At 38.3% G+C, this 57,671-nt stretch carries 51 protein-coding genes, 2 pseudogenes and 1 other annotated feature (2 of these 54 only partly in view); of the genes and pseudogenes, 7 read left to right on the plus strand and 46 right to left on the minus strand.

The genetic code is table 11. The annotated features are described in order from the left end of the window. On the plus strand, positions 1–855 hold the 3' portion of the coding sequence (locus tag RDV78_02165) for a 4Fe-4S binding protein (protein ID MDS1029307.1). The gene continues 87 nt to the left of window position 1, outside the view; only the last 855 of its 942 coding nucleotides appear in the window; its start codon lies beyond the left edge, outside the window; it ends in the stop codon at positions 853–855. A gap of 45 nt (positions 856–900) precedes the next feature. Here RDV78_02165 and RDV78_02170 read toward each other — a convergent pair. From RDV78_02170 to cdaA, 13 genes and pseudogenes are all read right to left on the minus strand, one after another. Continuing rightward, positions 901–1,008 (minus strand): annotated as a pseudogene (locus RDV78_02170) (transposase). A 364-nt stretch (positions 1,009–1,372) separates the two neighbouring features. Continuing rightward, entirely contained in the window at positions 1,373–1,693 is a 321-nt protein-coding gene (locus tag RDV78_02175; GenBank protein MDS1029308.1) for a putative heavy metal-binding protein, read from the minus strand. A 78-nt stretch (positions 1,694–1,771) separates the two neighbouring features. Then, a pseudogene (locus tag RDV78_02180) lies at positions 1,772–2,023 on the minus strand (DUF3658 domain-containing protein). Between the two features lie 501 nt (positions 2,024–2,524). Then, on the minus strand, positions 2,525–3,019 hold the full coding sequence (locus RDV78_02185) for an HD domain-containing protein (protein MDS1029309.1): 495 nt from the start codon (positions 3,017–3,019) through the stop codon (positions 2,525–2,527). Between the two features lie 228 nt (positions 3,020–3,247). Further along, the gene (locus tag RDV78_02190; protein MDS1029310.1) at positions 3,248–3,613 is read right to left on the minus strand and encodes a hypothetical protein; all 366 of its coding nucleotides are present in this window, start codon (positions 3,611–3,613) and stop codon (positions 3,248–3,250) included. A 279-nt stretch (positions 3,614–3,892) separates the two neighbouring features. Beyond that, complete coding sequence (locus RDV78_02195; protein ID MDS1029311.1) at positions 3,893–4,228, minus strand: tyrosine-type recombinase/integrase; 336 nt, start codon at positions 4,226–4,228, stop codon at positions 3,893–3,895. A 573-nt stretch (positions 4,229–4,801) separates the two neighbouring features. Further along, positions 4,802–5,266, minus strand: coding sequence for a pyridoxamine 5'-phosphate oxidase family protein (locus RDV78_02200; GenBank protein MDS1029312.1), 465 nt, complete (start codon positions 5,264–5,266; stop codon positions 4,802–4,804). A 137-nt stretch (positions 5,267–5,403) separates the two neighbouring features. Then, complete coding sequence (locus tag RDV78_02205) at positions 5,404–5,910, minus strand: hypothetical protein (GenBank protein MDS1029313.1); 507 nt, start codon at positions 5,908–5,910, stop codon at positions 5,404–5,406. Between the two features lie 1,525 nt (positions 5,911–7,435). Continuing rightward, positions 7,436–9,259 (minus strand): glutamine--fructose-6-phosphate transaminase (isomerizing), encoded by a 1,824-nt coding sequence (gene glmS / locus RDV78_02210; GenBank protein ID MDS1029314.1) that lies wholly within the window; start codon positions 9,257–9,259, stop codon positions 7,436–7,438. A gap of 357 nt (positions 9,260–9,616) precedes the next feature. Next, complete coding sequence (glmM, locus tag RDV78_02215) at positions 9,617–10,948, minus strand: phosphoglucosamine mutase (protein MDS1029315.1); 1,332 nt, start codon at positions 10,946–10,948, stop codon at positions 9,617–9,619. A gap of 21 nt (positions 10,949–10,969) precedes the next feature. Further along, positions 10,970–12,613, minus strand: a complete 1,644-nt coding sequence (locus RDV78_02220) for a hypothetical protein (GenBank protein ID MDS1029316.1) — start codon at positions 12,611–12,613, stop codon at positions 10,970–10,972. A gap of 596 nt (positions 12,614–13,209) precedes the next feature. Then, positions 13,210–14,145: a CdaR family protein gene (locus RDV78_02225; protein MDS1029317.1), complete on the minus strand. Its 936-nt coding sequence runs from the start codon at positions 14,143–14,145 to the stop codon at positions 13,210–13,212. A gap of 2 nt (positions 14,146–14,147) precedes the next feature. Beyond that, positions 14,148–14,978, minus strand: coding sequence for a diadenylate cyclase CdaA (gene cdaA / locus RDV78_02230; protein MDS1029318.1), 831 nt, complete (start codon positions 14,976–14,978; stop codon positions 14,148–14,150). Positions 14,979–15,226: 248 nt separating this feature from the next. Between cdaA and RDV78_02235 the strand changes: the two genes are divergently transcribed. Beyond that, positions 15,227–15,982 carry a DUF881 domain-containing protein gene (locus tag RDV78_02235; protein MDS1029319.1) on the plus strand — a complete coding sequence of 252 codons (756 nt, stop codon included), beginning with the start codon at positions 15,227–15,229 and terminating at the stop codon, positions 15,980–15,982. Then, on the plus strand, positions 15,975–16,667 hold the full coding sequence (locus RDV78_02240; GenBank protein MDS1029320.1) for a DUF881 domain-containing protein: 693 nt from the start codon (positions 15,975–15,977) through the stop codon (positions 16,665–16,667). The genes RDV78_02235 and RDV78_02240 overlap by 8 nt, the downstream gene beginning before the upstream one ends. Before the next feature lie 74 nt (positions 16,668–16,741). On the opposite strand, the gene RDV78_02245 is transcribed toward RDV78_02240, so the two are convergent. The 15 genes from RDV78_02245 to RDV78_02315 all read right to left on the minus strand — a co-directional run bounded on the left by RDV78_02245 (position 16,742) and on the right by RDV78_02315 (position 34,381). Beyond that, positions 16,742–18,694, minus strand: coding sequence for a hypothetical protein (locus tag RDV78_02245; GenBank protein MDS1029321.1), 1,953 nt, complete (start codon positions 18,692–18,694; stop codon positions 16,742–16,744). A 230-nt stretch (positions 18,695–18,924) separates the two neighbouring features. Beyond that, positions 18,925–20,505, minus strand: coding sequence for a citramalate synthase (cimA, locus tag RDV78_02250; GenBank protein ID MDS1029322.1), 1,581 nt, complete (start codon positions 20,503–20,505; stop codon positions 18,925–18,927). A gap of 1 nt (position 20,506) precedes the next feature. Beyond that, on the minus strand, positions 20,507–21,583 hold the full coding sequence (gene leuB, locus RDV78_02255) for a 3-isopropylmalate dehydrogenase (GenBank protein MDS1029323.1): 1,077 nt from the start codon (positions 21,581–21,583) through the stop codon (positions 20,507–20,509). Next, positions 21,576–22,079, minus strand: a complete 504-nt coding sequence (leuD, locus tag RDV78_02260) for a 3-isopropylmalate dehydratase small subunit (GenBank protein MDS1029324.1) — start codon at positions 22,077–22,079, stop codon at positions 21,576–21,578. Before leuD ends, leuB begins: the two co-directional genes overlap by 8 nt. Beyond that, the gene (gene leuC, locus RDV78_02265; protein ID MDS1029325.1) at positions 22,080–23,342 is read right to left on the minus strand and encodes a 3-isopropylmalate dehydratase large subunit; all 1,263 of its coding nucleotides are present in this window, start codon (positions 23,340–23,342) and stop codon (positions 22,080–22,082) included. A 34-nt stretch (positions 23,343–23,376) separates the two neighbouring features. Continuing rightward, positions 23,377–24,900, minus strand: coding sequence for a 2-isopropylmalate synthase (locus RDV78_02270; GenBank protein MDS1029326.1), 1,524 nt, complete (start codon positions 24,898–24,900; stop codon positions 23,377–23,379). Then, positions 24,893–26,590: a biosynthetic-type acetolactate synthase large subunit gene (gene ilvB / locus RDV78_02275; GenBank protein ID MDS1029327.1), complete on the minus strand. Its 1,698-nt coding sequence runs from the start codon at positions 26,588–26,590 to the stop codon at positions 24,893–24,895. The genes RDV78_02270 and ilvB (RDV78_02275) overlap by 8 nt, the downstream gene beginning before the upstream one ends. 21 nt (positions 26,591–26,611) lie before the next feature. After that, a complete protein-coding gene (gene ilvN, locus RDV78_02280; protein MDS1029328.1) occupies positions 26,612–27,109 on the minus strand; it encodes an acetolactate synthase small subunit in 498 nt (165 codons plus the stop codon). Between the two features lie 4 nt (positions 27,110–27,113). Continuing rightward, a complete protein-coding gene (gene ilvB, locus RDV78_02285) occupies positions 27,114–28,832 on the minus strand; it encodes a biosynthetic-type acetolactate synthase large subunit (GenBank protein ID MDS1029329.1) in 1,719 nt (572 codons plus the stop codon). Beyond that, a complete protein-coding gene (gene ilvD, locus RDV78_02290; protein MDS1029330.1) occupies positions 28,825–30,486 on the minus strand; it encodes a dihydroxy-acid dehydratase in 1,662 nt (553 codons plus the stop codon). The genes ilvB (RDV78_02285) and ilvD overlap by 8 nt, the downstream gene beginning before the upstream one ends. 27 nt (positions 30,487–30,513) lie before the next feature. Further along, a complete protein-coding gene (gene ilvE, locus RDV78_02295) occupies positions 30,514–31,392 on the minus strand; it encodes a branched-chain-amino-acid transaminase (GenBank protein MDS1029331.1) in 879 nt (292 codons plus the stop codon). 47 nt (positions 31,393–31,439) lie between these two features. Next, positions 31,440–31,679, minus strand: a binding site (T-box leader). Between the two features lie 97 nt (positions 31,680–31,776). Continuing rightward, positions 31,777–31,962 (minus strand): sporulation peptidase YabG, encoded by a 186-nt coding sequence (locus RDV78_02300; protein ID MDS1029332.1) that lies wholly within the window; start codon positions 31,960–31,962, stop codon positions 31,777–31,779. Between the two features lie 87 nt (positions 31,963–32,049). Next, positions 32,050–32,664: a DUF3786 domain-containing protein gene (locus RDV78_02305; protein MDS1029333.1), complete on the minus strand. Its 615-nt coding sequence runs from the start codon at positions 32,662–32,664 to the stop codon at positions 32,050–32,052. A 15-nt stretch (positions 32,665–32,679) separates the two neighbouring features. Continuing rightward, a complete protein-coding gene (locus tag RDV78_02310) occupies positions 32,680–33,810 on the minus strand; it encodes an HD-GYP domain-containing protein (GenBank protein MDS1029334.1) in 1,131 nt (376 codons plus the stop codon). Positions 33,811–34,156: 346 nt separating this feature from the next. After that, positions 34,157–34,381, minus strand: a complete 225-nt coding sequence (locus RDV78_02315) for a NifU family protein (GenBank protein ID MDS1029335.1) — start codon at positions 34,379–34,381, stop codon at positions 34,157–34,159. A gap of 161 nt (positions 34,382–34,542) precedes the next feature. Here RDV78_02315 and RDV78_02320 point away from each other — a divergent pair, with 161 nt between their 5' ends. After that, positions 34,543–36,303, plus strand: coding sequence for an ABC transporter ATP-binding protein (locus RDV78_02320; GenBank protein ID MDS1029336.1), 1,761 nt, complete (start codon positions 34,543–34,545; stop codon positions 36,301–36,303). A gap of 1 nt (position 36,304) precedes the next feature. Next, positions 36,305–38,116 carry an ABC transporter ATP-binding protein gene (locus tag RDV78_02325; protein MDS1029337.1) on the plus strand — a complete coding sequence of 604 codons (1,812 nt, stop codon included), beginning with the start codon at positions 36,305–36,307 and terminating at the stop codon, positions 38,114–38,116. A 62-nt stretch (positions 38,117–38,178) separates the two neighbouring features. On the opposite strand, the gene groL is transcribed toward RDV78_02325, so the two are convergent. The 12 genes from groL to argC form a co-directional block, all read right to left on the minus strand. Then, positions 38,179–39,801, minus strand: coding sequence for a chaperonin GroEL (gene groL / locus RDV78_02330; GenBank protein MDS1029338.1), 1,623 nt, complete (start codon positions 39,799–39,801; stop codon positions 38,179–38,181). A 19-nt stretch (positions 39,802–39,820) separates the two neighbouring features. Then, entirely contained in the window at positions 39,821–40,102 is a 282-nt protein-coding gene (gene groES / locus RDV78_02335) for a co-chaperone GroES (GenBank protein MDS1029339.1), read from the minus strand. Positions 40,103–40,293: 191 nt separating this feature from the next. Then, complete coding sequence (locus tag RDV78_02340; protein ID MDS1029340.1) at positions 40,294–40,872, minus strand: indolepyruvate oxidoreductase subunit beta; 579 nt, start codon at positions 40,870–40,872, stop codon at positions 40,294–40,296. Then, complete coding sequence (gene iorA / locus RDV78_02345) at positions 40,869–42,611, minus strand: indolepyruvate ferredoxin oxidoreductase subunit alpha (GenBank protein MDS1029341.1); 1,743 nt, start codon at positions 42,609–42,611, stop codon at positions 40,869–40,871. Before iorA ends, RDV78_02340 begins: the two co-directional genes overlap by 4 nt. A gap of 15 nt (positions 42,612–42,626) precedes the next feature. After that, the gene (locus tag RDV78_02350; protein ID MDS1029342.1) at positions 42,627–43,925 is read right to left on the minus strand and encodes a phenylacetate--CoA ligase; all 1,299 of its coding nucleotides are present in this window, start codon (positions 43,923–43,925) and stop codon (positions 42,627–42,629) included. Positions 43,926–44,253: 328 nt separating this feature from the next. Further along, positions 44,254–45,651 carry an argininosuccinate lyase gene (gene argH / locus RDV78_02355; protein ID MDS1029343.1) on the minus strand — a complete coding sequence of 466 codons (1,398 nt, stop codon included), beginning with the start codon at positions 45,649–45,651 and terminating at the stop codon, positions 44,254–44,256. 372 nt (positions 45,652–46,023) lie between these two features. Continuing rightward, positions 46,024–47,229 (minus strand): argininosuccinate synthase, encoded by a 1,206-nt coding sequence (locus RDV78_02360; protein ID MDS1029344.1) that lies wholly within the window; start codon positions 47,227–47,229, stop codon positions 46,024–46,026. 100 nt (positions 47,230–47,329) lie between these two features. Next, on the minus strand, positions 47,330–48,280 hold the full coding sequence (argF, locus tag RDV78_02365; GenBank protein ID MDS1029345.1) for an ornithine carbamoyltransferase: 951 nt from the start codon (positions 48,278–48,280) through the stop codon (positions 47,330–47,332). Continuing rightward, positions 48,280–49,479, minus strand: coding sequence for an acetylornithine transaminase (locus tag RDV78_02370; protein MDS1029346.1), 1,200 nt, complete (start codon positions 49,477–49,479; stop codon positions 48,280–48,282). The genes argF and RDV78_02370 overlap by 1 nt, the downstream gene beginning before the upstream one ends. Positions 49,480–49,492: 13 nt before the next feature. After that, positions 49,493–50,386, minus strand: coding sequence for an acetylglutamate kinase (argB, locus tag RDV78_02375; protein MDS1029347.1), 894 nt, complete (start codon positions 50,384–50,386; stop codon positions 49,493–49,495). Between the two features lie 9 nt (positions 50,387–50,395). Beyond that, positions 50,396–51,619 carry a bifunctional glutamate N-acetyltransferase/amino-acid acetyltransferase ArgJ gene (gene argJ / locus RDV78_02380; protein MDS1029348.1) on the minus strand — a complete coding sequence of 408 codons (1,224 nt, stop codon included), beginning with the start codon at positions 51,617–51,619 and terminating at the stop codon, positions 50,396–50,398. Between the two features lie 24 nt (positions 51,620–51,643). Next, complete coding sequence (gene argC / locus RDV78_02385; protein MDS1029349.1) at positions 51,644–52,684, minus strand: N-acetyl-gamma-glutamyl-phosphate reductase; 1,041 nt, start codon at positions 52,682–52,684, stop codon at positions 51,644–51,646. A gap of 413 nt (positions 52,685–53,097) precedes the next feature. Here argC and RDV78_02390 point away from each other — a divergent pair, with 413 nt between their 5' ends. Continuing rightward, on the plus strand, positions 53,098–53,238 hold the full coding sequence (locus RDV78_02390) for a hypothetical protein (protein MDS1029350.1): 141 nt from the start codon (positions 53,098–53,100) through the stop codon (positions 53,236–53,238). A gap of 105 nt (positions 53,239–53,343) precedes the next feature. Here the strand turns inward: RDV78_02390 and RDV78_02395 are convergent, their stop codons facing one another. Next, positions 53,344–53,589, minus strand: coding sequence for a hypothetical protein (locus RDV78_02395; protein MDS1029351.1), 246 nt, complete (start codon positions 53,587–53,589; stop codon positions 53,344–53,346). A gap of 2 nt (positions 53,590–53,591) precedes the next feature. Further along, positions 53,592–53,750, minus strand: coding sequence for a hypothetical protein (locus RDV78_02400; GenBank protein ID MDS1029352.1), 159 nt, complete (start codon positions 53,748–53,750; stop codon positions 53,592–53,594). A gap of 177 nt (positions 53,751–53,927) precedes the next feature. Between RDV78_02400 and RDV78_02405 the strand changes: the two genes are divergently transcribed. Then, positions 53,928–54,131: a hypothetical protein gene (locus tag RDV78_02405; GenBank protein MDS1029353.1), complete on the plus strand. Its 204-nt coding sequence runs from the start codon at positions 53,928–53,930 to the stop codon at positions 54,129–54,131. A 104-nt stretch (positions 54,132–54,235) separates the two neighbouring features. On the opposite strand, the gene RDV78_02410 is transcribed toward RDV78_02405, so the two are convergent. From RDV78_02410 to RDV78_02425, 4 genes are all read right to left on the minus strand, one after another. Beyond that, positions 54,236–55,177, minus strand: coding sequence for a metal-dependent hydrolase (locus RDV78_02410; protein ID MDS1029354.1), 942 nt, complete (start codon positions 55,175–55,177; stop codon positions 54,236–54,238). A 77-nt stretch (positions 55,178–55,254) separates the two neighbouring features. Then, a complete protein-coding gene (locus RDV78_02415) occupies positions 55,255–55,545 on the minus strand; it encodes an EscU/YscU/HrcU family type III secretion system export apparatus switch protein (protein MDS1029355.1) in 291 nt (96 codons plus the stop codon). A 9-nt stretch (positions 55,546–55,554) separates the two neighbouring features. Continuing rightward, positions 55,555–56,679, minus strand: coding sequence for a flagellar hook-length control protein FliK (locus RDV78_02420; protein MDS1029356.1), 1,125 nt, complete (start codon positions 56,677–56,679; stop codon positions 55,555–55,557). Further along, positions 56,680–57,671, minus strand: the 3' portion of a protein-coding gene (locus RDV78_02425) for an ABC-F family ATP-binding cassette domain-containing protein (protein ID MDS1029357.1). Its footprint extends 907 nt past the window's final position; 992 of the gene's 1,899 nt are visible here — the last part of the coding sequence; its start codon lies beyond the right edge, outside the window; the stop codon is at positions 56,680–56,682. It lies immediately after the preceding gene.

The following is a 57,671-nucleotide window of genomic DNA, read 5'->3' on the forward strand; positions in this document are numbered from 1 at the left end:
ATTATTACTGAAAATGGTGTCCTTAATGCAAGACAACTTAAAAATGTTAGTGAAGCTGCAGAAAAGTTTGGAAATGGTAAAATTTCATTTACTGCAAGACTTACTTTGGAATTGCCTGGAATAAAGTATGAAGATATTGAAGAAGTAAGAAATTACATATCTCAAGAAGGGATGGTAACTGGGGGAACAGGTGCAAAAATCAGACCTATAGTTTCCTGCAAAGGTACAGTATGTACATATGGGCTTTTTGATACACAAGCTATGGCCAAAGAAATACATAAAAGATTTTTTGAAGGATATTATGATGTAAGTTTGCCACATAAATTTAAAATTGCAGTAGGTGGATGTCCTAATAATTGTGTTAAGCCTGATTTAAATGATTTTGGTATTGTAGGGCAAAAAATACCTAATTATAATTTGGAAAAATGCAAGAAATGTAAAAAATGTAACGTAGAGAGTTCATGCCCTATGAAAGCAGCAAAACTTATTGACGAAGTTTTAAATATTGATAAAAAACTTTGTAATAATTGTGGACTATGTATAGATAAATGCTATTTTAAGGCAATAGAGGATGGCACACAAGGTTATAAAATATATATTGGCGGAAGATGGGGAAAGTCAACCCGCCATGGTTCATTTTTTGATAAAATATTTACAAAAGATGAAACAATGAATATTCTTGAAAAAACAATTCTGTTTTTCAGGGATAAGGCCTTTAAAGGAGAACGTTTAGGTAATACAATTGACAGACTTGGATTTGAGTATGCTGAGACGAAAATTTTAAATGATAAAATTCTTAAAAGAAAGAACGAGATATTAAGTGCTCCTTTAAACATTCAAGGAGAAAAAGTATAATATCCAAAAAATATATATCTGTTTTCTTATGCATAATAATTAGCGACAGTATTTAATTGCCTGGCCTAAAGCGCTTTTGGGCAATACTCGTGGGGTTTGAGTTTTAAGCCATGCCAAAAAGGCATCCAGCACAGGGCGGCTGCGCACCAAGCGAGTTTTATAGCAGGATTAAAACTTTTGGGGGTGTTTACTAGCAAACCGCAGCCCTGGCCATTAGGCCCTAATTTGTCTATTTCTACAGGCAGCCACTGTGTCGGGACTACTTTGGTAGTATCTACGGATTTAAACTTCCGAAGCCAATACCGTAATTGAGGAAGTTTTATATCGTGCTCTGCACACCATATTTGGTGTTTTGGGAAGATTATCGCATTACCGAGGGAAATTAACTAGGTGGGTAGTATTTGACGCTTACACAATACAAATAAAATATAAAATGTTCAAATGTCCTGTGAATGCTTACAGAATTACCTGTTAGTATTCACAGGACATTTGAAATCTACATATAATACAAATTATTTCACTCAATTACCACTGCCGTACCTGAAGCCGTTACCATTAGCATATTACCACCTTGACCTAATACCTCATAGTCAATATCTACTCCAACGATTGCATTAGCACCAAGAGCACCTGCTCTCTTCTCCATCTCTTTTAATGCTGCTTCTCTTGCCTCAATCAATTCCCCCTCATATGACCCAGAACGGCCTCCAAAAAAGTTTGAGAGCCCAGCAGCGAAATCCTTAATAAAGTTTACTCCAGAAATTACTTCTCCAAATACTATTCCCTTGTACTCAGTAACCTTTCTACCTTCCACATTAGGTGTTGTTGTTACAATCATTCCAATCCCTCCAACCTGCTATATTCTAATATTATTTATATTTTAAACCAGTAACTAGTTATCCATATTTCTCTACATTTATATTTTCCTTATCTCCATATCTCTCATACTCCCCAAATTTCCCCTATATTCAATTCTGCCTGATTTAATAAGTTCTAATATCCTCCAAAATATAAAAAAATCCGAAATATAATTTTCATCTCTTCCCATAACCTGCCCCACAGTTCTTGCACATTTAGAAAAGTAGTGATTTGTATGCTCTAGAATTATCTCATCAAAATAAGGTTCAGGAACACTCACAACGCTTTTATCTTTGACAACACGCAAGTTAGAGTTTTCCTGTTAAAGTTTTCTCCATAAGTCCATGATATTACCGCATATTTACCCTGTAACAATATTTCACTTAATTCATTTTCATCATTTATTTGCCTATCTTTCCTTCTCATATGATACTTTTCCAAAATAATTAACTCCTAACATTTTCCTGATTTAGTTTTGTCTTGCAATTGTGAAACAACTTTTTATAAATTACACCATACTGTTAAATCATAAAAAATCTGCTCAAAATCACCCCAAAATGCAGCCTACTCCTATGGTTCGTTCTAAGAACATAAAAAACCGTGAAAGGCTATAGGATTGCTCCTTTAAACACTCCACGGGTATCACCAAACTTTATTATCATTGGACACCAGAACCTAAATTTTGTGAATAATTCAGAATAATAAGTTATAACAAATCCTTCTTTACATATGCAGGGAATTATGCACTCAAATCTTTGGTAGATTTTAAATACACAAGTTTGCATATCTGCCTTACACTATAGAATTTACTTCATTTACAGTACATGTTGTCAAGATAACATAGTCCTGTATTAGTCTTAAAATATTTTTGTTTAATGGTCTCTATCTGTTCTTTTTTCATAGCATCTTCAAAAATATTTACAAGAAAATCTGCTTCTACAAGTATTTGAAAATCTATATCGTCTATTTTATTATAAGTATGATGGTTGCCTATTAAATAACAAACCCTGTCTAAAAAGTCTTTGCTTAAACTAAATTCTTGCAAAATATCACATGCTATAGGTGGCCCTTCTATCTCCTGATACTTTCCGGCAGATGATGAGTATTTCCTTTCACTTTCCTTAATCCCGATATCATGTAAAATTGCAGCCGCTTCAAGGATTTTAAGTTTTTCTTCCGGGATATTCTCAAGTTCTCCTATGCTTTTTGCAAATCCATACACCTTTAGTGCATGATTAATTCGCTTAGCATCACCATCAAAGTATTCTATCATTTTTTTCATAGTAGCACTTACAATATTTATCATATCATCTCTCTCCCCACTAATTACTTAGTTTTGCATATTATTAACGGTCCTTAAAAGCTTTGCTTTCCAAAATATCAAAATCACTATAGCGATAATCACCTGTATGATAGTTCTAAGATTACATAATATTGCTTGGCAAGTCCAGTATTTCACCGAAAAAATTTGTACAGAAATGAACTAAAACCCCCGATAAAATACTTCTACTACTATTGTTATTATAAATCCAGTTCAATGGTCAAGTGCGAAACCTCTCCATCCGAATTCTTCACCGAGAGGTCCCTGTAGAATAAGCATATAAAGAAATATTGGTACAATCAGCCAAGGCTGCTGAATCATTATGGGAAGCAAAAGTGAATTGAATTTCGCTCCTGTAAAGGCATTCATAAATAAAAAAGACAGTGTCAGTATACCCGGCATTAATAGAAAGATATAAAGATACCAGACCTTATTAAACCTATACTGTAGCGCTCTTTTTAAAAGATTTTTCACTCCCTCTTTTCCATATTTTAAATAGGTAAGGAAGAGTGCAGTAATAGAAGGTGCAAAAGTACCCATCTTTACAAGCAAATCATTGGATACAGAAGTCATTAGCAATTCTTTTGACTCCAAAACAGCAGGGAAGAATATTAGCCATGAGATCCCAATAGTTAGCAAGCAATAAATAATTAGATAACATAATGCATAGCCGCGCCTGCAAAAACACCTAATAGCAGAAAGAAGAAAAATCCTTCAATTTGCATGTTTTCTCTACCGTAAAATCCTAGAAGAAAAGCATATAGCATCCTATAAGAATTTGTGAGACTCTTCGTCCCCATTGTTTATGTTCCTTTGGCAGTGTCTTGGTTAAAAAGATACCAACTGCCACAGAAAATCCTATATAACTGAAATTAAATAAATAAAAAATATACCCTTCTCAAATAGATAATCTTCTTCTTTCATTCCATTAATGTAATTATTAATTTCCTCTCTCAATTGCCCATTGATTGGAAACAACTTTGTCTTGTTCGTTTTTTCTTTCCTTATTGCAATATGAGTTTTATTTTTTACATCCGATACTTTTAGAGAAATAATATCCCCAATGCGCATTCCTGTGTTGAATGCCATAATACAAACCATATAATACTTATAATTCTTTCTCATCATTTCTCTTTTAAGTTCAATAATCTTACCCATATCTTTTATCGGCTGAACTAATTCTATAGTAAACACTTCTTCCAGAAAATTTTGCTAATCCCATTATATTACTCTTACCGTAATCTGGCAGCACAATATGTTACACTTATAAGATGTAAAAATTGATATTTCAAAAGAAGTCCTTATTTATCAAGGCTTGAAGCCATTTTATCACTGTATATAAATAAAAAACTCATGTCAAAACCCAACACCCCTCAACCCCTTGTCCCATCTATCCTTTACCCTATTTTCCTATTTTCTTCCATATAAAAAAGTCATGTCAAAGATCACCCATTTTCATTGTTGCTATCTCCTATTTTCTTCCTATTTTCAGCCTCATTTTAGATAAAAAAGTCGTGTCAAAAGTAAGGATTAAATAGGGATAAGTTGCAAGGGAAAAGGGGAAATTTTAATCAATATCTTTCATCAATACACCCTTCAAATCCAATAAAATCAATACTTTTACCCTTATTCCTTTCTCTTTGAGCCTAAAAAAGCCCTGCAGCAATTCAGGATTTCTCCTGCATTTACAGCATGGCTTTTAACATGACTTTTTTATTTTTAACACGAGTTTTTTATTCGTGACACGAGTTTTTTAGGGTTATACAGTTACTTCCTTGCCTTTCCTGTCAAGTGCTCAATATTGATTTTAATAACTTTTGTCCTGACACTGTCTTTCTGTATATATTCTATTCCTTTTTCCATGAACTCTCCAGAGTATTTTTGAATGAGTGCAACCAATGCAGCCTCTTTTTCCTTATCATATACTTCAACTGCACGTCCAAACACAATTACACTTTCATACCTATAGCTGAATTTGTCTGGAGTGGGCTCAGTATTGCCAACAACACAAAAAGAAACCCTATTATTATTTGCAATATTATCCAATTTGCTTCCTTCGACAGCACAATGATAATAAATATTTCCTTCATAGTATATATAGTTTAGTGGCACCCCATAGGCATATCCATTTTCACCTACTGTAGATAATATTCCGTATTGTCCTTTTTTTAACAGTTCAATAGCCTGTTCCTTATCAATACTTCTATCTTTTCTTCTCATTTCTTTAAACATATCCTGTCTCCCTTGTATAAAATCTCTTCCATGAATCACACCTCAAAAAATCAATCCGGTACCCGTAAAATGTTTCCATCCTCCATATCAAGTCCCACGTTTTCACTCTTTGATTTTACCGGTAGCGGCATGGAAGCCTAAGGTCGAATTAATAAATTAATCCCCTTGAAAATAGCCACCCATACGATAAATGGTAAGTTCATCGTTTGATGAACATGAACTTTGTAATCATAAATATCTAAAAGACTTTTAAACAGCGAAGAAGTTTTATGTGCTGTCAGCACGACTTCTTTTCCATTACTTATAGTTATCGTTTTAAATGCAAAAGTAGATTTTACATCATAGATATTCTGTTCATAAATCATTTGAAGCTCTTTAAAAAAAGACTTTTTTTCATGGAGTGATATATCTTTAATTCGTACGATCTCTTTCCCGTCTGGTTGAAACACAATAAAGGCGTTATGTATTAAATTTTCTTTTGTGGATATTGCTTTGTATTCTTCTTTTCCAGAAAAAAATGAATACTTTCCAATTGGAAAACTCCATTTAGGATAAAGCAATACTTCTTCATCTGTCTGTGTTTCTCGTATACGAGTTTTAGTCAAATCCATAAATGAATCTTTAAAAATAAACGAATAAGCCATATCTTTCCTCCTATCTCTTTTAATTCTGATTCTTTATCCATAGTTAGTTGAGTCTTCAAAGAGCATATGTGATACTTTTTTCAAGCATTTCCCTTCAACCTCAATTTAGATTAAAAAGTATCTTAAGAGTAGAGAAAAATAAAAGTAAAAAAGAAAATAACGCATTCATTTTCATTAACTCAACCGAACATTATGCTCGTTTAAGTCGGACAAACTGGAATTTTATAAAAGTTATTTTATCGCTTTTAAATGCTGAATGTATATTCCTATATGTCCTATAGCCTTACTAAATGAAGTAATCTTTGTATATTTATAGAAGCTATCATTAACGATTGCAATTAAAATAATAACCAAGACAAATTTAAAAAATTTTTTTACTAGAACCCTCCTATTTTAGAACTCACTCAGAAGTGTATAAATAAGTCCTTCAAGGTTAAATATTAACTGTTTAATCAAGCAAAACCGAAATTAGCCCTGCGTCTAAAAACTTCACTCACTGGCTTTTTCCTCCAGACAAAAGAAAAAACCACCTTTCTAGAATATACTATCGACTAGAATATACTATCGATTAGTATACCTGTATATTTAAAATAATCTCCACTCCAGCCCCCACACCCTCAAACCCTTATCCCTTCTCGCCTTGAACCTATTTCCCTATTTCTTTCCAGATAATAAAGTCCGCTCTAAAATTCCTTAATTTCATCCCATTTATTAACACTTTTACCTTAATTCTTGTAACAATTTTTAAAATAAAGTTGGTTCCAAATAGGGATATGTTGAAAGGAAAAAGGGATAAGGTTGCATTTTCTCATGTGCTTTTTCTAATGCTTTTTATCAATCCTGGTAGCAATATTTCTCTCAATACTATAATCAATACTTTCCTCAATCCCTTTAAAATCAATGCCTTTAGCCTTATTCCCTACCCCTTAACCCTAACAATCTTAACCCTTACACCTTAGCCCTTTCCCTTGTAAAAAAAGCAAACCCCGCAGCAAATCAGGAGTTATCCTGCATCTGCTGTGGGGATTCGGAACGAACTTTATTTTTACAGAGCGAAGTTTATTATCATGGAGTGGAGTTTATTTTGTATATACAAAAGTGGAAAGTTTAATCAATATCTTTTATCAATACTCCCTTCAAATCTAATAAAATCAATACTTTTAGCCTTATTACTTACTCCTTGAACCTAAAAAAGCCATGCAGCAATTCAGGATTTCCCCTGCATTTACAGCATGACTTTTAACATGACTTTATTATTTTTAACACAACTTTTTTATTCGTGACACGAGTTTTTTAGGGTTATACACTAATTCCTTTAAACCCTGCACCACTACTGGCTTTCCACCCCTTCATTATTCACCCTTTTTCCTCACTTCCTTAATCCTAAATCCTTATTCCTTGTAACTAAAAAAAGAGCAGTTTCATCGGTTTTTTACTCCGACTTTCCTGCTCCTTTGAAGAAGTTTATTTTTCGTTGAAGAAGTTTTTTTGACGAAGACAACAAAAAGTCAGCATTCATATCCCCTTACTCTACCGTTACAGATTTCGCCAAATTCCTCGGCTTATCAACATCATTCCCCCTAGCTATTGAAGCATAGTAAGCTAAAAGTTGTAAAGGAATGACCGTTAGTACTGGAGCTAAAACTGGCAATATCTGAGGTAAGTAGATAACTTCATCTACTACCTGTTCGATATCATGATGATTTTTAAAGGTAACAGCTGTAACGCAAGCTCCCCTCGCTTTGACTTCTTTTATGTTGCTTACCATTTTATCGTATAATTTTTCCTGAGTTAACAGGGAAATAACAGGGATGCCTTCTTCGATTAATGCCAGGGTGCCGTGTTTTAATTCCCCGGCGGCATAAGCTTCAGCGTGAATATAGGATATTTCTTTTAATTTCAAAGAGCCCTCCAAAGCAACTGCATAGTCTAAACCTCTGCCAATAAAGAACGCATCGTTCCGTTGAGCAATTTGTTTCGCCCAAGACTCTATTTTCTCGGCTTGCTGCAGCATTGTTTCAGCTAAATGGGGCAAATCCTTAATTGCCATTGCTAGTTCTGCTGACTCTTTAGTATCAATGCTCTCTTTATTTTGTGCCAAATAAAGAGCTAAAAGATAGATAGCTATCAGCTGTGTAATATATGCCTTAGTAGAAGCTACGGCAATTTCCGGCCCAGCCCAGGTATAGATTACTTCATCTGCTTCCCTGGAAACTGAACTTCCTACTACATTGGTGATAGCAAGGACTTTAGCTTTTCTAGCTTTGGCTTCCCGGAGGGCGGCTAGGGTGTCTGCTGTCTCGCCCGATTGGCTAATAACTAAAACCAATGTTTTTTCATTGATCAATGGGTCCCGATAACGAAATTCCGAAGCTACATCTACTTCTACGGGGATGCGCAGCATTTTTTCTATGACATATTTGCCTACTAAACCAGCGTGATAGGCAGTTCCGCAGGCTACAACGGCAATCTTTTCAAACTTTTTAATTTCAGCAGTTGATAGGCTTAGCCCTAAATCTACCTGGCCTTTTTCATCAATTCTTCCAGTAATTGTTTCTTTAATAGCTTGAGGCTGTTCATTTATTTCTTTTAACATAAAATGAGCATAACCGCCACGCTCAGCAGCTTGAATATCCCATTTGACATGAAATATCTCTTTATTAATTTGCTCATTTTGCGTATTACAGACTGCTACGCCTTTCGCTGTTAATACAGCCATTTCCCCATCTTCTAAAATGTATGTTTCTCTTGTGTAATTAAGTATAGCGGGAATATCTGAAGCTATAAAATATTCTTTTTCTCCCAAACCTACTACTAGTGGACTATCTTTTCGAGCTGCTACTAGTTTATTTGGTTCTTTGGCAGTCATGGCAACTAAAGCATAAGAACCTTCTAACAAGGGAATAATATTTTGTACAGCAGCCACTAAATCTCCTTGATAATAATGCTCAATTAAATGGGGCAATACTTCTGTATCCGTTTCAGAACTAAAAGTATGTCCTTGGTCTAAGAGCCATTCTTTTAACTTTTGATAGTTTTCAATAATCCCATTATGGACTACAACAAAGTCTTCACTACAACCTGTATGGGGATGGGCATTAAGATCTGATGGTCTCCCATGAGTTGCCCAACGAGTATGTCCAATGCCAATGGTTCCCGTAGGCATCTTATCTGCTAGAAAATCTTCTAATACTTTTAGTCTACCTACAGATTTAGCAAGTTCCAAAGCATCTTCCTTTAAGACTGCAATCCCGGCGGAATCATAGCCTCGGTACTCTAATTTGCTTAATCCTTCTAACAAGATAGGGGCAGCTTCTTTACTGCCTAAATAACCAACAATACCACACATTTTGCACTCACTCCTTACGTCAAATAAACGTAAGAAAGGAACAAATCTTGCCCGGCAGTTTTTAAGCTAAAGATTACTCTTTAGTTTTGTTCTACCTTTATCGGCCGCATCAGCCGGAAGGATACCCGCCGAAAAATTCGATAATCCTTCTCCTCGTCAACCACAAAAGCTGTGGTCCTGGCGCTTTTTACTTCTTTTTGTTCCCTCTCACGCCAATATAATAAACTTTATCTACCCTCCTCCAAAATTTTTTTACAATATAGGATATATAATAACACTTTATATAGACGAATTGAATAGTATTTTGTTCCTTTTAGCTGATGAATTATGGAGTTAAGAAGCTAATGGTTTAACCCACTAGCTTCGTATAATTTTAGCCAAGTCTTCGCTGATCTGTTCTATTTCCTGTAAAACCGGTCCTTCAACCATAATCCGAATCAGTGCTTCTGTTCCTGAAGGACGAACTAAAATACGTCCTTCTTGGCCTAAAGCTGCTTCTGCTCGCTTAATAGCTTCCAAAAATGCTGAATTTTCCATAGCAGCCTTCTTATCATTTACACGAACGTTTACTAATCTTTGGGGAAAATGTTCCATTTGGGCAGCTAGCTGGCTTAAAGTTTTACGGCTATTGACTACTGTCTGCAGCAGCTGCAGTGCCGTCATTAATCCATCTCCTGTTGTATTGTGGTCTAAAAAAATAATGTGGCCTGACTGCTCTCCCCCTAAATAAGCGCCGCTTTTGAGCATCTCTTCTAAGACATACCTATCTCCAACTTGGGTTTGCAAAACTTTAATTCCCGATTTTTTGAAGGCTTGATGAAGGCCTAAATTACTCATAACTGTTACAACTACAGTGTCGTTTTTTAATTTCCCTTTAGCCTTCAGATCTAAAGCGCAGGCTACCATAATTTGATCTCCGTCAACTAAATTACCTTTTTCGTCAACAGCTAAAACCCGATCTGCATCTCCATCATGAGCAATACCTAAGTCTGCTTGATAATGTAAAACTGCCTGTTTCAAACTTTCAGGATGAGTTGAACCACAATTTAAATTGATATTTGTACCGTCAGGGGTATTATGTAAACAAATAACTTTTGCGCCTAGGCTTCTTAACACCCGGGGAGTAACCTGGTAAGCGGCTCCATTGGCACAATCTACGACGATTTTTAACCCTTCCAGACAGCCTTCAAAGCTGCTGCCAGCATAATCTCCATATAAATCTACAGCGTCTTCAACTCTGTAGACTTTGCCGATTTTAACCCCTGTAGGCCTTGATAAATTATCCTCTTCAGCTAAAACAAGCTCCTCTATTTGCGCTTCTACTTCGTCTGGTAGTTTATAGCCTTGGCTGCTAAAAAATTTTATGCCATTATCCTCCACCGGATTATGGGAAGCAGAAATCACCGCTCCTGCTGTAGCACCAAGTTTTCTCGTTAAATAGGCGATGCCAGGGGTAGGCAAAATACCCAGCCGTTCAACATTAACTCCAACTGAGCAAATGCCGGAAATTAAAGCTGCTTCCAGCATATCTCCAGAAATACGCGTATCCTTGCCAATGGCAATTTTAGCATCCTTAGTATCCTGTACTAAAACAGATGCTGCTGCTCTTCCCAGCTTAAAAGCCAGCTCAGGGGTTAAGTTTTGATTAGCAACCCCCCGAACCCCGTCTGTTCCAAATAATACTCCCATCTATAGAAAGCTCCTTTCTAGTCATTTATCTGCGAAAAAATTCAATTGATGCTGTTTTTGAGGTAATCCATAATTCGTAATAATTGCTTCAGCCGCCCTTAAACCATCAACAGCTGCACTGACAATACCACCGGCATAACCTGCTCCTTCACCTACTGGATATATTCCTATGTGGTCATGAGCAGTACAATCTTTAGATCTAACAATACGCACAGGACTAGAGGTCCTAGTTTCCACACCTGTCAGTACCGCATCTTCCTGGGCAAAACCTTTTATTTTTTGATTAAAATCAACTAAAGCTTCCTGCAGCACCTCTCCAACTTCCTTAGGCAGGGATTCTCTTAAATTGGCTGGATTTAACCCGGGCCGATAAGTAGGCTTTACCTTCCCTTCTAGGCTGCTGCTAGGCCGATCCTGTAAAAAATCCTCTACAGTTTGACCAGGGGCATGATAATTGCTTCCACCCAACTGGAAAGCTTTCCGCTCCCACTGTCGCTGGAAAGCGATACCTCCTAAAGGCCCTGGGCTGGGAAAGTCATCGGGACTAATGGTTACGACTAAAGCACTATTTGCCAGTCCTGAATCCCTTGCATATTCACTCATTCCATTAGTCACTACTGTATTTTTCTCTGAAGAACAAGCCACTACATACCCTCCCGGACACATACAAAAACTATAAGCGCCTCTTTGATACTGCTTACTTTGGTAAGTTAACTTATAGTCTGCAGCGCCTAGGCTGGGATGTTCGGCAAAATCTCCATATTGGGCTTTGTTAATAAAGGATTGCTGATGTTCAATCCGTACTCCCATGGCAAAAGGCTTAGTCTCTAAGGTTACTTCTCTTTTAGCCAAAAGCTCGAACACATCTCTAGCACTATGGCCTGTAGCTAAAACTACCAGCTGAGCCGGCAGCTCATACTGCTGGTTAACTTCAATAGCTTCCAAACGGTTATGGTTTATGATTAAATCAGTTACTTTCGCTTGGAAAAAGATTTGTCCTCCTAAAGAAGTTATCTTAGCACCAAGATTAGCCACAATCTTTTCCAATTTATCCGTGCCTAAATGAGGCTTTTGTATATAGGTAATTTCCGGCGGAGCCCCTGCTTCTACTAAATACTCCAATACCTCTGCAACTTTCGGATCTTTGCTTCTCGTTGTAAGTTTCCCATCAGAATATGTTCCTGCACCGCCTTCGCCAAATTGCATATTGGAGTCTAAATCCAACTTTCCTGTAGTCCAAAATTCTGTAATGTCCTTGCGTCGCTCCGCCACTTTTTTTCCTCTTTCTAAAACTAAAGGCTTATAGCCTAGTAAAGCTAGCTTCAAAGCTGCAAATAAACCGGAAGGTCCTGCCCCGATTACAATAGGGGGAACGGCTAGCTGTTTATCTCCTCTGACTAATTTAGGCGGTAAAGCTTCTTCTACCTTACTTACACCTGGCAAATGCTTATGTAGTATTTTAGTTGCTACTTGGTCCGGTAGTTCTGCATCTATGGTATAAACAAATTTTAAATCCTGTTTTTTTCTGGCATCTAAAGATTTTTTTCTAATCTTTAAATCTCCAATCTGCTGTCCTTTTAAATTCAGCTTTTTAGCAGCAGCTTGCAACAAAGCTTCTTGTGGTACATCTAAACTAAGTTTTAAATTTTCTAATCTTATCTTCATATTATACCTGCCTCCACCAAATTGTGCACCAAGAACATATCGAGTAAGGTAAAGCCGAAGTAATTTGCTCTGGCTTTATCCTTCTCACAGAACCGTACGTACGGGCCTCGTATACGGCTCCTGATAAACCTCAGTCACTTCTCGTAGAAATGAGACAAAACGCCGACATTGTATGTTTCCAAATCAATTAACCCTATTTCCTTAAACCAACTGTTTGGTAAGGGCACTACCTCGTCTCTCCCTTACGTCCCCGCTTGTTTGAGCCTACCTATTCTCTAGGATAGTGCCGGGCTTCCCCGGTTAAGTTTGCTTACCTGAACTTGAACGCATCCGTCCTAACTAATCAGGTTATCCGGCTTTTGAGCTTTCCCACTTTTTGCAGGGTTACCCGCCTGACTAGCCAACCTCGGTTTGCTTGCGCTATGTTCCAAGTTCCCCCTTCGGCTTCCTTCAGACCCCACAGTTACCGGTGACGCCCTTGCTTGCGAGTTATCTTCCTGCCGGTTAGGCGATAGGGTTTCTTTCAGCCCATCGGCTCGGCAAATATGCCGGGCAAACTAAAAAGCAAGACGCTTTGCAATGCCTCTTGCTTTATTTTAGCTGTTTTTTTCAATTTTAATAATAACTTTTACTGTTTTTGGGTTTACAGTAAAACCTTTGGGAGTAACTATGTTGACCTCTTGAGTTATATCTGTTGTTGTAGAGTCTACATTAATTGGTTCTGTAGTTAAATAATCTGCTGTTTCATTTTCTGTATTCCTATTGGTTTCCGCCGATACTTCCACAACCTTCGGCTCAGTAACTATTTCTTTAATGCTATACCCTTCAGGTAAGTTCCCTTCGATAGTTGGCTGCACAATCAGCTTTTTAGGCAGTTGGACCGGTAAAACAGAAATATAAAGAGTAACACTCTCTGGTTTGATCCCCAGGGAATCTTGAATAAAGTTCCCCTTTTTGTCTTTAATTTGAATGGGAAGTAATTCCTCGATATTTTTTGAGCTGCTTCGCAAGTTAGTACTGACAAAAACCTGATCTATAGTATCTAAGATACTATTAGGGCCCTTAATCACTACCTTAGTTGGTTTGATCACCGGCTGTGACCGATAATATCCTGTTGCTACAGTTCCTCTTAATTCCGCTTTAACAGGGAGCTGGACTTGGGAAAACTGATCCATTTTCACACCTACCTGGAAAGGTGTCACTTCTTCTATTTTTAAACCTTTTGGAGCTACTATATTAACATTTTCCTGATTAGTACCCACCTTGGCGCCTTCTAAATCTACATAGGCTTTAAGATCTTTTCTGGAATTTAGGTCATTAAGTACATTTTTTCTACCGCTTAACCGCACCTTAACGCTTTCAGGTTTGTCAGACACTATGAGCTTTTGAGAGACATTTCTAACTTCTAGAGGAACTTGCATGACTCTCTCTTGAACTGGGTTTTGCTCCAAAGTCACGTAGAGCCAAAGTCCCACGGCCAGCAAAATTGAAATTATTCTAAATCCTAAATTTGAACTAAAAAACCTATGCATTTTTATTTACCCCTCCAATGCCAAAAACCCATGTAGTTATTTCCATGCCGGGGCATTAGCAAAGTTCCCAGCATTTCACGGAGGATTTTTTCATCTAGGTAGCGGGTAAGCTTTCCTTCCTCAGCTATGGAGATAGTGCCCGTTTCTTCTGAAACAATAATAGCTAAAGCATCTGAGACTTCAGTTATTCCCAAAGCAGCCCTGTGCCTTGTCCCCAGCTGCTTGCTTAAATAAGGACTATCTGTTAAAGGTAAAAAACAACCTGCAGAAATAATTCTATCTCCTCGAATTATCGCAGCTCCATCATGTAAAGGAGTTTTATCCACAAAAATATTGACTAGGAGTTCAGCCGAAACAACTGCATCTAATTTAATCCCTGTTTCGATGTAATCGTTTACTCCAGTCTCCCGTTCAACTACAATTAAAGCTCCCACTGTATTTTTAGATAAACTGAGAATTCCTCGTACCAGCTCATTAATCAGCCGGGACATATCTTCTTCCCCTAAAAAAGTAATGGGTTTAGCAAAAAATTTTCCCCGACCCAGCTGCTCTAAAGCTCTGCGCAGTTCAGGCTGAAAAACAATTGGCAGGGCAACAATAATGGCTATTTTAATTTGTTCTAGAATCCATTCAATGGTTTTAAGACCTAACAGCTTGCTTAAGGAAGATGCAATCACCAAAACAGCCAAACCTTTTAATAGTTGCACAGCTCTAGTTCCCCTAATGAGGAGAATTATGCGATAGATAACAAAAGCAACTATAGCCATATCGATTAAGGACAATATTATTTGAAATGGGTTATTTAAGGATAGGACGGACAAAAAATCAAACATGGTCTCACTCCGCATAATTTTAAAATAAAAGTTGGTAAACTTGGCCTTTGGTAAGTTAGTGTCTTAGAGAAATAGTTGCTAATTCTTTCTTGGCTTAGTATATTAATATTATGTTATCATGAATTTTTTTATTAAGATAGTTGTATTTTGTTTTAAAATTAAAAAATAAAATGAGAAAAAATTACCGTATGAATCAAGCCTAAATAGTTTTAAAATAAAGCTAAATTAAGTTAAAAGGAGCTCAATTTATGGTTAAAAAATGGCACCTATTTTTATCTTTGGTTTGTCTAATCTCAGGTATTTTAATTGTGACACTTTTTAGAGTCCATGATACCATTAGTGCTGAAGCAGAAAATACCAATAACAATAAAGATAGTTTAATTCCTGTTATTAATCAATTGGAAAAAGAAAATCACTCTTTGGAACAAAATATTGATGATATTCGTCAAAAAATAGATGCTGCCCAAAAAGCTCAAATCAACGGTACTAACCGCCTAGGCGGTCTAGAAAAGGAAATGCAGACTTTAAAAATGCAAGCCGGTTTACTTGAAGTTGAAGGTCCTGGTATTACCTTAGTTTTAGATGATAATACTAAAGGAGCCGAAGTTGCTAAAAACTCTGATCTTACCTATGACCCTGAAAAGTTCATTATTCATGATAAAAATCTGCTTTACATTGTTTACGATTTAAGGAAAGCAGGGGCTGAAGCCATTAGCATAAATGAGCAAAAAATTGTTACAACTAGTAACATCCGCTGCGTAGGAACAGTTATTCACATTAATTCTACCAGAATGGCTCCTCCTTATGAAATAAAAGCTATTGGAAACCCTGATAAGCTTGAACAGGGAGTGCTAAGCAGTCAGGAGTATATCTATTTAACCAATAAGGGCTTTCCTTTAAAACTTACGAAACTTACTAAAGTTATCATACCTGCTTATAAAGGTAGTTATTCCCCTTCTTATGCTAAGCCTGTAAAAGAGGAGGATAGTAATAACAATGTCTAAACCACAAAAATGGCAAATTTCAGTTACTATAGTACTATTTGCATTAGGTATTTTTTTATCTATCCAGTTTAAAACACAGCAAAATTTGTTGGATTCTTTGTCCACTCAAAAGAGAGAAGATTTAGTAGCTATGTGGAAAAACCTTTATGAAAAAAAAGATAAACTGGAAAAAGAAATTCAAGTTTTAAACAGAGAATATAGCCAGCTAACGCAAAAGGCTAGTGAAGGAGAATCTAACCTGAGCAATATTGTAAGCGACATGGATAAATTGCGTATGGTTAACGGTCTTTTACCAGCCAAGGGTTCTGGAATAACCATTACGGTTAATGGTTCAACTCCTCTTTTAGCTACGGATTTAATTGAACTATTAAATGAGCTTTGGACAACAGGAGCGGAGGCCGTCTCCATCAATGGCTATAGAATACTAAATACAACAGCTATTGAGCAAATCGAAGATGCTTACACATATTACACAGCCATTAATGGTGAAAGGCTGACTTACCCCATCGTAGTTACAGCCCTTGGTGATCCTAGTACTTTGGAAAAAGGTCTAACCTTTACCGGAGGTATTATTGATAATTTAAATTCATTTTCCATCTACCCAGTTATTAAACAACACCAGAAATTAGTTATCCCCGAGTGTAAAGCTCCTAAAACTTTCCAGTACGCAAAAATTAAAGAATAGTTATTTAAAATAGGCAATTTGTTATTTAGATTCAATAACAATTGCCTATTTATATTGTCCATAAAGAAGGTTTCTTAATGAGCCATGGTTCTTTCATGGTAGCTTTTTTTAAATAAGGACAGTATTAACTTTACGGGCCAGAAGGAAAGTTTTCGTTTTAATTCACGTCTTTCTTCATGAACTCTGGCCAAGTTCCTTTCTAATTCTTGATTGGCATACTGAAGACTTTCTATCTGATTATCTTTCTCTTGCACAAGCTTTTTCAAGCGGATTATTTCCGACTCTGCTTCTTCCAAAATTCGATTGAGCTGACTTTTTAATTGGATTAATTTATTATCTAGTTGTTCATTTTTAACTTTCAACTTATTTCTTTCTTGCCGGATAACAGCTAGCTGCTGGATTTGCTGTTCTATTTCCTGGGTCAAATTTTCTTCCCTAACTTGCATTTTTTCCAGTTCACTTTTTAAGTGGGTGTTTTCTAAATGCCAATGCTCATTTTTCATGGCCAAATCACTTATTTTTTGTTGATATAGAGCCTGTTCTTCACGATGGTGATTTTGGATATAAATTAGTTCATCTTCCAAAGAATCCCTTTCTTGTTGAATAGCCTGGATTTCCGCCAAAGCGCTGGCTGCTTCCCTTTGGGCAGTTTCTATTTCCTCTTGGCTTAACTTTAATTGTTCAGATAAAGCATAATAACTTTCTTTCATTGAGCTATTACAGATCCATTTGTTTGAACTAGCTTCTTGAAAGAACGGGTAGGCCTGAAGAGCCTCTTCAAGATTTTCAGTATCCAGATGCATGGTCTGCAAAATCATCTGCAGATTTTCCAGAGTTAAACCTTCGGGATATATTTCTAAAACCTCAACAAGAGCTTTTTCCAGGGAAAGGCTTTCTTCACTTGCTTCTTGGCACAATGCATTCAGCTTTTGGATGCGCAGTCCTTCGCTATATACTTCAGCTTCCCTTTCTCCAGTTATACTCAGGCTAAATTCGGAAATTGGCTCCCCTTCTTCCCAGGACAGTTCCACAATTTGACCAGGTTCAATGTTATTTTGCACAAACCATTCTTTAAAGCCAACTAAAGAATGCTTATCAGCCAAGTACCATATACCAACATTCTGCTCTTGTATTTTAAAATTCAAATAACTTATGGGCTCTAAATGGTTAAAGTGTTTTTCCAGCCGCCTAGTCAAACTTATTTTGCCATGTTTTATATCTAGGGATGATAAAACACACTGCCTCTTGTTAGGTTTTATATCCTTGATTATTAACATGAGCTCTGCTTCTTGCAGCACACTGTTTTCCGCTTTTCTAAACAGGTCCAAAGGATCTTCAGCATTTAATTCATTTAATAAATTCTTATATAGCTGCTGGCTATAAATAAACTTCTTATTAATCAGCATCAGCTCGTTATCTCTAGCTACTGCTTCTTGTAATAGCTCCGTTGAATATGTATTATCCCCTATTTCCTGACAAACTGTTTCTAAAGGGAGAGGTCTATTCTCTGCTTGAATTCGAGCTAAAATATTTTTCAGATCAGCTTTGCCGGGCTTATGAATTACATGCCATTGGCTTAAGCCCCATTTACCACTTTTAAAACGGATAAACCTACCATCCCAAACCAGTTCTCTTTCAGCTGCAAGGCCAGGACAGTTATTTTCTTCCATGACTTGTCTAAGCTCCCCAAAACTTAGGGGCCTAGCCACAGTGCTTAACCATTGATATACAAAATCATTGGCACTTACTCCCCGGCTTTCTACAACCCATTTATCTTCTTGCTGAATAAAGCAAGGGTTATGCTCCAAGGAACGATATAAATTTTTACAAAGTTTTTCTTCACCATAACTAGGCAGGCGACTATTCAACTTGGATTTAAGTTCTTCTATACTCATAGAACCAGCTGCTAACAATTGTTTAAGATAATCGGTAATTGTATCTAAATTTTCATTTATTACAATTTCCTGCACTTTATCCACTTTTGTTTTTTTATTTTTAGTTTTACTTTTTATTTTGGTTTTTCTCACAAAACCACCCCATTCTCCGCTATCTTCCATTTTTTAATGTATAACAATGTTCTAAAACAAGTATTGGCTATTATGTAAAAAAATCCCTTTGGGAAAAAAATCTCCTTTTGTCAACTTCCTTAAAAAGATAGTCGGAATAGAGGGAAAAAGCAAAACTATCTATTGTCAAAAAGGGTATACCTTAGTGGTATACCCTTGAAAGTTACTATCTTAAAAGTTATTTATATTGTTTATTCAGCTAAAGCTAACTTTTTTTGTCTTAAGAGAGCATAATCCATACTATCTACTAAAGCCTGCCAGCTGGCCTCAATAATATTATGAGAAACTCCAATTGTACTCCAGGAACCTGATGTATCCCGAGATTCAATGAGAACACGAACTTTGGATTTGGTAGCATCTTTTTCGTCTAAAACCCGAACTTTATAGTCACTTAAATGCATTTCTTTGATTACGGGGTAGATCTCTTCCAATGCTTTACGCAAAGCGTTGTCTAAAGCATTAACAGGGCCATTTCCTTCCGCTGCCGTGTGGACAACTAAGTCCCCTACTTTAATCTTAATCATCGCCTCTGTTAACATTTCCTGATTGCCCCGCTGCTCTACAATGACTTTAAATGATTCCAAAGTAAAACCGGGTAAATGTTGATTCATACCTTTCTTAATGAATAACTCCAGGGAGGCTTCAGCACCTTCAAAATGATATCCTTGGTATTCTAAACTTTTGATTTCTTTAATTAGGGCTCTAGTCTGGTCCTTATCCCCCTGCAAATCTAAGCCCAATTCCTCAGCTTTATATAGTAAATTGCTGGCTCCAGCCTGTTCGGAAACTAGTACTCGGCGCTCGTTGCCAACTAGCTCTGGCTCCATATGCTCATAAGTGGCAGGATTTTTAACTACTGCGCTAACATGAATGCCTCCTTTGTGGGCAAAAGCACTTTGCCCTACAAAAGGCTGGTTGCCATGTTGGGCTATATTAGCGATTTCACTAACATATCTCGATACTTCCGTTAAGTGTTTTAATTGTTCTGGATTAAGGCATTCATAGCCCATTTTAATTTGGAGGTTGGGAATCACGGAACAAAGGTTGGCATTGCCGCATCTTTCCCCTAGTCCATTGATAGTACCCTGAACTTGACCTGCTCCTCCTTGTACAGCAGCTAGTGTGTTAGCTACGGCTAGGTCTCCGTCATTATGACAATGGATACCTATTCCTATTTTAACTGTACTTGCAACTTTTTGGACAATATGGCTGATTTCTTGAGGAAGTGATCCTCCATTAGTATCGCATAAAGTAATCCAGGAAGCACCAGCTTTTTCTGCAGTTAAAATTGTTTCCAGTGCGTAGGAAGGATTGGCTTTATATCCATCAAAAAAATGTTCTGCATCATAAATTACTTCCAAACCGTTGTTTGTTAAATAATTTACACTATCATAAATCATAGCCAAGTTTTCTTCCAAGGGAACTTGTAAAGCATCCCTTACATGCAAGTCCCAACTTTTTCCAAACACAGCTACAGCCTTAACTTTAGCTGCTAAAATCGCCTGCAGATTAGCATCATCTTCCGGCTTAATACCTGGCCTCCTTGTACTGCCAAAAGCAGTTACTTTGGCCTGGTTTAGATTTAATTCATGGACTCTTTCAAAGTAATCTAAATCTTTAGGGTTAGAACCGGGCCAACCACCTTCAATATAGTTGACCCCCAGCCGGTCTAACTGAGCAGTAATTTTTAATTTATCCTGTACAGAAAAGCTGATGCCCTCACCCTGGGAACCATCTCGTAGTGTTGTATCATACAGGAATATCTGCCGCATTTTATTTTTCCCCCAAATGCTCACATACTAAATCGCCCATTTGCTCTGTAGTAACTAATTTCTTTCCTTCTTCCATAATATCGGGTGTCCGATATCCTAATTCCAATACTTTAGCAACAGCATCTTCAATTTCTTTGGCTGCATCTAACTTATTAAATGAATATCTTAGCATCATAGCGCCTGACAAAATGGTAGCAAGAGGATTAGCTTTATTTTGGCCTGCAATATCAGGAGCTGAACCGTGGGATGGTTCGTATAAAGCTACTTTACCGCCAATACTTGCTGAAGGCAGCATGCCGATGGAACCAGTTAACATAGATGCTTGGTCAGTTAGAATATCTCCAAAAGTATTTTCGGTAACAATTACATCAAATTGAGTTGGACGGCGCACTAACTGCATAGCTGCATTATCTACAAACATATGCTCTAGTTCAACATCTTTGTAATCTTCATGAACTTTGATGGTAGTTTCCCTCCACAGTCTGGAGCTTTCTAAAACGTTTGCTTTATCTACGGAAGTAACTTTATTTTTTCTAGTGCGGGCAACTTCAAAAGCAAGTCTAACAATGCGTTCGATTTCTTCTGTGGAATAAAGCAGTGTATCCCAAGCTCTTTCTCCAGTAGCTGTTTTTTCTCTTTTCTTTTCGCCAAAATATAGTCCACCAGTTAATTCTCTAATGACTAAAATATCCGTGCCTAAGACTACTTCTCTTTTTAAGGTAGAAGCATCTACTAAAGATGGGTAAAGGAAAGCAGGACGAATGTTCCCATACAGTCCTAATTCTTTTCTTAATGGAAGTAAAGCACCAGCTTCAGGACGCTTCGCTACAGGCAAATTGTCCCATTTGGGACCTCCTACGGCTCCTAACAGCACTGCGTCGCTATTGTGGCAAAGCTCTAATGTTTCTTGAGGCAGGGGATCCCCTACTGCATCATAGCCCGCTCCACCAATGTATCCTTCTGTATAAGCAAACTCTAAATCGTATTTTTTCCCCACCGCATCTAATACTTTGGTGGCTTGAGGTACAATTTCTACACCAATACCGTCTCCCGGTAAAACTGCAATTTTTTTAAGCATTTTTTGCTACCTTCTTTCCTACATATTTCATAAGTCCGCCTGCTGCAATTAGTTCCTGCATAAATGGAGGGAAAGGCATGGCGTCATAAGTTTCGTTTTTAGTTAAATTAGTAATTTTTCCTTTTTCAGCATCTACCAGAATTTCGTCTCCTTCGGAAATACCTTCCGCTGCCTCAGGAGATTCAAAAATAGGCAGTCCAATATTAATGGCATTACGATAAAAAATCCTGGCAAAAGATTTGGCAATTACGCAAGATACTCCACTAGCCTTGATGGCGATAGGAGCATGTTCCCTGGAACTGCCGCAGCCAAAGTTTTTACCTGCCACAATAATATCCCCCGGCTTAACTTGTGAACTAAAATCTTTTTTCTCAGAGTCTTCCATGCAGTATTTAGCTAATTCTGCTGGATCTGATGTATTTAAATAACGAGCTGGAATAATGGCATCAGTATCTACGTCGTTGCCAAATTTCCATGTTTTTCCTTGAAGTTGCATTTATTTTACCTCCCTAGGGTCAGCAATCCGTCCTAAAACGGCGCTGGCTGCTGCTACTGCTGGATTGCAGAGATAAACTTCACTTTCTGGGTGGCCCATGCGTCCCACAAAATTTCTGTTGGTAGTTGCTAAAGCTCTTTCGCCCTTGGCTAAAATACCCATGTGTCCTCCTAAGCAAGGTCCACAGGTTGGAGTGCTAACTGCTGCACCTGCATCGAGGAATATATCAAATAAACCTTCCTGCATAGCCTGTCTGTAAATAGCCTGGGTACCTGGAATTACTAAAAGTCTTAAATATTTATGAACTTTTTTGCCCTTAAGTAATGCTGCCGCAATTCGCAAATCTTCAATTCTACCGTTGGTACAGGAGCCAATTACAACTTGATCGATTGTTACTGTACCAACTTCACTAATAGGTTTAGTGTTTTCCGGCAAGTGGGGGAAAGCAACTTGAGGCTCAATTTTCGAGCAATCAAATTCAATTACTTGAGCATATTTAGCGTCAGGATCGCTCTGATATACTTTCCAAGGTCTTTTTGCTCTGCCTTTTACATATTTTAAAGTAATTTCATCCGGCGGAATGATTCCATTTTTACCGCCAGCTTCAATGGCCATATTAGACATAGTAAAGCGGTTATCCATGGAAAGAGTTTCAATGGCTTCGCCAGTAAATTCCATAGCCATATATCTAGCACCATCTACCCCAATATTACCTATGGTGTAGAGAATTAAATCTTTTCCTCCTACATAGGGCTGTAATTTGCCGTTATAAACAAATTTAATGGATTCTGGTACCTTAAACCAGGCTTCCCCTGTAGCCATACCTGCAGCCAAGTCGGTGCTGCCTACGCCTGTAGCAAAAGCACCTAGAGCACCGTAAGTGCAAGTATGGGAATCGGCACCGATAATTACATCTCCAGGGCCTACAATACCTTTTTCCGGCAATAAGCAGTGTTCCACACCCATTTCCCCAACTTCATAATAGTTGGTTAGATCCTGTTCTTGGGCAAAGTCCCGCAGTACCTTAACCTGCTCTGCTGATTTAATGTCTTTGTTAGGTGTAAAGTGGTCAGGAACAAGACAAACCCTCTCTTTATCATAAACTTTTTCAACGCCCAATTTTTTAAATTCTTTAATTGCAACTGGGGCAGTAATGTCGTTGCCTAGCACAATGTCCAGTTTAGCATTGATCAATTCTCCTGGCTCAACCTTATCAACCCCAGCATGGGCAGCTAGAATTTTTTCTGTAATGGTCATTCCCATGCTTCTTTTCCTCCAGTTCTATTTAGGTAATTTTTTATGCTTCTACTTCTCCTACCTCGTAAACCACTTTATTGATTGCATTAAGATAGGCTTTGGCACTTGCTTCAATAATATCTGTACTCAAGCCTCTGCCTACATAGGTTTGTTCTTCGTACTCAACTTTAACAGTTACTTCACCTAAGGCATCTTTACCGCCGGTAATAGCATTCAGGTGGTAATTAACTAGATGTACATTAATTTCCGTCAACTTGTCAAGGGCTTTAAAAACAGCATCTACAGGGCCGTCGCCGCAGGCAGCTTCCTCTAACAAATCTTCTCCTGCGCGCAGACCTATAGTTGCAGTAGGAATTAATTTGTTGCCACTGGAAATATGCAAATATTCGAGGACATATTTTTCCGGAATTATTCTAATTTCATCGTCAACAATTGCTTCTAAATCTTTATCTGTAATTTCCTTTTTCCGGTCAGCCATGTTTTTAAAGCGGATAAATGCTTTCACCAACTCTTCTTCTGAAAGCTTAAAGCCTAGCTCTTCCAACCTTTGTCTAAAGGCGTGGCGGCCAGAGTGTTTACCTAGCACAATGTTGTTTTCTACAATGCCTAAGTTCGAAGGGTTAATAATTTCGTAAGTAGTGCGTTCTTTCAAAACTCCATCTTGGTGAATACCTGATTCATGGGCAAAGGCGTTTTTACCAACAATAGCTTTATTAAATTGAATAGGCATACCTGTTAAAGTACTGACCAATTTGCTGGTGCGGTAAATTTCTTTAGTATTTATTGAGCATTGAGTTTGATAGTAGTCTTGGCGAGTTATTAAAGACATTACTATTTCTTCTAAAGCAGTATTGCCTGCTCTTTCTCCAATGCCGTTAACTGCACATTCAACTTGCTGAGCCCCATTTTCAATAGCAGCCAAAGAATTGGCAACAGCCATACCCAAATCGTTATGGCAATGGACGCTGATAATAGCTTGATCCATGTTAGGTACTCCTTGTTTTATGGCAGCAATGAATTGCCCAAACTCCCCTGGTGTTGCATAGCCTACAGTATCAGGAATATTGATTACTGTTGCTCCGGCTTTAATGGCGGTTTCAACAACTTTAAGCATGAAATCCAAATCAGTCCTGGAGCCATCTTCTGGCGAAAATTCCACATCATCTGTATATTGTTTGGCATAACTCACACCTTTTGCAATTGCTGCCAATACTTCTTCCCTAGTCATCTTTAATTTATGTTTCATATGAATTTCAGATGTAGCTAAAAAGGTATGGATTCTAGGCTTGGCAGCATGTTTCAATGCTTCCCAAGCCCGATCAATGTCTTTTTCCGCAATTCTAGCCAAAGCAGCTATAGTTGGCCCCTGCACTTTTTCGGCAATAGCTTTAACTGCCTCGAAATCTCCAGGAGAGGCAATGGGAAAACCGGCCTCAATCACATCTACACCTAAGCGAGCTAATTGCCGGGCAATTTCCAGCTTTTCTTGAATATTTAAGCTGACCCCTGGAGACTGTTCTCCATCCCGCAAAGTTGTATCAAAAATATATACTTGCTTACTCATATCTTCCTCCCTCATCTGCTGGGAAATGAACCATTTCATTTAAGCCTTTATTAGGCAGCACTACTGGATAAACTAATTCTTGCTCACTTACCCGGCATTCTACAACAGTTAATTTACCGTTGGATAATGCTTCTTGCAGCACTGGCTCCACATCTTCCTTTTTGGCAATCCGTAAGCCGGCCACATTTTGGTAGCTTTCAGCTAATTGCACAAAGTCAGGATTGCCTGTAAAAGCTACCCCTGAAAAACGCTGGTCACAGTGATAATGCTGCAGCTGTCTAACCAGTGAAAGGTATGAATTATTAAAGAGGATAATTTTAATAGGGAGCTTTTGTTCTACAGCTGTTCCTAATTCAGCCATATTCATTTGAAAACTGCCATCCCCGGTTACAGTTATAACTAAGGATTCTGGTTTGGCCAGTTGTGCACCTACGGCTGCAGGAAGTCCATAGCCCATAGTCCCTAACCCTCCAGAGGATAAAAAGCTTCTGGGACCAACAAATTTATAAAATTGAGCTGTCCACATCTGATGCTGTCCAACATCCGTAGTTACAATAGCATTTCCTCTAGTTAGTTCCCCCAGCTTTTCAATTATATATTGAGGTCTTAATTGATCATCGTTAGCATACCTTAAGGGATGCTCTTCTTTCCACTTTTGGATTTGACTTAGCCAAGTATGGTGCTCTTGACTGCCAACTCTTTTTAATAAATCTTTCAGCACTAAAGCTACATCACCTACAATAGGCAAATCAATAGTTACATTCTTTCCTATCTCGGCAGGATCTATATCAATATGGGTTACTTTCGCCTGAGGCGCAAATTTTTGAATTGCCCCTGTAACCCGGTCATCAAAACGAACACCGATGGAAATGAGTAAGTCGCATTCCGTTACCGCATAATTAGCATAAGGTGTGCCATGGAGTCCTAACATCCCTAAAGATAATTCATGATCCTCTGGAAAAGATCCAATACCCATTAAAGTTGTTGTAACAGGGGCATTTATTCTTTCTGCCAACTCTCTCAATTCTTCCGTTGCATTAGAGCTAATAACCCCTCCCCCAGCATAAATAACGGGCCGCTGGGCTTCTGCAATCAATTTAGCTAGATTCTTAATTTGAGCCGGATGACCTTTATAGTTTGGTTTGTAGCCCCGCAGCTCCACAGAAGCTGGATAGTCTTCTTCCAAAAGAGCACTGGAAACATTTTTGGGAATATCGATTAATACTGGTCCCGGACGTCCTGTACTAGCAATATGAAATGCCTCTTGAATAATTCTGGGTAAATCTTTAACATCCTTAACTAAATAATTATGCTTAGTTATGGGCATAGTAATTCCGGTAATATCTACCTCCTGGAAAGCATCGGTGCCAATCATATCTGTTCCAACCTGACCTGTAATAGCTACAAGGGGAATTGAATCCATATAGGCTGTAGCTAAACCTGTTACTAAATTAGTAGCACCAGGTCCTGATGTAGCCAAACAGATGCCAGTTTTCTTTGTAGCTCTGGCATAGCCGCTTGCTGCATGGACAGCAGCTTGTTCCTGGCGAACAAGTACATGTTTGATTAATTTTGATTCTAATAATGCGTCATAAAGTGCTAAAACTGCACCTCCAGGATAGCCAAAAACATATTTAACGCCTTCTTTTTCCAAATATTTAATTAAAGCCTGTGCCCCAGTTATCCCAATTTACTCACCTCCTATTTTTTCTTAAGACTTATAATTTTTGTTTTTTAAACCACGAGACATGGCAATTCTGCCTGTACGTACAACTTCTTTGATCCCAAATGGACGGAGGGCACTTTCGATAGCATTTATTTTGCTTTCGTCACCAGTTGCTTCTATGATAACTGTGTTTTTACCTATATCTACAATGCGAGCCCGAAATATATCCACTATCTGCATAATCTCACCCCGAATAGCAGGGTCAGCATTAACCTTAATTAAAATCATTTCCCGATCAACATATTCTTCTGTAGTTAAGTCAGTTAATTTAATTACGTCGATTAATTTATACAGTTGTTTGCTTACTTGCTCAATAACACGGTCATCGCCATCAACAACAATAGTCATTCGAGAGATGAGGGGATTATCTGTTTTACCTACAGCCAAGCTGTCAATGTTATAACCTCGGCGGGCAAACAAGCCGGCTATTCTGGTCAGTACCCCGGGACGGTTTTCTACATTTACTGCCAATGTATGCTTCACTATATTACCTCCCCAACATGTTATTTATAGAGCACCCGGCAGGAACCATTGGATATACCTTTTCATCAGCTTCAATAATAAAGTCTAAAATATATGCTTTGGGCGAGGAAATTGCTTCCTCTAAAGCCGGGCGAACATCCTCCGGTTTTTCAACGCGTAAGCCAACAGCTCCATAAGCATCTGCCAATTTAACAAAATCCGGCTGTCCTGTCATAGAGGTGTGTGAATAATGTTTATCAAAAAATAGTTCCTGCCACTGCCGCACCATACCTAAAGTATGGTTATTGAGAATAGCCACATTAATTGGCAATTTGTTTTGGACTATAGTGGCAAACTCTTGAGAGTTCATCTGGATACTGCCATCGCCAGCAATGTTAAAAACTACTGCTTCCGGATGAGCCATCTGAACTCCCATAGCTGCAGGCAGGCCAAAGCCCATAGTTCCTAAACCTCCGGAAGTTATAAAATTTCGGGGCTTAAGGCTGGAATAGTATTGAGCTGCCCACATTTGATTTTGACCAACTTCTGTACAAATATATGCTTCACCATTAGTTGCGGCATAAATTTGTTCAACTACAAATTGTGGTTTAATCACACCTGGTACTGTTTCATACTTTAAAGGATATTTATTCTTCCACTCAGCTATTTTTTGCTTCCAAGGTTCAATGGCTGGACGGTAACCTTTGTTTTCTAATACCTTGTTTAACTCCTGCAGAACTTTTTTCACATCCCCTGCTAAAGGAATATCAACTTGGACGTTTTTGCCAATTTCTGCAGGGTCAATATCAATATGAATAATTTTAGCCTGTGTACCAAAGGTATCCAATCGGCCCGTTACCCGATCATCAAACCGTACTCCAATGCCAAAAATCAAATCGCTTTCATATGCTGCATAATTAGCATAGGCAGTTCCATGCATTCCCAGCATCCCTAAACACTGCTCACGGTTATCAGGGAAAGCCCCTTTACCCATTAAAGAATAAGTTAGGGGAATGTCAGTTAATTCAATCAGCTTACCTATTTCCTCACTGGCACCAGAACTAATAACACCTCCACCAACAAAAAGCACTGGCTGTTTAGCTTTTACTATAGCTTCAGCTGCCTTGTTTACTTGTTCGAGATTGACGGTGCTTTTAAGCCTATAGCCTGGCAATTCAAGGCTAGGCGGATAAATAAATTCTGTTTTTTCTGTAGTAATATCCTTTGGTATATCAATTAAAACAGGTCCAGGCCGTCCAGTGGTAGCAATATGAAATGCTTCATGGATAACTCTAGCCAAATCTTTTACGTCTTTAACTAGGTAGCTGTATTTTGTAATAGGAGTGGTAATGCCTACTATATCTGCTTCTTGGAAAGAGTCCCGACCTAGAAGGGCACTAGGCACCTGACCTGTAATGGCCACAATAGGAACGGAATCCATATAAGCATTGGCAATACCAGTTACTAAGTTAGTTGCTCCTGGTCCTGAGGTCGCTAGGCAGACTCCAGGTTTCCCAGTAGAACGTGCATACCCATCTGCAGCATGAACTGCTCCTTGTTCATGGCGGGTCAGAATATGGGTGATATTTTTCGTGCGATAAATTTCGTCATAAATAGGTAATACCTGGCCCCCCGGATAACCGAAAATAACTTCAACGCCTTCAGCAGCCAATGCTTTAAGCAAAATTTGCGCTCCCGTCAGTTCTTCCGGTTGAGCAGTGTTGATGGGGTTTTTGCTAGTCATTAAATATCGCCCCCGTATTAGCAGAAGTCACTTGTCGTGCATACCTAGCTAAATAACCTTTCGTTATTTTGGGTTGAGGAACATGCCACGCTTTCTTTCTTTTAGCCAGTTCTTCTTCTGGAACTAGTAAATCTAAAGTGTTTTCAGGGATATTGATCCTGATTCTATCCCCTTCTTCCACTAAAGCAATAGGACCACCTTCTGCCGCTTCCGGGGAAACATGTCCAATGGATGCTCCTCTAGTTGCCCCTGAAAAACGGCCATCTGTAATTAATGCTACTGATTCTCCTAAACCCATACCGCTTACGGCAGCAGTCGGAGTCAACATTTCCCGCATTCCCGGGCCCCCTTTTGGCCCCTCGTAGCGAATAACAATTACATCACCCGGCTTAATTTTTAAGCCCATAATTGCATCTACTGCTGCCTCTTCTGATTCAAAAACTCTGGCCGGCCCTTCATGGACCAACATTTTGGGATCAACTGCTCCTTTTTTCACTACAGCACCTTTTGGAGCAAGGCTTCCCCATAAAATGGCCAAACCGCCATCCTTGCTGTAAGGCTCGGAAACAGGACGGATAATATTATGATCTAAAACTTTTACGCCTTGTAAATTTTCAGCAATAGTTGCACCTGTTACAGTCAACTGAGTAAGATCAAGTAAATCCAACTTAGTTAGTTCCGCCATTACAGCTGCAACGCCGCCAGCCTCATGGAGATCTTCGATAAAATGATCTCCAGCAGGACTCAATTTACAAATCTGGGGTGTTACCTTAGAAGCATCGTTAAAATCTTCAAAGGTAATTTTAACGCCAGCAGCATGAGCAATCGCAGGTAGATGTAAAGCTGTATTAGTGGAACAACCTAAAGACATATCCACAGTTATGGCATTTTTAAAAGCACTTTCCGTCATAATATCTAAAGGCCGAATATTTTTTTCTAAAAGCTTCATAACTTGCATGCCTGCTTGTTTAGCAAGTCTAATTCTCGCAGCAGAAACTGCAGGAATTGTTCCATTTCCAGATAAGCCCATTCCAATAACTTCTGTTAAGCAATTCATGGAGTTTGCTGTAAACATTCCAGAACAAGAACCGCAGCCTGGGCAAGCATTTTCTTCTAATTCCTTTAGTTCTTCCTCAGTCATTTTCCCTGCTCCAAAAACACCTACTGCCTCAAACATATTGCTTAAGCTAATTCTTTGGTCTTTAAGTTTACCAGCCATCATGGGCCCGCCGCTAACAAAAATAGCAGGCAGGTTTAATCTGGCACAAGCCATTAACATTCCCGGCACAACTTTATCGCAGTTGGGAATAAACACTAAGGCATCAAAAGCATGAGCTGTAGCCATAATCTCTACAGAATCAGCAATTAACTCTCGGCTAGCCAAGGAATATTTCATACCCGTATGATTCATGGCAATACCATCACAAACAGCTATAGATGGGAATTCAATGGGAGTACCCCCAGCCATTCTCACACCTGCTTTTACAGCTTCTGCAATTTGATCTAGATGTAAATGTCCTGGTACAATTTCGTTTTGAGCATTAACAATACCAATCATTGGCCTGTTAATTTCTTCATCTGTTAAACCTAAAGCTTTAAATAAGGAACGGTGAGGAGCTTTTTCAACACCTTGCTTCATTTGCAAACTTCGCATTTTATCCTCTCCTGACAGTCATTAAAATTACTCAAAAATTACTGGGCCGTCGACTTTAACTAATTCACGATAATCTTTAATTAACTCAATTGTAATTTCACCAGGTTCACCATTGCCAATTTTTCGACCATCAACGGAAACAACAGGTATTGCTTCGGCAGCAGTTCCCGTTAGGAAACACTCATCAGCATTATAAACATCATGTCTGGTGAACAGCTTTTCTTGAACTTCAATACCTCTTTTACGTGCTAACTCTATAACTGCATTTCTAGTTATACCTTCTAAAAGTCCAATAAAGGAAGGAGGCGTAATTAATACTCCATTTTTGACAATAAAAATATTATCGCCTGTTGCTTCGGCTACATAGCCTTCATTATTCAAAAGCAATCCTTCAGCTGCATTAGCTAAGTTTGCTTCCATTTTAGCCATAATATTATTTAAATAGTTTAATGATTTGATTTTGGGATTAACACCTTCCGGCGGATTCCGTCTAGTTGCAACAGTCACGATGCTCATTCCTTTTTGGTAAAGCTCCTCAGGGTACATCTTAATTCCTGCCGCTATACAAATCACAGAAGCGTGTTCGCATTTACGAGGGTCTAAACCTAAGTCCCCTTTACCCCTGGTAACTACCAAACGAATATAGGCATCTTTTAAATTATTTTTACGGAGAGTTTTTAACACAACTTCGCACATTTCCGCCCTAGTCATCCCTATTTCTAAATTAATCGTTTGAGCAGACTCATAAAGCCGGTCAATATGCTCTGCTAATCTAAAAACCCTATTATGATAAGCTCTGATTCCTTCAAAAACCCCATCGCCATATAACAAGCCATGATCAAATACAGATACGACAGCTTGCTCCTCCGGTACAAAATCGCCGTTTAAGTAAATAACTAATCCCATTTTGATTCCTCCTTATTATAAAAAAACCTCCCGCCTTGGCAAATTTTGCCAGGGGCGAGAGGAGTATTCCCGCGCTACCACCCTGATTGTCATTTGTAAAATGACTTCTCTCCAGCGTCAAACAACGCCTGTGTGCTAACGGACACTTCCGGCTTTACTTACTAGACTTTCAGCAAAACTGCTCAGGGAGGGATACCAACAACTTTTTTCGGTACCGCATTTCAGCAAACAGCGGCTCTCTGTAACCATAAACAAAGTCTTGACTTGTCTCCCGTCATGGCATTTCCTGGTGTGGGACTTAAATTATCTGTCCCAAAATGTCATATTTATTTTAAATATTAGTATAAGACTCACTAATATAACTGTCAAGAAAAAAATTAAATATTACAATTTGCCCTTGGTTAATAAATTTTCTAGGTCTTCAACTGGGGCATCGACTACAATTGTATTGTTATATAATGCTTTAAGAACCGCTACACATTGCCCATCTGCATCTGTCGTAAAATCAATAATGCAAAAAGTAATATCGTTATTATAGGATTTTCTTGTGACTAGATCCCCTATTTTCATAGCTAACACCTCCTAGATTAGTTTATGTCTGTAACTAATCATAGGTGTCAAAAAAAGCACCCTCACAGGTGCTGGAAAAGAATATATTTAGACAGCTGAAAGCAGCTTGTAAGAAAAACTAATTCCCAACATATAGAGAGCAACTGTATCTAAGTGCAGGATAGCGGAACGGTCAAAAAGAATATTAAACATGGATTGTTCATTAGTGCTCCCGGGCCAGTGTGCTAAACCTAAAATAACTTTTGGTAAGGCCTTAACTATAAAGAATTTATTTCTTCCTTCTATTTCTTCAGCATTTAAAGCCAAGCAGGCCTTTTGGACACGTTCTTCGTCAGTGCCAAAATAGCGTACTAATGGTACTATTGCTTCTAAAACAAATGGATTATAATGATGTACTCCTGCAGGCAGATCTTTAAAAGACAACCAGCCTTGAGGACGCTCCAAAGCACATGCCCCCAGTAAATATTGCAGCAGCAGAGTTTTATCCCCTAATCCTAGCTCCCTTTGGCTATCCTTGGCAGTAATTTCTCCAGAAGGAAAGGCAATTTCGTATAGTTCATTAAAAAATTTAAGCTGAAAAACTTTTTTATTTTCATCGTATTGAGCGCCACTTAATTTAGCCATAGATTGCGGATTTTGTTCCGTTGCAAATTTAGCCACTGTTTCCTGCCAAGCCGGCAAATAGTTTCCGGGGTATTCCATTAACAACACCTACTTTTAATAAATAATTTGTTTTTCTTTTTGACCATTTTTTATCTGCATCAGTTCCGGTTCCGTAATAATGTCCTTGATTACAACTTGTGTTAAATGGGTAAGCTTCAATTCATAAGGTTCTTTGACGAGCCTATTTTCCTTAAAAAATACTCTGATCACAGGACGTATAGTAAGTTCTTTAGGTACATCTACCACAACTCCAATTTCGCCTGTATTTAGCTTAACAAAGGTTCCTACGGGATAAGGTGCTATTTGACTTAAAAACACTTTGACTAAATTATAATCATAAATAGTACCTCCCGTACCGGACAAAAATTCATAGGCTTCGTGAGGCAAAAAAGCTTTGCGATAAACTCTATCTGAAGTTAAAGCATCATAAACATCGGCAATACCTGTAATTTGCGAATATAGATGTATTTTCTTCCCTTTAAGTCCGTGAGGATAACCGCTGCCGTCAATCCTTTCATGGTGCTGTAAAGCAACTTTAGCGGCAAAAGAACTTATCTCAGATTGGTTTTCTAAGATATTATAGTCAAAAATAGTATGCATTTTAATTTTTTCCCGCTCTTGTTCATCTAATTTACCTGGTTTGTTGATTATTTCATTGGGTATTAGAGTTTTTCCTATATCATGGAGCAATGCACCCGTACCCAAATGAAAAAGCTGATTTTCGCTAAAATTTAAATTTATTCCCGTTAAAATTGACAAAACGCAAACATTTACTGAGTGGGCAAAAGTATAAGAATCTGCCGTACGAATATCAGTTAAGTTAACAACTAAATCTTCATTTTTCAACAAGTCACTAATTATATTTTTAATTGTATTAATTATTTTTTCTTGCCTTACTATTATTTTTTTCTCTTTAAAAATATTGTCCCGGATATTTACTACTAACTCTTTAACGCTACGTATTGCTTCCATTCTAGTGTTATCTGAAATAACATCGCAGACATCTAAATCAGGTGCTAAATCGTCATGAATATAAATAGCAGAAACATTAAAAAACTTCAATTGCTCAATGTATGACTTTTTTAAAACAATATCTGTATTTAACAAAACGTAACCATCACTGCTAATAACGGGCCGAGCTACTTTCATTCCTGGTTGTAAATAATCTATTCTTACTTTACGCACTGTCAAGCCCCTTTTTACAAAATCTTTATAAAATTTTAAAAAATTATTAGCAATAAATAAAACCATTTTAAATTACCGACAAATGTAGAATTAGCAAATTTTTACTCAACATAATACCTAAGAAAATGTTATCAAATTTATCCAATTTGTCAATAGATGGTTATAGAGAGGGGTCAATTAGTCTGTTTGCCAATTCAACTCCATAAATAAAGTTATCTGCCATTTGCTTTTTTTTGACAATATTTTTATTTTGCAAAAAAACCACCCCTTACCCATGGACAGTTTTTTGCAATTGATTTGGACAAAAAAGCCAGGTTATTATCCCTGGCTTTTAGAACTATAGTATTTAGTTAACAGATTGAACTTCTTTAACTTCAGGAACTTCTTTTTTGACTATACGTTCTATCCCTTGTTTTAAAGTCATTAAGGCCATTGGGCAGCTGCCGCAAGCACCTTGTAATTTTACCTTAACCACACCATCAGCCGTAACATCAATTAATTCAACATCTCCGCCATCGGCTTGTAAGTTTGGACGAATTTTATCAATGGCAGCTTGTACTTTTTCCTTCAACTTTTTCACCCTCCTTTAACAATTTCATTTATTATACCACAACATTGGTTGGTTATGTAACAAAAATTGGACAAACTAAGGCAGGTAAGTTTTTACTTAACAGCGAAGTATTTTTTAGCTTACAATTAGCTTATTACTTTTTACTTAATGGAAGGAAAAAAATGAGAGAGTTTAGTACTTTAAAGGACTTTTTTTGGGCTAACCGTTGGAATTATTTAGGAGGAATAATTTTTTTGATTGCTGTAGACTTTCTACAGCTGCTTCCTCCTAAAATTTTAGGGGCTTTTGCCGATTTATATCAGACTAAACAGTTAACTAAACAAGTTATATTAAAATATTTTTTGTTGCTGACTATAATTGCAATCCTAATTGCATTGCTGCGCTTTCTATGGCGATATTATATTCAACGCTCTTCTCGGGCTTTGGAAATGTATCTACGCAATAAATTGTATGCCCATTTGCAGTGCTTAGATGCTAAGTATTATGACCAGCATCGGATTGGGGATTTAATGGCTCATGCTACTAATGATATCAATGCCATCAAATCAACTTTCATGATTGGCCTAGTCATGATTATTGACGCAGTTGTCCTTACAACTGCCACTGTCTTGTTAATGTTCAAAACTATTGATTTACGCCTAGTTCTAGCTGCTTTAATGCCCTTGCCTTTTGTGGCTTTCTTAGCAGTTAGATTCAGCCACCTGCTGCACAACCGTTATCTAAAAGTCCAGGAGGCCTTTAGCAGTTTAACTGAACAAACTCAAGAATATATAGCCGGAATTCGGGTTATAAAATCTTTCGCTTTGGAAAATTCCGCTAGAGAACAATTCCAAATAATTAATCAGAACAATGCGCAGTCAAATTTAAACCTTGTAAGGCTATCAGCACTTCTCAGTCCATTAATCCAGTTCTTCGCCTCCTTAAGCTTTTTAATTGTTTTTGGCTATGGTGGTTATTTAATTCTACAACAGCAAATTAGCCTGGGGAGTTTTGTGGCAGCCAATGGCTATTTATCCATGCTAATTTGGCCTTTAACTGCTTTAGGCTGGGTGTTTAGCGTTATCCAGCGAGGTGTTGCTTCTATGGTTAGAATTAATCTCATTCTGCAAACGGAAACTTCAATTCAAGAAGCACCTGATGCCTTCGAAATTAAGGATACTAATGGCCAAATTACTTATCAAAATTTAGATTTTGCTTATGATGGTTATCCTAACCTAGTTTTAAAAAATATTAACCTGAAAATATTGCCTGGGCAAACAATTGGCATTGTAGGTAAAACAGGCAGCGGTAAAAGTACTTTAGTTAACCTGCTTTTGCGAATCTATGACCCTCCCAACAGTTCAATTTACCTAGATGGACAAGATGTTAAAAAAGTACTGTTGGATTCCTTGCGGAGCCAAATTGGCTATGTACCCCAAGATTCTTTTTTGTTTTCCACAACAATTGAAGAAAACATTCTTTTGGGCCAAATAGCTAAAGAGTCCTTTAGTTTGGAAGAACTCATTAGGATTTGTCATTTAGCTGATGATTTGGCGAGTTTGCCGGGTGGGGTAAAAACAGTTATTGGAGAAAGAGGAGTTACACTTTCTGGTGGTCAAAAGCAGCGGATAGCCTTAGCCAGAGCCTTAGTAAATAATCCTCCTGTCTTGATTTTAGATGATTCTTTATCGGCTGTTGATACTAGAACCGAAGAAATAATTTTACACAACCTAAAACAAATACGTTCTAATAAAACAACGCTGATGATTGCTCATCGTTTTTCTACCATTAAACACGCTGATCAAATTTTTCTTTTAGAGCAAGGTAAAATTGTGGAACAAGGTACCCATAAAGAATTAGTAAACAGAAAAGGTCTTTATTATCAAACCTACCGGAAGCAGCTGCTGGAAAAAGAATATTTAGCTAAATGTGAGGACAAATAAAATGCACCACTCTTTTCACCATGAAGAAGATTTAGGTAAAAAAGCAATTAATTTTAAAGTGTTTAAAAGGCTCCTTGCGTATGCCTCTCCCTTTTGGTTAGGGCTCAGCCTTTGTATTTTTCTGCTGTTCTTAATTACACTAGCAGACCTAGCTCGTCCTTACCTGCTTAAAATTGCCATTGACGAACATTTTGTGGGTCTTAGTTCCAATAATACTCAGGTAGTTTCGGACCATATCCAAGCACTATTTAAACTGGCAGCCATTTTTTTAGGCTTAATCATTGCCAGCTCACTGCTTAGCTATATTCAAGCGTACTTACTGCAATATATTGGGCAAAAAATTATCTTTACTATTCGCCAGAAGGTTTTTGAGCATTTATTAAGTCTGCCTATCCGCTTTTTTGATACGAATCCGGTTGGTAGACTGGTAACACGTGTTACTAACGACATTGAAAGTATAAACGAAATGTATTCCAGTGTTCTGGTTTACCTTTTTCAGGATATATTTCTAATTTTCGGTATTATGGCCGTAATGCTTAGTTTAAACCTTACCTTAAGCTGTATTTCCTTTGTGGGAATACCACTGATTGTGGGAGCTACACTTCTTTATCAGTTAAAGGCTAGCCGAGCTTTTCGCCAGGTTAGGGTAAAACTGGCTGCTGTTAATGCTTTTTTGCAGGAAAATTTAAGCGGCATGCGAATTATTCAAGTTTTCCGCCAGGAAAAGCAAAAAATGTCCCATTTTAAGCAGCTAAATATGGAGCTTTATACTGCTAGTATGCAAGAACTTGTTGCCTTTGCACTTTTCCGCCCAGCAATGGACTTAATTTATACCCTTGTCCTGGCCTTATTAATTTGGTATGGAGGCGGACAGGTGTTACAAAACCATTTATCTTTTGGTGTTCTTTACGCCTTCATTAATTATTTAGAACAATTTTTTAAACCTATTAATGACCTAACTGAAAAATATAGTATTTTTCAATCAGCACTGGCTTCAGCTGAAAGATTGTTCCTACTGCTAGATGAGGAAAATACCATTAAGGAAATAAAAGAACCTGTGGAGCTGCCTGATTTACAAGGAAAAATTGAGTTTGATCATGTCTGGTTTGCTTACCAAAATGAAGACTGGGTTTTGAAAGATGTTACTTTTACAATTAAACCGGGACAGACCTTTGCTTTAGTTGGAGCAACTGGTGCTGGAAAATCCTCAGTTATTAATTTACTAAACCGCTTTTATGATATTCAAAAAGGTGAAATTAGAATCGATGATATACCTGTACAAAATTTTAAATTGTCTTTTTTGCGCAGCAACATCGGGGTAGTCATGCAGGATGTTTTTCTGTTCACCGGCGATATTGCTCATAATATTAGGCTCGGAAATACTGCTATAACGGATAAACAAATCCGAGAAGCAGCCCGGTTTGTCCATGCAGATAGCTTTATAGAACAATTATCTAATCAATACGAGACAGAAGTCGTTGAAAGAGGTGCTACCCTTTCCACAGGGGAAAGGCAGCTTTTAGCTTTTGCCCGGGCCCTAGCTTTTAATCCCAAAATCCTGGTCTTAGATGAAGCAACAGCTCATATTGATACTGCTACTGAACAGTTAATTCAAGAAGCACTAAACAAGCTTACCTTTAACCGTACTACCTTAATCGTTGCCCATCGCCTTTCAACTATTCAAAGGGCCGATTGTATTTTAGTCATGCATAAAGGGGAAATAAAGGAAATGGGAACTCATCAGGAACTCCTATCCAAAGGGGGACTGTATTATCAACTTTACCAATTACAGTATAAAGATCAGCTTAGTTAAAGCCCACATAGTACAAAAATCTAAAAAGCCCCTCCTTTTTACTAGGAAGGGCTTACTATTTTTTAGTAATCTAGTGCTTGGTGTTTGGGCACTCCGTCCGATTTGTCAGTGGCCGGCAATTCACTAATTAAAGCTTCTGTAGTTAAGAGCAAGGAGGCAATACTTGCAGCGTTTTGTAAAGCACTTCTGGTAACTTTAGCTGGGTCAACAATACCTGCTTTAATCATATCAACGTATTCTTCAGTAGCAGCATTGAAGCCAATTCCTTTTTCAGCTTCTTTGATTTTACCTACAATAACTGATCCTTCTAAACCTGCGTTAAAAGCAATCTGACGCAAAGGCTCTTCTAGAGCCCGGCGAATTGTTTTGATACCTACCATTTCATCTCCATCAGCTTGTAATGCATCGAGAGCAGGTATAATATTAATATAAGTAGTACCACCGCCAGGAACAATTCCTTCTTCTACAGCAGCTCTAGTTGCAGCAAGAGCATCTTCTACTCTATGTTTCTTTTCTTTCATTTCTGTTTCGGTGGCTGCTCCAATTTTAATAACTGCAACACCGCCGGCTAGTTTAGCCAGGCGCTCTTGTAATTTTTCCCGGTCATATTCTGATTCTGTTTCTTCAACCTGATGTTTAAGTTGAGCTACTCTAGTTTTAATTTCTTCTGCTGATCCATATCCCTCAACAATAGTTGTTTTTTCTTTAGTGATTTTGACATTTTTAGCTCGACCAAGCATATCTAATTCAACGTTTTCTAGTTTAACGCCAATATCTTCGGAAATAAATGTACCGCCAGTTAAAATAGCAATATCTTCCATCATAGCTTTTCTACGGTCACCAAATGCAGGTGCTTTGACAGCAGCTACGTTGAAAGTACCGCGCAATTTATTTACCACTAAAGTAGCCAGTGCTTCACCATCAACATCTTCGGCAATAATCAATAGAGGTTTACCAGTTTTAACTACTTTTTCTAGTAAAGGCAGCATATCCTGAATAGCGGATATTTTCTTGCCATAGAGCAGAATATATGGTTCCTCCATATTAGTTTCCATTGTATCGGAGTTTGTTGCAAAATAAGGGGATATGTAGCCACGGTCGAATTCCATACCTTCTACTACTTCAACAGTTGTTGTCATTCCCTTAGATTCTTCCAAGGTGATAACTCCGTCACGGCCTACCTTTTCCATAGCTTCAGCAACCAATCCACCAATTTCTGTATCGTTAGCAGAAATTGATGCTACATGAGCAATACTTTCTTTGGTTTCAATAGGAATGCTTATTTTTTTAATTTCGTTTACAACAGCTTCAACTGCTTTATCAATTCCCTTTTTAAGAAAGATAGGGTTTGCACCTGCGGCTACGTTTTTCAATCCTTCTTTAACAATAGCCTGAGCTAATACAGTTGCAGTAGTTGTACCGTCACCTGCTACATCATTAGTTTTAGAAGCAACTTCTTTGCAAAGCTGAGCTCCCATGTTTTCATAGGGATCTGGCAATTCAATTTCTTTAGCTACAGTTACACCGTCTTTAGTAATTACAGGTGAACCAAATTTTCTTTCCAAAACAACATTACGGCCTTTAGGCCCTAAAGTAACTTTAACAGCATCGGCAACAGCGTTAACACCTCTTTCCAGTGCTTTTCTAGCTGTTTCATCAAATGCTAGTTGTTTTTTCTCAGCCATATGTGTTCCCTCCTACCTTCTATTTAACTGCCAAAATATCGCTTTCACGCAGAATTAAATATTCTTGTCCATCATACTTAATTTCTGTACCACCGAACTTACTAAAAATAACTCTATCACCTACTTTTACTTCCAAAGGCTGTTTAGAACCATTGTCTAAAACCTTACCGGTACCAACAGCGACTACATCACCTTCTTGTGGTTTTTCCTTGGCAGTATCAGGTAAAACAATCCCGCCTTGAGTTTTTTCTTCACCGGAAATAACTTTAACTATAACCCGGTCTGCTAATGGTTGTAACATCCTTTTCCCTCCTTATGCGTTTTTTAGCACTCACTATAGGACAGTGCTAACAACCACTTATATGATACAAAGTTAAAATGTAGTTTGTCAAGTTTTAAACAGTAAAACTTGTAAAATTTATCAAAAATAATAAAGCTCTTAGGCTTATTCTATAGGCTTAAGAGCTTTATTATCATTATGCTGGCATTCTTTTAATTTTCGTAAGCAAATCCTGTTAAGAATGCTTTCCTATTTATCTCCACAGTTTTGGCAGGAACTAAACCCTCTAAAGCATCTAACCAAATATTTTCTGTTAGACCTAAGGATTTGGCCAACACTCCTAATAGTACTACATTGACAACTTTGCTAGAGCCACAATTATCTGCTATCTCTAAAGCAGGAACAGTTATGGTTTTAGCAGAGGTATTTAAAGTAGCTATAATTTGAGGCGGGTATTCTGCTGCACCTGTAATGACAGGCATAGGGTCTATTTCCTGGCTGTTGACTATAATGGTTCCACCATCTCTTAAATAGGGCAGCCACCGCAGTGCTTCCAGCTTTTCAAAAGCTAAAATAATGTCGGCAGTACCTAAAGCAATTACAGGAGAGTAAACTTTTTCACCAAAGCGAACCTGAGTAACTACACTGCCCCCTCTTTGGGACATGCCATGAATCTCAGATACCTTTACCTCAGATGCTAAGTTTTGGGCAACTTGGCCTAAAACTTTACTTGCTAAAATGGTACCTTGTCCCCCGACCCCTACAATTAGAATATTAGTCACTTTGTTCATCTCGATACCTCCTGAATAGCTCCCATGTTACAAACCTGCTTACACTGGCCGCAGCCGTTGCATAAGGCACTATTCACAGCCGGCTGTTCTCCCTTAAATACTAAAGCAGGGCAGCCTAATTTACGGCATCTGCCGCAGGCCTTACATTTTGTTGCATCAACCTCCATCAAACCTTGGGGTCCTTGTCCTTTCAGGAGCACGCAGGGACGTTTAAAAATAATTACTGAAGGTTCTTCTGCAGCAGTCTCATCCTTCAATGCTTGTTCAACTGCTTTAAGATTATACGGGTCTACTATTTGTACTCTTTCTACTCCCAAAGCCCTAACTAAAGCTTCTAAGTTAACTTGTTTTGTTTTTTCTTTTTTAATAGTTAGACCTGTGCCCGGGTGTTCCTGGTGACCTGTCATAGCAGTTGTACTATTGTCTAAAATTAGAATTGTAGAAGTACCGCAATTATAAACTACATCTGCCAAGCCTGTAATCCCCGAATGAATAAAAGTTGAATCTCCAATTACAGCTACAAGGCCTCGGGCAAATTCTTTGCCCCGGGCTTTTTCCATACCTAAGGCGCTACTAATGCTGGCGCCCATACAAATGCAAGTATCCATAGCTGACAGAGGAGGAGCAGCTCCTAAGGTATAGCAGCCAATGTCCCCTGCAACTTTTAAGCCTAATTTATTAATTGCGTAATATACGCCACGGTGAGGACAGCCGGCACAAAGAACTGGCGGACGAACTGGAATGGAAGCTGCAGCACTAGCCGCTACTTGATTTTGGCCTTGAACTTGGTTAAACTTCTCAGCCAGGAGCTCCACATTAAATTCTCCGATTCCGGGGAATAACTCTTTGCCAATTACTTTTAGCCCCCATGCTTTAATTTGTTCTTCTAAAAATGGTTCCAATTCCTCAATGACATAACATTTTTCCACAGACTGTACAAAAGTTGTAATTAATTTTTGCGGCAAAGGATAAGTTATGCCTAGTTTTAAAATAGAAGCATTAGGCAACACTTCTTTTACATATTGATAAACGATACCACTAGTGATAATACCTATTTTTTGATCGCCTTGTTCTATCCTATTTAAAGAACTACTTTCGCTAAATTCACTTAATTTTACTCTACGCTCTTCAACAATAGGATGCCGTAAGCGTCCGTGAGCAGGCAGCATCACATATTTTTGCGGATTTTTTTCATAGTCCTTCAAAGGAAGATCTTTCCGCTCTTCCAGACTAACCAGAGACTGAGAATGGGCAACTCTGGTAGTCGTCCTAAACAAAACGGGAGTATCAAATTTTTCACTAATCTCATAGGCCTGAATTAACATATCTTTAGCTTCTTGGCTGTCGCTGGGCTCTAAAAGGGGAATTTGAGCAAATTTTGCATAAAAGCGATTGTCCTGCTCATTTTGCGAACTATGCATGCCTGGATCATCGGCGGAAACTAAAACTAGACCGCCGTTGACACCAGTATAAGCAAAAGTTAAAAGAGGGTCAGCCGCCACATTCACACCTACGTGTTTCATAGCTACCAATGTTCTGGCTCCAGCAATGGAAGCTCCGGCTCCGACCTCCAAAGCTACTTTTTCGTTTGGTGACCACTCAGCATATATTTCCGGGTAAGAAGCAATGTTTTCTAAAATTTCGGTGCTAGGGGTCCCGGGGTAAGCAGCAGCAACTCTAACTCCTGCTTCAAAAGCTCCCCTGGCTATTGCTTCGTTTCCTGTTAATAGCTTTTTCACTAAGCTCACTCCTAATTAATAATTACGTAAATCTAAAACTCTTTTAGCTTTTCCTTCAAAACGAGCTAAAGATTTGGGCTCTACTAATCGTACCTTTGCATTTAATGATAACACAGAAAAAAGTTTTTGGGTTATACGTTTTTCTAAAGCTTCTAATTCGTTAAAACGACCTGTAAACCAGTCATCAGCTACTTCTACCTTAATCTCCAGCTCGTCTAAATACCCTTTTCTCGTAACTACCAACTGATACTGAGGGGTAATTCCTTCCATTTGGATCAAGACACTTTCAATTTGAGTCGGAAATACATTAACTCCTTTAATGATCAACATATCATCAGTTCTGCCTTTAACCTTACTCATTCGTACTGAAGTACGTCCACAAGAGCATGGTTCAGGGTTTAAGACTGATAAATCTTTAGTTCTATACCGAATAAGGGGTAAACCCTCCTTAGTAATAGTGGTAAACACTAATTCGCCTAATTCGCCATAAGGCAATGTTTCTCCTGTTTCAGGATCAATTACTTCTACAATAAAATGATCTTCTGCAACATGCATACCTTGTTTGTATTGGCATTCACCAGCTACACCAGGCCCCATAATTTCGCTTAAACCATAATTATCTGTAGCTATAATATTCCAGCGGCTTTCTAATTCGGAACGCATTTCTTCAGTACTTCCCTCAGAACCAAAAAGCCCTAAGCGCAAAGGTAATTTTGCTGTATCAATACCCTTTTCCTGTGCAACCTCTGCCATATATAAGGCGTAAGAAGGTGTACTGATTAAAATAGTAGAGCCAAAATCTTGCATCAGCATTAACTGTTTTTCCGTATTGCCAACTGAGGTAGGTACCACAGCCGTACCAATTTTTTCAAAACCGTAGTGCAAACCAAAAGCCCCTGTAAATAAACCATAGCCAAAAGCTATTTGCGCAATATCTTCTGATGTTCCTCCTGCCTGAGTAATAACCCTGGCAACTAAATCGGACCATTTTTCTAGGTCATTTCTGGTATAACCAACTACCGTTGGTTTACCGGTAGTTCCTGAAGAGGCATGAATTCGAATTAAGTCTTTTTTAGGTACGGCAAGCAAACCAAAAGGGTAATTATCCCTTAAATCATTTTTAGTCGTAAAAGGCAGCTTTTGTAAGTCAGCTAAACTTTGAATGTCTTCCGGCTTAACACCAAGTGAATCAAAGGATTGTCGGTAAAAAGGAACCCTGTCATATACTCTTGAAACTGTTTCCTGCAGCCTTTTTAATTGCAGATCTTGCATTTCTTTACGACTCATACATTCTATTTCTTTATCCCAAATCATCTTTTATCAGTCCTTCCATTTCTTTTGGGCATGAAAAAAGCCCCTACAAATTGAAGGTGGCATTGCTAACGCAGCTCAATAATACTCGTCAAAAGTCTACCTGGCTGCACTTTTTATTCTACCACACTACTGTACTGCAAATTTTTTCTTCCTACTTTTCTGCATAAACCCACATACATCTACCGAGCTATATTTATATAAATTCTTCTACATGAATAACTATTTTCCTGCTTGTATTAATTTGCAGGATTTCCGTAAGTATTCTTATATAAAACACTGCTAAAAAGCTGCTAACCTTAATGCTAGCAGCTTTTTATTTAACATCTTTTTAAAATTCTGCGGACTTCCAAATATGTTTCTCAAGCCACTTTCGGCCTGCTGCAATACTCCTGGTGACAGCTTCCTCTGCAGGGCCTCCTGCCACATTGCGTTTTGCCACACACTCTGCTATGGCTATGGCTTGGTAGATATCATTCTCAAAAGCAGCCGAATATGTTTGGTATTCAGCCAGAGTTAAATCTTCTAATACCTTATTTTCCTGTACGCATTTTAATACTAACTGACCAACAATAGCATGGGCTTCACGGAAAGGAACTCCCTTTTTAGCCAAATAATCGGCTACATCTGTGGCATTAGTGAAGCCGCTTTTTGCCCCTGCTGCCATCCGCTCCTGCCTAATATTCATTGTTTTAAGCATAGGAGTAAAAGTTAACAGGCATTTTTTAATTGTATCTACCGTATCAAATAGTGCTTCTTTATCCTCCTGCATGTCCTTATTATAGGCTAGAGGCAACCCTTTCATCATGGTCAATAAGGTTATAAGATTACCATATACACGTCCCGTTTTACCCCTAATCAGTTCTGCCACGTCAGGGTTCTTTTTCTGAGGCATAATGCTGGATCCTGTGCTATAAGCATCATCAAGTTCAACAAAACGAAATTCATCAGAGGACCACAGTATAATTTCCTCACATATCCTGCTAAAATGCATCATTAATAATGCAGCAGCAGAGGTAAACTCAATTTGATAGTCCCTGTCACTTACTCCATCTAAGCTATTGGCAGTTATCTCAGCAAAACCTAGTTCTTCGGCCACCATTTCCCTATCCAGGGGGAAAGTTGTGCCTGCCAAAGCTCCTGAGCCTAAGGGCATTACATCAGTTCTTTTGAAACAGTCCTGAAACCTTTCATAATCCCGCTGAAACATTTGAAAATAGGCCATGAGATGGTGAGCAAAGGTAATGGGTTGGGCTTTTTGCAAATGGGTGTAGCCTGGCATTACAGTAGCTAAATGCTGCTCTGCAATGTCTAGAATTACCTCTTGTAAATCAAGAAGCAATTTACAAGTATTTGCTATTTCCTCTTTGAGATACATTTTAGCATCTAGGGCCACTTGGTCATTCCGGCTTCTAGCTGTATGCAGTTTTTTGCCAACAGCACCGCAGCGTTCTGTAAGAAGCTTTTCAATATTCATGTGAATATCTTCTGCCCCTATTTCAAACTCTACTTTTCCCTTTTCAATATCTTCTAAAATTTCCTGTAACCCAGAAATAATTTTATTCATTTCTTCGGAATTTAAAACTCCAATTTTACCAAGCATTCTGGCGTGAGCAATGCTGCCTACAATATCTTGCTTATACAAACGTTGATCAAAAGAAATGGAAGAATGGAAATCTTCTACTAATCTATCTGTTTCCTTTTGGAAACGTCCACCCCATAATTTCATAATTTCACCTCAAATTAAGATGTTGAAAGCTAACAGCAGTATTGCTGTTAGCTCAGATTGTCAACAAACTCTTATAGCTAGCATGTATTATGGAGCGAGACTTGTTTCGCTCAGCCGTCGGCGGCTCTGCCGACGGTAACGGCGTGCGAGCTTGTCCAGAGCGAAATAATACATGCCAGCTTTATCTACAAAATTGAATTAACGCCAGTATTGCTGTTAGCTTACTACTCTAAAAAATGTTAACCCTTGTATCTCCTGCTCCAGGATGACTTCGCCAAGAACGCTGGTTCTGCTCAGAGCGTTCTAAGGCTTGTCAAAAGGAGCAGCTGCGACACAATAGGTTACTATTTTTTTTAGCTTCACATAATTTTCTTAGCTATTTTTCACTTTCCTTTCCATAAGCGCTTGGACTTTGAGCGGTAAGCCAAATAAGTTAATAAAGCCTTCAGCGTCTTTTTGATTATAAACTTGGTCTTCTCCAAAGGTAGCAAATTCTTCGCTATAGAGGGAGTAAGGAGATTTACTGCCGGCAACGGTACAGCTGCCTTTATACAATTTCATTCTGACTGTGCCTGTTACATGTTCCTGGGTCACATCTACAAAAGCAGCTAAAGCCTTCCGTATGGTGGAATACCACATGCCATCGTAGACTAATTCAGCATATTTAGCAGCAATTAATTCTTTATAGTGCAGTGTCTGTCTATCTAAAGTTAAGTATTCCAATTCTTGGTGAGCTTTATAGAGCACGGTTCCACCAGGAGTTTCATATACTCCTCTGGACTTCATACCTACTAAACGATTTTCCACAATATCATCAATACCAACCCCATTTGCTCCAGCTAAATCATTTAACTTTGTTAAAAGCTCTATGGGCTGGTATGCTTGGCCATCTAATCTTACAGGAATACCTTGTTCAAAATCTATTTCAACATATGTAGGTTTGTCAGGAGCTTTTTCCGGAGGCGTGATCAGCATATAAAGATGGTTCTGCGGCTCATTCCAAGGATCCTCTAAATCTCCTCCTTCATGGCTTAAATGCCAAATATTCCGATCCATGCTGTAAGGGTGTTCTTTAGTTACCGGAACGGGAATACCCCTTTCTTTAGCATAATCAATAGCTTGGTCACGAGACTTAATATCCCAAATTCTCCAAGGAGCTATAATTTTTAAATCAGGATTTAAAGCTTTAATAGTTAACTCAAAACGCACTTGGTCGTTACCTTTGCCTGTAGCACCATGACAAATGGCCACTGCTCCTTCTTTTTCAGCAATTTCCACCAGCCTTTTGGCAATAACAGGACGGGCAAAAGAAGTGCCTAATAAGTATTTTCTTTCGTAAACTGCACCTGCTTTTAAAGTAGGCCAAACAAAATCTGTAATAAATTGTTCTTTTAAGTCTTCAATATATAATTTGCTGGCCCCAGATTTAAGAGCCTTTTCATGTAATGGTTCTAATTCCTCTCCCTGCCCTACATCAGCAGCGACAGCAATAACTTCGTAGCCATAGTTTTCTTTCAGCCAGGGAATAATTATTGAAGTATCCAAACCACCGGAATAAGCTAGTATAACTTTTTCCATTATTATCTACTCCTTTTTATTCTATCTATCAATATAATACCTTAGTTTCAAATAGAAAACAGTACCATTTAAATTGTAATTACCCAGATATTTTAAAGAATTACAGCAGCAATGCCAGAACAGCTTTTTGGGCATGAAGCCGGTTTTCCGCCTCATCAAAAATAACTGAATTTGGGCCTTCAAAGACTTCCTCTGTTATTTCCTCACCACGGTGGGCGGGTAAACAGTGCATAACGAGAACATCTTTTTTAGCCAGCTTCAATAAATCGCCATTAATTTGATAAGTGCCCAGAATTTTTTTCCTTTCCTCGAATTCCTCTTCTTGGCCCATGCTAGCCCATACATCTGTATATAAAACATCTGCATCCTGTGCTGCAGCTTTTAGATCACTAGTTACGGTAATGCTGCCTCCTGTCTTTTTAGCATCTTCTGTGGCTAAAGCAACTATCTCCTGATTAGGTTCATAACCTGGAGGAGAAGCAATAGTAACATGCATTCCTACTTTAGCTCCTCCAAACATCAAAGAGTGAGCTACATTATTACCATCTCCGATAAAAGCTAACTTTAAGCCCTTTAATTCTCCTTTATGTTCTTGAGCCGTCATTAAATCAGCTAAAACCTGACAAGGATGTAGCAAGTCAGTTAGTCCATTAATAATGGGAATGTCAGCGTATTTTGCTAATTCCAACACATCTTCATGGCTAAAGGTCCGAATCATAATACCGTCTAAATACCTAGATAAAGTCCGTGCTGTATCCCGAATAGGTTCTCCCCTGCCCATTTGTAGTTCGGAACCTGATAGAAATAAAGCAGAACCACCTAAGTGATACATGCCTGTTTCAAAAGAAACCCTGGTTCGGGTAGAGTTTTTCTGAAAAATCATTCCCAAGGTTTTCCCTTTTAAGAGTTCATGGGGTTCTCCCTGTTTCTTTTTTTTCTTCAGCCAATGGGCAAATTCTAAGATAAAATTGATTTCATCCGTATTATAATCATGTAAGGAAATTAAATCCCTGCCTTTTAAACTGCTGTTTAAATTTAAAACGCTCACCATTACCCCTCCTGAACTTCATTTAAGGACTGAGATAAAATCTCTACAGTCTGTTCCACCTCAGTCTTTTCGACGATTAGAGGCGGAAGAAACCGCAATACTGTTTGGTTGGTACAATTTATTAACAATCCCTTTTCCAAGCAACTGTTAACAATATCTCCTCCGGGAATAGTTAATTCTACACCTAGAATCAACCCTTCCCCTCTCACTTCCTGAATGAAAGAAAATTTTTGAGCTAATAACTCTAACTTGTTTTTAAAGTATGCCCCTGTTTCTTGAACCTTAGCTAAAAACTTCCCGTCAGCAATTATTTTAGTTGCTGCCAGTCCCGCTGCCATAGCCAAGGGATTTCCGCCAAAAGTAGAAGCATGGTCTCCGGGCTGAAAAGCAGCTGCTACTTTATCTTTGGCCAGCATTGCACCAATAGCAACGCCGCCGCCTAAAGCCTTAGCCAAAGTCATAATATCTGGTTCCACACCAAAATGCTCATAGGCAAATAATTTTCCTGTTCTACCCATGCCACATTGTACTTCGTCAAAAATTAATAAAATGCCTTTTTCTTGGCAAAGTTTCTTAACCTTATGCAGATAATCCCCTTGAGCGGCATACACGCCTCCCTCACCCTGAATGGGCTCCATCATAATAGCACAGGTATGTTCATTGACTAGTGCTGCTAAGCTGTCATAATCATTAAAAGGTACATACTTAAATCCTTCCGGCAACGGAGCAAACCCCTTATGAAATTTTTCTTGGGCCGTAGCTGTTAAAGTGGCCAGAGTGCGGCCATGGAAAGACTGCCGCATGGTGATAATCTCATATTTTTGTTCGCCGTAATGTAGTTTAGCAAATTTCCGAGCTAATTTGATTGCTGCCTCATTTGCTTCAGCTCCGCTATTGGCAAAAAAAACTTTATCCAGACAAGAGTTTTCTACTAGCAGTTGGGCTAATTGAACCTGAGGCTCAATCCAATACAGATTAGAACAATGGACCAGTTTGCCTGCTTGTTCCCTGATGGCTTCTGTTACCACAGGATGACAGTGGCCTAAGGCATTAACGGCTAAGCCAGCTACAAAATCTATGTATTCCTTGCCGTCTGCATCCCAAACTTTCGTACCTTTTCCTTCGACAAGAGCAAAGGGCAAACGACCATAAGTGTTCATGACATATTTTTGCCCTAACTCCAAAATACTTTGATTAGACATATTTACAACTCCTTTATCCCTTAACGACCATTGTGCCAATACCCTCATCAGTAAAAATTTCTAATAAAAGAGAATGTTCTACTCGGCCATCAATAATATGTGCTCTTTCTACTCCCTGATTTAAGGCTTGCACACAGCACTGTACTTTGGGAATCATTCCCCCCTGAATAGTACCTTCTTTGATTAGTCCAGGAACTTCTTCAATGTTTAACGAAGAAATAAGAGAATCTTTTTCCTCGTAATTTGTAAAAATACCCTCCACATCCGTTAATAAAACAAATTTATCCGCCTGAAGAGCGGAGGCAATAGAACCTGCTACATAGTCAGCATTAATGTTGTAGCTTTCCCCCTTTTCGCCAACTCCAATCGGGGCTATAACAGGTATATAGTCTTGGGAAATAAGGGATTTAATTATTTCCGGATTGATTTTTTCTACTTCTCCTACATATCCCAAATCGATAATTGCTTTTTGTCCGTTATCTCCAACTTCCTCCCCAAACTTTTGGTAGGCTTGGATAAGGTTAGCATCTTTCCCACAAAGCCCCACAGCTTTGCCGCCATAATGATTAATTCCAGCCACAATGTCCTTGTTAACTTTGCCCACTAGAACCATTTCCACCACTTCCATGGTTTCCGCATCTGTTACCCGCATTCCACTGACGAATTCGGATTTTTTCCCTAGCCTTTTTAACAAAGTATTAATTTCCGGGCCTCCCCCGTGTACAATAACCGGGTTCATGCCTACATATTTCATCAATATGACATCGTGGAGCAATGCTTTTTTTAATTTTTCATTAATCATAGCATGGCCGCCATATTTAATCACAACGGTTTTACCATAAAACTTTTTAATATAGGGCAAAGCTTCTACTAAAATTCCCGCTTTTTCAATATCCGTTAAAACCATATTTTTCTCCTAACTCCGGTAACTGCTGTTAATTTTTACATAATCATATGAAAAGTCACAGCCCCAGGCTGTTGCTTTATTTTCACCCTGCTTAAAATCTACGACAATGGTTATGTCCTTCTCCGTTAATATTTCCTTGGCTTTAGCTTCGTCAAACATTAAGCCTACGCCGTCTTGCGCCATTTGCTCTTCTCCTGCTGCGCTTTTAATAAGTATATCAACTTTATCCGGGTCAAATTTCGCACCTGAGTAACCAACAGCTGCAATTACCCGGCCCCAATTAGCATCTTCGCCAAATAGTGCTGTTTTAACTAAATTGGAACTGCATACTGCTCTTGCCGCTAGACAGGCATCCGCTTCAGATTGGGCATGACAAACTTCAACAGTAACGAATTTAGTTGCACCCTCCCCATCGCGAGCGATTTTTTGGGCTAAATCCATACAAATATAATTTAAGGCTTCATAAAAATCCTGATACCCAGGATCTTTTTTTGTTTTTAGTACAGTGTTTTCGGCTAACCCGTTAGCTAAAACTAGAACCATATCGTTAGTACTGGTATCACCATCAACTGTAATCATATTAAAAGTCTTTTTAACTATCTCACCTAAAGTCTCTTGCAGCAGCTTTTTCTCAATGGCTGCATCAGTTGTAATAAAAGAGAGCATAGTGGCCATATTGGGGTGAATCATTCCAGAGCCTTTGGCCATACCTCCAATGGTAACCTTCCGATCTCCAATGGAAAATTGAAAGCCGGCTTCCTTGGCAAAGGTATCTGTAGTTAAAATAGCCTCGGCTGCTGCTTTCCCTCCCCGGACACTAAGAGCAGAACCAATTTTCTTAATACCTTCTTCTATTTTGTCCATTGGCATGGGATCTCCAATTACCCCTGTAGAAGCTACTAACACTTCTTCCTTGGCGCAGCCTAGGGTTTGGGCAGTTAAAACTGCCATTTTTTCCGCATCTTGCAGGCCTTTTTCACCGTTGCAGGCATTGGCATTTCCACTATTAATAATGATAGCTTTTGTGCTAAGGTTTTGCAGATGTTTCTGATTAACCAACAAGGGAGCTGCTTTAATTTGGTTAGTAGTAAAAACCCCCGCAGCGACAGCCGGAACACTACAAAAAATAAGTGCTAAGTCTTTATTTGCTTTTTTTAAACCGGCGTGAATACCTGCAGCCATAAAGCCGTTGACTGCTGCTACCCCGCCTGGAACTTGAGTATACTCCTGCATATTTATCACCTTCCACTTGAGAAATTACGGAAATAAGCCTGGAATTTGTAAAGCAGTAGTTTCCGGGAAGCCAAATAGCAAATTCATATTTTGGACAGCTTGCCCAGAGGCTCCTTTAACTAAGTTATCTATTACAGACACAATAATCAAACGATTAGTTCTCGTATCTATGGTTAAATTCAGAAAACAATTATTAGAGCCGTAAACCCATTTGGTATGAGGCCACTGACCCTTAGGCAGTACATGTACAAAAGGTTCCTGAGCATAAAAAGTTTCATATATTTCTCTTACTTCTGTTTCATTTAATTTACTATTAAGTGTCGCATAAATTGTACTTAATATTCCTCTGGTCATAGGCATTAAATGAGGAGTAAAAGTTATGGTTACCTTATTGCCTGTTAGTTTACTTAATTCTTGTTCTATTTCCGGAGTATGCCTGTGTGTTGCTACTCCATAAGCATGAACACTTTCATTTACCTCTGCATAATGATTGCCTAAGCCGGTTTTGCGGCCAGCTCCGGAAACACCGGATTTAGAATCTATAATCAGTGTATCAGTGTTTACTAATTTCTTTTGTAATGCAGGTGCCAATGCTAAGATAATGCTAGTTGGATAGCAACCTGGATTGCCAATTATAGTGTTCTTTTTAATTTCTTCCCTATTTAATTCAGGCAATCCATAAACTGCTTTAGCTAGCAACTCACTGCCGCTGTGCTTAACTTTATACCAATTCTCATAAACATCAGACTGTCTAAAACGAAAGTCGGCACCTAAATCTATGATCTTTTTGCCTTGTCTTAATACTTCTTTAGCTACAGGTACGGCGTGACCGTGGGGTAAAGCTACAAAAACCACATCGCTATACTTTACAATTTCTTCAATATTATCTTCTGTACATTTTTTCTGAATATAACCTGTTATATTCGGATAAACAGCCGAAAAATCCTCCTCAACATAACTCTGGGAGGTTAAAGCTTCAAGTTCAACTTCTGGATGGTTAAGTAAAATTCTAACCAATTCAATACCAGTATAACCAGTAGCACCTATTATACTAGCCTTAATCATGGCTATGCACTCCTTTAATTATCAAGAACCAAATTGTGAATAAAAATAAAATTTCATTTTTATTAGTCTCGAAATAATAAGAACTATTTTTTGTAATTATACACATTAGTGCATAAAAATACAACAACAATTTCTTGTAATATTAAATAAGAAAGGGTCTAAACAAAAAAAATCTTTAGGGCTATCCCTAAAGATTAAAAAAGGTGCCTCTTCGGCGTAGAGGGGGTGCCTCCGAGGCAAATTGGTTCATGCTCTGCCTAGATAGAGCTTAACCTAATTGTCATTTTATCCATTATAGCAACTCTTTATGCGCTGTGGTAATTTAAAGCTTACATATTCTCGGTGACTTTATATTATTATTTAATTTTTTGGCCATACTATTTTTATAAGAATAGCAGAGGGAGGCCAAAACAATGCCAGAAATAATTCATGATGGAACTAATCCCACAGAGCGGGAAGAAATTGCAGAACTTGATTTGCCTTTGGTAGCGCAGATTTTAGGAAAAAACCCTCGTGAAATCCAGCCCAGTAAAAAAGAAAGCTGGCTATTGTAGCAGTTATTTTTAAGATAGCTACTAAAGGCAAGACAATTGGTCATTTAAAAGGGAGCAAAAAATAACCAATTATCTTGCTTTATAATAGCTAAATTTTAAGTGCAGCTAAATTATTAGCTTACTGACTCCTACTCTTTTGTCCCAACCGCAAGAGGGGCAGTACAGCAGATGAATACAAATATTTTCCCCCGAAGCATATGAATCATTAACTTCTTCGTAGGGACTGTAAGGCCCATAATAATTTTCTACCCTGCCTCCATCTTGTAAAGAATCGCCGCAAGCAGGGCATTTTTTGGTAACTTGCTCCAATCCATTGCAGAGGGGACAAGTTAAAATGGACTCCAAAGACATTCTTAATAATCCTCGTCGGAATAATCTACTACTGTACAAGTTTCAGAAGTGCATTTGAAACCACAAACTGGGCACTTATCGTCTTGTACACCGGAAAACATATACCCACATTTCCCGCATTTAAAACCTTTTTGCGCATTATCCGCCCGTGTAATCTCCATTAGATCACTTCCTAGCAATAATTTTTTAAATCTAAATCAGTTATAATGTTTCCTAAGTAAAACTATTTTATTGACACTTTTCTTTAAGAATATTTAGCAATTTAGGCAAAAAGCGGACTAATAAGCAAGGGCTATTTATAACAAAATAAAGATAAGCCTACAAAAGGAGGTTATCTAATGCCAGTTTGTGAAAAATGCGGCCGCAAAGTTGAAAGTCAAGATGATATTTACGAAGTGCGCAACATGGGAATGTGTGAAGAATGCGCTATGAGGGTAGAAAGAAATCCAGAGGCTTGTGGCTATTGGCCAAGTCCGAGCTATGATGACTTCGCCAAGAACGCTGGTTCCGCAAAGAGTTTGACTTCCGGCGGCACGCGCTGACGTGGCGTCCTGCTGCTCCAGCGCTCTCGCAGCGCGAACTTGTCCAGAGCAAAATAATACATGCTAGCTTCTGCAAAAATAAAAGCACTGCAGATGCAGTGCTTTTATCCTGTTATTTTAATATTTCTCTTTTTATTATAGGGATGAAATACTTGTTCCAACATTTCTTGTCTTTGGTTAAAAAGCACTGTTGCAGAATGCAAAAAATCATGTTTGAGATAAAAGCGCAAATCAAAAAATTTGACTAGATATCCTTTACTACCCTCTTTAGAAAGTACATATAAATGGGGAGTAAATTCCCTAAACATTTTTCCAATTTTACTATCCAGAGCCTTCTTAATTAATAAATTTGTTGTCTGCTCTTTGGGCAGCTCCCTCTTCACAACCAGCTTTGATGTAAAAGAATTAAACTCTGTAAAGATAATTTGCTGATTAGTTTCAACCAAACAATCCCAGCACCAAAATTTTATTAAAGAAGGCATAACTGTTATTTTTTCTACCTCCGGATATTTACGCTGCAATAATTTGTTGACCCTGGTTGCCACAATATAGCGGATTAGGAGATACCCGCCAAAGGCTGCCAAGCCAAAAACAGAGCTATATCCTGCTTTTTGGAAAAAAGTCATGGTGACTAAAATAATTAACACTATAGGATCAACAGCATTAATTAAGTTGACAGTCCACATTTTGTTGCTAAAAGGCCAAAAAATTTTCGACCCATAAGAATTTAAAATATCTAGTACTCCGTGGGATAAAGTCCCCAAAAATGTCCAAAGCAGAATGGCCGAAAAATGCAAAGAAGGATTTATTAAATAAATGAAAATCGATATACCCACGCTAAGCAAAAAAATACCAGGAAGAGAATGAGAAAAACCACGATGATGTTTGAGATAGGTTATATCTCCTTTTAATTGATACAAAATGTCCAAATCAGGTGCCATTGCACCAAGACTAGCACCTAGGTACACTGGATTAGTTAGGCTAAAAGGAATTCCGGAAAAACCTCCAATCCCTAACCCAACAAGAGCGTGTGTAATAGGATCCATGCTTCCACCTCGGTTTTATTGAATACTATACATTATAGCATACTTTCTCAGAGTGTTACGGTTTTATTTATAGTTGATTATTCCAATTGCTGCAGAGTTTTAGCCTTTTTGTCGATGGTCATAATATATGCTAGAATAGCTGCCACAGCTTCATAAAGTTCTGGAGGAATTTCTTGGTTTAATTCTAAGCCAATTAAAACCCTAGCCACGTCAGGTTCTGTATAAATTGGCACTCCTAATTCTCGGGCTTTATTAATTATTTTATCTGCTATTTCTCCATAGCCTTTAGCTACGACTTTAGGAGCACTATCTTGTTGGGGATCGAAACTAATAGCAGCTGCCACTTTACGTTCTTTTTTGTCGCGCATAAAAACTCCTTACACCTGATAATCCACTTCGTTATAAATGGTATCTTTTTTTTCGATTAGTTCGAGAAAAGTCTGAGCTTGCCCTAAGCGATAGGCAACTTGCTCTATTTTATACCCTAATCCTTGTAAAACTTTTTTTAAGTCTTGAGCATTTTCTTGGAACAACTGCTGCCCTTCCATTGTTTCCGTTTGGACCAGTATATTTAGTTCCTGACCATAGCGGCTTAGGCGCAGCCACAGTTCCCCTAAGTTTTGAGTGTAACAATGAATAACCATAGTTCCAAAGGATATTGGCTGGCGCTGTTTTTTCCCTTCGTCGGACCACAGGTAAATTTCACCCCGCTGCTGTTCATTCTGCCACCATAAACAATTTAAACCATAGTAAGTAGGTACTGCAGTCTGACTATCATTAATTAACTTTAAGGCATTAGCTGCATCTGCCGGTTCAGCATCACCCAATAAAAAATTAACTACAGTTTGAATGGGATCTTTATTGTTGGCCAAGGTAGTTGTTTCCGCCCAAGATCTAGTCATGAGAAAAGCTTCTATTTTTTCAGGAGGCATACCCTTTGTTTCCCCGGCAATCTGCTCTATAAGTTCTTTTTTCAAAGGAAGCTGCAAGTGCATAAAGTTTTGAATTATTTTCAAATTAGTTTCTGTTGGTTGCAAACCACATGCTCTGGCTACCACTTCTAGCTTTACTTGCAACTCCATTTGTTTAGAATCTATTTGATTAAAAACCTGTTTTGGGTCAACCGGTCTAGCATCAATTGGTCTAAATGCAATCGAATCTTGATCTATGTTTTGAGCCTGACCCGAAGAATCGGCAACCATGCGCTTACTCTGTCTAAATGCAATCGAATCTTGATCTATGTTTTGAGCAACTGCAGGCGCATCCACTAGTTTTAACTCAACTGTTTCTTTAGTTATTTTATCTAATTGTAAAAATATAGTCTTCCCTGCTTCTAAGGCTGCCTCTCCCTGGACAGGAATTTTTAGTCCATTAATGTTTAAAACTAAATTAGTACCATCTTTACTTTCCACTACTGCTCTAAAGATCTGCCCTAGCTGTAAATTTAATGAATTGGTCAACACACGTCCTAGAGGCAATAAAGAACTTAAGTTAATGTTCATTTATTCACCTTTTTCTTCCACAGCCTCTGCCACTTCTTCCCAAGCTATATATAAGTTATTTAATTTCTCTTCAACTTCCTGGTATTCTTGCTGCAGCTCTAGCATTGCATCTGGCTGGGTGTAAATTTCACTGTCTCCTAATTTCTGAGTTATCTCTTCTAATGCTTGTTCAAGTTCAGATATTTCCTCTTCCAACTTTTTCAACTGTACTTCAGGCTTTGGATTTTTTCTTACCTTTGTCTCTTTTGTCTTAACTTTTTGTTTTTCTGGCTGTGCTTCTTGAACTGCCGGAGTAAGAGACTTTTTCCAATGGTAATACTCATAATCTCCCGGATATTCCAATAAAGTACCTTGCTCTAACTCGATTATTTTATCGGCTAAACGGTTTAAAAAATAACGGTCGTGAGAAACAAATAACAAAGTTCCTGGGAAATCAGCCAAAGCATCTTCTAAACTCTGCCTAGTATAAACATCTAAATGGTTTGTTGGTTCGTCTAGAATTAAAAAGTTAGCTCCTTGTAAGAAAAGTTCTGCCAGCATCAAGCGGCTTTCCTCTCCGCCGCTTAGGCTGCTTATTTCCTTAAAGATATCATCACCCTTAAATTGAAAACGAGCTAACAAATCCCTGGCGGCTTGGTCAGTTAAAAGACTGTTTTGGAGGATTTGTTCTAAAACTGTCCCTTGGCTATTGAGACTCTCATGTTCCTGAGCAAAATAGCCTATTTTCACACCGCTGCCAAGGTAAACTGTTCCCCGGCAAGTTTCCTGGCTTAAAATGGCCTTGAGCAGTGTACTTTTTCCGCTTCCATTGGGACCAATAAAACCTACTCTTTCTCCTCTTCGCAGTTTAAAATTTAATTTTTCAATTAGTATTTTCCCCGGGTACCCGATGCTGGCATTTTTAAAAATCAGTACGTCCTCTCCAGAGGCATAGCTTTGCTGAAAAGAAAAGGATAAAGATTTCTGCTGACTTGGTTTTGTTTTTTGGCCCA

This window comes from Bacillota bacterium LX-D (assembly GCA_031628995.1).
Taxonomy (GTDB): domain Bacteria; phylum Bacillota; class DUOV01; order DUOV01; family Zhaonellaceae; genus JAVLUO01.

Excerpts from the sequence above, each read along its gene's own strand:
- leuC (MDS1029325.1), bottom strand. The coding sequence starts at position 23,342 with ATGGGAATGACCATTACAGAAAAAATTCTAGCTGCCCATGCTGGGGTT.
- RDV78_02400 (MDS1029352.1), bottom strand. The coding sequence starts at position 53,750 with ATGGAGATTACACGGGCGGATAATGCGCAAAAAGGTTTTAAATGCGGG.
- RDV78_02185 (MDS1029309.1), bottom strand. The coding sequence starts at position 3,019 with ATGATAAATATTGTAAGTGCTACTATGAAAAAAATGATAGAATACTTT.
- ilvE (MDS1029331.1), bottom strand. The coding sequence starts at position 31,392 with ATGGGATTAGTTATTTACTTAAACGGCGATTTTGTACCGGAGGAGCAA.
- RDV78_02235 (MDS1029319.1), top strand. The coding sequence starts at position 15,227 with ATGGTTAAAAAATGGCACCTATTTTTATCTTTGGTTTGTCTAATCTCA.
- RDV78_02370 (MDS1029346.1), bottom strand. The coding sequence starts at position 49,479 with ATGTCTAATCAAAGTATTTTGGAGTTAGGGCAAAAATATGTCATGAAC.
- RDV78_02415 (MDS1029355.1), bottom strand. The coding sequence starts at position 55,545 with ATGCGCGACAAAAAAGAACGTAAAGTGGCAGCTGCTATTAGTTTCGAT.
- RDV78_02240 (MDS1029320.1), top strand. The coding sequence starts at position 15,975 with ATGTCTAAACCACAAAAATGGCAAATTTCAGTTACTATAGTACTATTT.
- RDV78_02270 (MDS1029326.1), bottom strand. The coding sequence starts at position 24,900 with ATGAGTAAGCAAGTATATATTTTTGATACAACTTTGCGGGATGGAGAA.
- leuB (MDS1029323.1), bottom strand. The coding sequence starts at position 21,583 with ATGCTTAAAAAAATTGCAGTTTTACCGGGAGACGGTATTGGTGTAGAA.
- RDV78_02360 (MDS1029344.1), bottom strand. The coding sequence starts at position 47,229 with ATGGAAAAAGTTATACTAGCTTATTCCGGTGGTTTGGATACTTCAATA.
- argB (MDS1029347.1), bottom strand. The coding sequence starts at position 50,386 with ATGGTTTTAACGGATATTGAAAAAGCGGGAATTTTAGTAGAAGCTTTG.
- RDV78_02420 (MDS1029356.1), bottom strand. The coding sequence starts at position 56,679 with ATGAACATTAACTTAAGTTCTTTATTGCCTCTAGGACGTGTGTTGACC.
- RDV78_02340 (MDS1029340.1), bottom strand. The coding sequence starts at position 40,872 with ATGAACAAAGTGACTAATATTCTAATTGTAGGGGTCGGGGGACAAGGT.
- groES (MDS1029339.1), bottom strand. The coding sequence starts at position 40,102 with ATGTTACAACCATTAGCAGACCGGGTTATAGTTAAAGTTATTTCCGGT.
- RDV78_02405 (MDS1029353.1), top strand. The coding sequence starts at position 53,928 with ATGCCAGTTTGTGAAAAATGCGGCCGCAAAGTTGAAAGTCAAGATGAT.
- leuD (MDS1029324.1), bottom strand. The coding sequence starts at position 22,079 with ATGCAACTTCAAGGAAAAACATGGAAATTTGGCAACGACGTAGATACT.
- groL (MDS1029338.1), bottom strand. The coding sequence starts at position 39,801 with ATGGCTGAGAAAAAACAACTAGCATTTGATGAAACAGCTAGAAAAGCA.
- argH (MDS1029343.1), bottom strand. The coding sequence starts at position 45,651 with ATGAAATTATGGGGTGGACGTTTCCAAAAGGAAACAGATAGATTAGTA.
- cimA (MDS1029322.1), bottom strand. The coding sequence starts at position 20,505 with ATGCGGCAGATATTCCTGTATGATACAACACTACGAGATGGTTCCCAG.
- RDV78_02395 (MDS1029351.1), bottom strand. The coding sequence starts at position 53,589 with ATGTCTTTGGAGTCCATTTTAACTTGTCCCCTCTGCAATGGATTGGAG.
- argJ (MDS1029348.1), bottom strand. The coding sequence starts at position 51,619 with ATGCAGGAGTATACTCAAGTTCCAGGCGGGGTAGCAGCAGTCAACGGC.
- glmS (MDS1029314.1), bottom strand. The coding sequence starts at position 9,259 with ATGTGTGGTATTGTTGGTTATTTAGGCAGTAAAGAAGCTGCCCCTATC.
- argF (MDS1029345.1), bottom strand. The coding sequence starts at position 48,280 with ATGGTGAGCGTTTTAAATTTAAACAGCAGTTTAAAAGGCAGGGATTTA.
- RDV78_02305 (MDS1029333.1), bottom strand. The coding sequence starts at position 32,664 with ATGGAATACCCCGGAAACTATTTGCCGGCTTGGCAGGAAACAGTGGCT.
- glmM (MDS1029315.1), bottom strand. The coding sequence starts at position 10,948 with ATGGGAGTATTATTTGGAACAGACGGGGTTCGGGGGGTTGCTAATCAA.
- cdaA (MDS1029318.1), bottom strand. The coding sequence starts at position 14,978 with ATGTTTGATTTTTTGTCCGTCCTATCCTTAAATAACCCATTTCAAATA.
- RDV78_02300 (MDS1029332.1), bottom strand. The coding sequence starts at position 31,962 with ATGAAAATAGGGGATCTAGTCACAAGAAAATCCTATAATAACGATATT.
- RDV78_02205 (MDS1029313.1), bottom strand. The coding sequence starts at position 5,910 with ATGGCTTATTCGTTTATTTTTAAAGATTCATTTATGGATTTGACTAAA.
- RDV78_02390 (MDS1029350.1), top strand. The coding sequence starts at position 53,098 with ATGCCAGAAATAATTCATGATGGAACTAATCCCACAGAGCGGGAAGAA.
- RDV78_02410 (MDS1029354.1), bottom strand. The coding sequence starts at position 55,177 with ATGGATCCTATTACACACGCTCTTGTTGGGTTAGGGATTGGAGGTTTT.
- argC (MDS1029349.1), bottom strand. The coding sequence starts at position 52,684 with ATGATTAAGGCTAGTATAATAGGTGCTACTGGTTATACTGGTATTGAA.
- RDV78_02225 (MDS1029317.1), bottom strand. The coding sequence starts at position 14,145 with ATGCATAGGTTTTTTAGTTCAAATTTAGGATTTAGAATAATTTCAATT.
- ilvD (MDS1029330.1), bottom strand. The coding sequence starts at position 30,486 with ATGCGAAGTTTGCAAATGAAGCAAGGTGTTGAAAAAGCTCCTCACCGT.
- RDV78_02220 (MDS1029316.1), bottom strand. The coding sequence starts at position 12,613 with ATGAAGATAAGATTAGAAAATTTAAAACTTAGTTTAGATGTACCACAA.
- RDV78_02350 (MDS1029342.1), bottom strand. The coding sequence starts at position 43,925 with ATGATTTGGGATAAAGAAATAGAATGTATGAGTCGTAAAGAAATGCAA.
- RDV78_02200 (MDS1029312.1), bottom strand. The coding sequence starts at position 5,266 with ATGTTTAAAGAAATGAGAAGAAAAGATAGAAGTATTGATAAGGAACAG.
- RDV78_02320 (MDS1029336.1), top strand. The coding sequence starts at position 34,543 with ATGAGAGAGTTTAGTACTTTAAAGGACTTTTTTTGGGCTAACCGTTGG.
- ilvB (MDS1029329.1), bottom strand. The coding sequence starts at position 28,832 with ATGACTAGCAAAAACCCCATCAACACTGCTCAACCGGAAGAACTGACG.
- RDV78_02175 (MDS1029308.1), bottom strand. The coding sequence starts at position 1,693 with ATGATTGTAACAACAACACCTAATGTGGAAGGTAGAAAGGTTACTGAG.
- RDV78_02325 (MDS1029337.1), top strand. The coding sequence starts at position 36,305 with ATGCACCACTCTTTTCACCATGAAGAAGATTTAGGTAAAAAAGCAATT.